Source organism: Sphingomonas oligophenolica, from assembly GCF_039522915.1.
In the GTDB taxonomy this organism is placed as follows: Bacteria; Pseudomonadota; Alphaproteobacteria; order Sphingomonadales; family Sphingomonadaceae; genus Sphingomonas; species Sphingomonas oligophenolica.
In genome coordinates, this window is record NZ_BAAAEH010000014.1 from 55,064 (window position 1) to 107,400 (window position 52,337).

Here is a 52,337-nt window from a genome sequence, read left to right on the forward strand (position 1 = left end):
GGCCATCCTGCCGGGGTCGAGTTCGCCGGCCACAGCGTCACCTCGCCGGGTTACGAATCCGAGGTCAAGGTCGATCCGGGAATCGTCGCCGCCGCGCTGATCCGCGCCAACCCCGAACTGAAATGGTGCGACACCAGCCGGCGCGGCTATATGGCGATGACGCTGACGCCCGATCGGGCAAGCAATGACTGGATCATGGTCGACACGATCAGCGCGCCGTCAGCCACCGCCCGCATCGCCCATAGCGCCGGCGTCGCCCGGGGCCGGAACGTCATGGGCTGACCCGCTGCCCAGGAGCCGACTGACCTTGACTCCCCTGCCAATATGCCGTGCTGACGGGATCGGCGTTCGGGGGACGGGGCTGCGTTGGAAGAAATTTCTGAACTGGCGCGACGCGCGGCAGCCGCCCTTTCCGGGATGCCGGCAGGAAGAGGTTCGGGGGACCTCGCTCTGGCCGAGGCACACGGGATCGCGCCGCTGCTCGGTGCCGCCCAGGCGTCGCCGCCGGGTCCGATCGATGCCGGGCTTCAGGCGCTTTTCGAGGAGAATGCCGAGCGCCAATCGGTGAGCCACTCTATCTTGCTCGATATCGCCGCCTGCTCGGCGACGACCGGCTTCGAATGGCTGGTCCTGAACGGGCAACCACAAGCAGCTTTCCTGTATCCCGACGCCGGGTGGCGCGCCGCGAGCGGCATCGATCTGCTCGTGCCGACCGGCCAGTCGCACCATATCGCGCATCTGTTGCGCAGCGCAGGCTGGTCGCCTGCCCCGTCGCGGAAGCCGAGCGCGTCGCTCGGCCGCGCCGGACTTCGCACTGATCCCCGGATCATCCTGACGGGCAGCACCGGGTCGCCCATCGCGCTCCACGACCGCCTGTTCTTCTCGCCCGGCCCGATCGGTACGCTATTGCTCGCCGACGCCGACCGGCGTCCGAGGCGATCGATGCACCGGCACGATGTTCCCGCGCCTCGGCCGGACGCCACGATGGCGCTGGACATCCTGCTGCGCGGCAATGCGCGACGCTGGGCCAGGCTCGCCTGGCTGGTCGATTTGTCGGCGATCGTCCGCAAGCTCGACGACGCCGGGCACGCCCGGCTGATCGCGCTGATTGGCCAGGCGGGGATCGAGCCACTCGCCGCAGCAAGCTTCCTCACCCATCGCGCGCTGCTGGGTGCGCTGCCGGGCCGCATCGAGGATTGGCTGACGGACATGGCGGCGACGCCCGAAATCACCACGCGTCACGCCCTGCATCGCGATGCGATCGTCCGCCCCGCATCAGTGGAGGGCGCTCTGCTCCCCGCCCCCAGCCGGATGCGCCTTCGCCTGCCCCGGATCGCCCGACCGCTCGCGCACAGCCTGCGTGGACGTCTCGCGACATGGACGCGAAAGGCCGGGCAATATCAGCGCGACCCCGCCACCAGGAACGACCGTTATCCGCTCGCCTTCCGGTTTGCGCGCGACCAGCTTGGGGACGAGGAGGCACTACACATCCTCTCCTTCGGCTGCTCGACCGGGGAGGAGGTATTCACGCTACGCCGTTACTTTCCAAGCGCGCGGATCAAGGGAATTGAGGTCGACCCCGCACGGGTCAGGATATGCGAAGCCCGGCGGCGACGGGCGGGCGACCCGGGCATCCGGTTCGAATGCGCCGCCACCGCGAGCGGGGAACCGCCCGAGAGCCATGATGCGATTTTCTGCATGGCGGTTTTCCGCGATCCGGTGCTCGATTTGCCGGCAACCCGCAGCACTGCCGGCCATCTGGCTTTCGAGGAATTCGACCGCGGCATCGAGGATCTCGTCCGCGCCCTGAAGCCCGGCGGCCTGCTGTTCGTCGAGCACAGCAATTTCCGCGTCGCGGATACCGGCTGCGCGCCCGCACTCGAACCGGTGCTGCACGCCGATCCGCCCCGTTCGGGCATCTATCCCGGGCTTTACGGCCGCGATGGCCGCCGGATCGATGGCGCTGAGGAAACGACTCTCGGGTATCGCAAGCGATTTTCCCTGCAGACTGGACAGGCATGAGCTCCACCGAAAATGGAATCGCCGAACCCCGGGCGGGAGGATATCGGCCGGAAATCGATGGCCTGCGCGCGATCGCGGTGCTGGCGGTCATGCTGTTCCACGCCCGGGTGCGCGGTTTTTCCGGCGGGTTCGTCGGCGTCGATATCTTCCTCGTCATCTCGGGCTATCTGATCGCGCAACTGATCCTGCGCGAAAGCGCCGCGGGCAGCTTCACGCTGATCGGCTTTTACGAGCGGCGGGTGCGGCGAATCCTGCCGGCGTTGCTCGCCATGCTCATTGCCTCGGGCCTTGCCGGCCTGATCCTGCTGCCGATCGATTTCCGGCCGTTCGGGGAGAGCCTGACCGCGATCTCGCTGTTCGCCTCGAACCTGCTGTTCTGGAACTGGGGCGGCTATTTCACTCTCACCGAAGACGCGACGCCCCTGCTCCACACCTGGTCACTGGCGGTGGAGGAACAATTCTACATCCTGTTCCCGGCGCTTCTCCTGCTGGCGCGCCGCGGCGGTCAGCGCATGATATGGGCCTCGCTGGCGGCAGCCGCGCTCGGCTCGTTTGCCTATAGCGTCTGGGCGACTCACGGCCATGCCGAGGCTGCCTTCTACTCCCCCCTGTCGCGCGCCTGGGAGTTCCTGGCAGGCGCGCTGCTTGCTTCGGCTATCGTCCCGACGCCGCGCCGTGCGATCGGCGACATCGCTGCGGTGTTGGGGATCGTGCTGATCGCGCATACGATCCTGCACCTGCACGACACCACCTTCTTTCCCGGCGTGGAAGCGGTCGCGCCGGTGCTCGGCAGCGTGCTCATGCTGTTCGGCAGCGAGGCGCCCGGGTCGCGCGTCGGCCGCGTGCTCGCCATGCGCCCGCTCGCCGCGATCGGGCTGATCTCCTATTCGCTCTATCTGTGGCATTGGCCGCTGATCGTGTTCGGCGGCTATTACGCCCCCCAGCCTTACGGCCTGATCCGGATCGCGATGGCGCTCCTCGCCTTTCCTGTCGCCTGGCTGTCATGGCGCTATGTCGAACTGCCGTTCCGCAAGCCCCGCCTGTTGCTGTCCCGCCGCACGCTGTTCATCAGTGCGGTCGCGGCAAGCAGCGTGCTCGCGCTCTACGGCGTGGCGATCTGGCGCGCCAACGGCTTTCCAGGCCGCTTCGATCAGACGATCCAGCGCCTGAGCGAGCGCCAGCCCCAGCCCGATTACGGCTGCGCGAACCGGTCGATCGAGGAGATGCGCACCGATACACACTGCCTGATCGGCGGGGGCGGACCGCGTCCCAGCTTTGTCCTGTGGGGCGATTCGCACGCGGCGGTCTATTTCCCCGCGCTAGACGCGCTGGCGCGTCGCTATCGCGTCTCCGGCTATGACGCAGCCTGGCTCGGCTGCCCGCCGCTGATCCCGATCCGGGCTCGCGACAACCGCCCGGAGAAATGGATGCTCCGCGCCGAGAAGATCAGGCAATGCGATGCGCACAACAAGCAGGTCATGCAGTTCGTCATCGCGACGCGACCTCGCGTCGTGCTGGTCGCGGCAGAATGGGGCGCCTATTCTGGCGGCAAGCACGCCCTTGCCGAGGCGCCCGACATCAGCGGTATTCCGTTCCGGACCAGCGTCGAGAAGCTGCGCGCGCTCGGGATCCATGTCTATGTGGTGCAGGATGTGCCCAGCGCGACGCTCGCCGAACCCCGGGCACTCGCCAAGGCCCACCTCACCGGCCGCACGATCGCGCTCGAGCCGGACCTGGCCGCCTATCTGCGGCGCGACACCAGCTTTCGCGCGATGACGTCCGATCTCCAGCGGCGCGGGCTGATCGAGGTGATCGAGCCGGCGCTGCGGCTGTGCGACAGGCAGCGCTGCCACGTTACGGAGAATAATTATCCGATCTATTATGACAGCAATCACCTGAGCGCACGCGGCGCCTTCCTGGTGGCGCCGATCTTCGAGCCGATGATGCGCTTCCTCGCCGCGCCGCCGTCACCGCCAGCAAGAAACTGGCCGACCAGATGATTTTATGGGAAACGGACGGCGGAAAGATCATGTCGCGCCGGTTCGGGGAAGGGCAAAGTGGCCGAAGCGCTCCAGGAAATTGACGCCCATGGCCTGAACGCCGAGCGGTTTCACGACGAGATATTGCCGGCGGCCAGGCCGCTGGTGATGCGCGGCCTGCTTACCGACTGGCCGGCGGTTCAGGCCGGGTGCAAGGGTACCTCGGCGCTGGCCGATTATCTGCGCCGCCATGATCGCGGCCTCGCGGTCAGGGTGAAGATCGCACCGCCCGAGGCGCGGGGCCGCTTCTTCTACAATGACGATCTGACCGGCTTCAATTTCCGCAAGGAAACCATGGCGGTCAGTGCCGCGCTCGATATCCTGCTGGCATCGGCGATCGATCCCGAACCCGCAGCGCTTGCGATCCAGTCGATCCAGGCGCGCCATGTCTTGCCCGGCTTCGATCTCGACAATGTCATGCCGCTGTTGCCGGAAAATGCGGCGCCCCGCCTCTGGCTCGGCAGTGCCGTGACCGTCGCCGCGCATTACGACCCGGCCGACAATATCGCCTGTGTCGTTGCCGGGCGGCGGCGCTTCACCCTGTTTCCACCCGAACAGGTCGGCAATCTCTATCCGGGGCCGTTCGAGCTTACCATTGCCGGCCCGATCGTCAGCATGGTCGATTTCGATGCGCCCGACCCTGTGCTCTACCCGAAATTTGCCGACGCGATGAAGGCGGCTCTGGTCGCCGATCTCGAGCCGGGCGATGCGATCTATATCCCCTGCATGTGGTGGCACCATGTCCGATCGACCGCACCGGTCAACATGCTCGTCAATTACTGGTGGGATGCGCCGAACGCTTCCCACGCCCCGGGGATCGACGCGCTCCTGCACGCGATGCTCGCGATCAAGGGCCTGCACGAACCGCACCGCGCTGCCTGGCGCGCCCTTTTCGGCCATTATGTATTCCAGGATGACGGTGCGCCCGGTACGCATCTGCCGGTTGATCGCCGCGGCGTGCAGGGCGATCTGACGCCCGCGGCGGCGCAGGTCCTGCGCGATAAGCTCCGGCAATCGCTCGGCGATAGTCAGGCCCCGCGCCGCCTTGTCCAAAGAGCGAGGGCCATGCTCTCGGCCGCGCGGCAACGAGCAGGCCGCCTGATCTCCGATCGCTGATACGGGGATTCCCCAGTTGCACCCCGCTATCCCGCTTCGCGACACCGACGACTGGCCCCGAAAGCCAAAATGTGGAAAGGAGAAGCCATGGATGCAGCTCATACCATATCGACAGACGCGCAGTTGCCGTTCCGCGTAGATATCGAACCTCCCAAGATGATGACTATCAAGGAGGAAATGGCGATCACGCGGCGTGCGCTCGAGCGCAATTCCCGATCGCCCGACTTCCGCTATCGCATGGCGCGCTATCATTATACCCTCGATCAGTTCGACGAGGCAGTCGATCTGCTCGAAGCATTGAACCGTGAGGGCGATAATTTCGCCGCAGCCCACTTGCTGGGCGGCGCGTTACTGGCGCGCGAGACGCATGACGACACGGTGCGGGCGCGGGAGATCCAGTCGCGCGCCGCCGATATCGCGCCCGATGCCGAAAATCGCGCCCGCGCGCTCGCCGCGCTGGGCAAGGCTCAGATCAGGCTTTCCGAATTCGAGACCGGCCGCAAGACACTCGAGGCAGCGCTCGACGCCAATATCCAGAACAAGGATGCCTATAAACGTCTCGCGATGCTCGATTTCCAGATGGAGCGGACCGAGGCCGCGCTCGAGTTCGCTGACGACCTGATATCGCGCGGCGTCGCGCATGCCAGGGTGCTTGGCATCCGCCCGCTCGCGCTCGCCAAGCTTGGCCGCACCGAGGAAGCGCGCGAAGCGTTCGGCCTCGACACCTATCTCCACAAGGCGATCCTGCCGCCGCCGCCCGGCTATGACACGATCGAAGCGTTCAACCGCGATCTCGCCGCCGAGCTGATGTCGCATCCCGGCATCCGCTACGAACGCTATGGCGTCGCGTCGGCACATAGCTGGCGGATCGACGAGCCCTGTCTACGACGCTCGAAGATGGTGCCGCTGCTCCAGCAACTGATCAAGCGCGAGGCCGAGGCCTATGTTGCGAGCCTCGGAGACCGCGGCGATCCCTGGCTCGGGCAGCGCAAGCCGAGTGGCTTCCTGCATCACTGGTCGGTGATCACGGATGGCGATGGGTTCGAGGAATGGCATGTCCATCAGAATGGCTGGCTGAGCGGCGCCTATTATGTCGACATTCCCGATTTCATCCTCAACGGCGAAGGACCGGGCGGCTGCGTCGCCTTCGGCCTGCCCGAGGGGATCGTCGGCGACGAGCCGCATGAGAAATTCGGCACGCGGGTGTTCAGGCCCTGCTCGGGGCTGGTGATGATGTTCCCATCGCATTCCTTCCATCGGACCTATGCGCATCGCGGCGACAAGCGCCGGATTTGCCTAGCTTTCGACATTGCGCCGCACGAGGACGCGGTTTAGCTGAGGCGCGCCGCAATGGCAGCCCTAGAACGAACGGGGACCGATTTTTGAGCGACAGGATGTGGACGCGGGACGCAGAGTGCGTCGGTACTGAGGTCGAGGACGCGCTGGTGCTGCTCGACCTGGATGGCGGCAGCTATTTTGCGCTGAACGGCCCGGCCGCCGATATCTGGGAAGCGCTCGCCGAGCCTGTGACGCAGGCGCAACTGGTCGATCGGCTGGTGGCCAAATATCGGGTCACGCCGGAGCAGTGCGCCGTGTCGGTAGCGCGCGTGCTCGACGAGCTCGCGGGCAAGGGCCTGGCCAGACAGGCTGCCTGACCGCGTGTCCGCGCCAGGCCATGGCGCGGTCGCGTTCGGCCTGCGGTGGGCGAGCGACGTTCCGCTCCACGCTTTCGCGCAGGCTCCCGTCGATGGCGCCCCCGACGTGACGATTCGCCGCGTCGCCACGCTGGCGCCGCGTGACCCCATCGTCACCATCGCAAACGCCACCCTGTGCAGCGATGGCATCCGCTTCGCGATGGAAGACGGCGTGACGTTCGATATCTACCCGCCGGGCCGCATCGACTGGGCCGCCGGCCCGGGATGGAGTGGCACTTTCCAGCCCCAGTTTTTCGGAACGCTGACGGCGCTTCTGCTTGCCTGGCGGAGCAACGTGCCGATCCACGGCACCTCGGTCGAGATCGATGGCAAGGCCTGGCTGATTTGTGGCCGATCGGGCGCTGGCAAGTCGACGCTCGGCGCGGCCCTGATCGCCAGCGGTGCCGCGCGACTGATCGCCGACGATCTGTCGCTGCTGACCGGCGCGGACGACGCCATGCCGTTGCTCCGGGCCGGCCGGCCGGGCATGCGCCTGTTCCCGGCGGTCGCCCGGCTGATGGAACAGGCGGGCGCGGGAACTGCTCGCAGCGAGCCCGGCAATGACAAGCTGATGGTCGAGCCGCCGCGTGTCGCGCCGCTTGAGTCAATTCCACTCGCCGCCACGATTCTATTGGGCGAAAACGAAGCGAAACTGCCTTGGCAGAGAGAGAAACTATTGCGCGAGCACCGTTTTCGTCCGCGCTGGATGGACGCGATACCCGGCAGGGAAGACCGTGACCGGGTCATCCGGCGGGTCGCGACCGTGACACCGATGCTGTTCGTGGCCGCAGCCGACATCCGTGATGCCAATGCCTTCGCGGCGCGAGCGAATGCCGTTCTGGAACGGATTAGAGAGCTGGAAAGTTGAGTCTATTCTTGGCAATTCTTTTCTGATAGATCTTGAGACACATTACAGGGGGTTTTCCATGGCAAATAACATTGACACCGGGCCTGACTCGCGGATCGAGTGGATCGAGCCTGAGGTTCGTTCGCTCGCGATCGTCGAAACGTCGGTCCTGCCGGGTCGCTCGGGCCATGATGGCGAGACAATCTGGACCGATTGCACGCTTTCCTGATGATTCAATGGGCCGGTCACTGATCGGCCCACCATTTGAAATAGGCGGCCGCCACGGCGGTCGATTGTATTTCAGCCGCTTCCCGTACGCTTATGTTGGCCTGACTCGAGATGCTCGTCAGGCGGGTCCTCAACCATTCCAGATCAATCCAGTCGCCGGCGCCTGCCGCGCTGAAGTCTTCGATATGCCCTACCGTCGGTAGCGCGTGGGCGCGAAGCCGATCCATGTAGTCCGGCGAGAAGGGCCTGCCATCGCGTCGGAGGCGGATCCTGTCGGGTAATCGATCCTTCAATAGCAGACGCGCCGGCGCGCGAGTCAGGCCGCCTTGTTCCATATACGCTGCAGGCATCGTCGCCACGAGATTGAGCAGCCGACGGTCGCGTAACGGCATGACGTGGCGCAAATGCCCATCCGGCGATGATGTCGGGGTCATCGCATTCTTGCTCGCGCCGGCTCGCACCCCCCACATCGCATCGGGCCTGACGGTCGGCAGCGATTCGAAGGGCGCGGCCCAGTCATGCGCGATCGTCGCGGGCAAAGCCGCGAGAGCGGCCTGTGATAACCGGGCGTGAAAAAGCCCGGCCGGCCAACTTCGCCGTTCCTCCCAAGCCCATTTCCAATCGTGGTAGAGCCGCTTATATCGTCGAAGCGACGTGGAAGCCCCGGCCAGCAAGACCGGGTTGGTGATGGTGAGTTCGCCGTAAGCGCCATCAAGCAGGATTTCGGCGCCTTCTTCCCGCGCGGCGGCATAGAGCGCAGCGTAGAGATAATGGCGCGGAGAGGTGACCGGCAGCTCGGAATGAGCGAACATCCGGTCTGCCGGGAGATAGGGATTGGCCTCGACTGGCGGAGCCAGGAATCGAATGGGCAGCCCGAGATGATCCGCCACCACCCGGCTTTCCTCGCGCTCATCGGGTGCTGCACTGCCCTCGGGGGCGACCGAGGTTAGGAAGGATAAAGCCTGACCATCATGTCGTGTCTGCGATGCGAGCCAGGCGATAAGCGAGGAATCGAGGCCGCCGCTCAGCAGCGACACGGCCCGGCCATGACGCCCGAGATGCTGGCCGACGATCCGGCGGAGCACCGCTTCGATCGCTTCAAGTGCCTCGTCGAAACTGCCGTGCCACGGCTCGGAATCCGGCATTGGCGCAAGCCGCAGCGTGCGCCGCCCGGCAAGATCAAAGGTTTCCCGAGACCCCGGCATGAGCCGGTGCACACCGCGAAACGGCGTCTCCTCGGTCATATAACGCCGCAGCCGGGCCTTGCCCCAGATGAGGAACAGGCCGCTCGGATCGAGCGCCGTGCCGACCCAGTCGAGCCGGGCGAGGCGGCGCATCTCGGCCGAGACGGCGACCCGCCCGCGATCCACCGCGAAATAGAGCGGATCGCGGCACGCCTGCGACATCAGCAAGGTCAACTCCCGCCGGTCGCCGCGCCAGCGCAGCAGCGACCATTCCCCGAGCATATGGTGCGCCGCATCGGCGCCGAACCGATCGAGCGCGGCGAGCGCGAGTTCAGCCGGCGGGCTCGCCGGATCCATCCCCAGCAGGCCGGCAAGATCGCCAGGCTCGTCGAGATGTCCGAGCAGGACGAGCACTACGCCGTCGCGCTCGACGCGATGCACCGCGCGACCGGCTTCCTCGCGATCGACGATGTTCACCGCAAACTCGTCTGCCGCGATCTGGCACGGTGCAGGCGGGTCGGAAAAACCGAGCACGGCCAGATCGCCGGGGCGGGCCGGCGCGCCGTCGAGTGACGCAAGCGCATACAGGCCGGTCTTGGTCATTTCGCCGCCTTGAAGAACCAGCCGGTATAGACGCAACGCGGACCGCCCGACGTCACCGGCAGCACGCGATGCTCGATGTCATAGGCGACATCGAAGATCAGAGCCGTGCCGGGTTCGAGGTGATGATGGCTCGCGAGCAGCTTCCCGGTCCGCTTTTCGCGCAGCTCGAACAGGCCGCCCTCGTAGTTTTGTTTGCTCAGATTGATCGTGACCGCGAGGCGGCGGCGCACGTCGTCGAGATCGTCGTGCCAGAGCAACTGGTCATGGTTGTTGGCCCGCGCCCTTACGACCCGGCCCTCGATCGCTTCGAGCGGCCCACACCCGGTCACATGTTCGATCCAGTCGATCAGGTTAGCGCGCTTCAGCGCGAGCGAGATTGTGGGGCCGGCGCGCTGCGGCTTTTCGACTTCGCGGTGACCGAGACCCTCGACTTCGTCGGACGCGAAGCTGCCCTCCCGGCAGAGTCGCATCAGCGTTGCCAAAAGGCCAGGTTCGATTGCGTTCGCGCATGCGATCGCCCGATGCTTCGAAAATTCGCCGGCAATCGTCTCCGGGGTGGCGAGCAGCGTGGTTCGGTAGGCCCCGACCGCGAAGACCGGGCTAGCCTTCACGCAGCGCCGCCTTCACCAGGTGAGAACGGCGCGCCATCGCCATATCGTACAGGACGCGCGTCGGCTCCTGCATCGCCTCTTCGCTGAGCTGGAAGCTCCGGCCCTTCGGCGTCCGCGCCGCGCTCTCGCCCATCACGGCACGCCTGCGGATCGCCTCGATCAGCGCGGAATGGTCCGGTAGCGCGCCGATCGTCGCGCGGTTCCGCGCCCGGGTTTCAGCCCAGAAAATGCGCCACACGTCGGGCGGCACGACGTCGACCTCGGTCAGGGCCGCATCGTCATAGAAGCCCTTGCCGAACAGAACTGACTGGACGCTCCAATGGCTGAAGATCGTGTCGGTGCGGGCGTCAGCGATGCTGGGCAGTACATGCTTCCATACCGCCAGATTCTCGCGCAGCCCGTCCGAGAGCGTCGCATCGTGCCGTACCGCCTGCCAATAGGGTGTATCGTCGCGACCGCTCAGCGAGAAATGCAGCCCGAGGAAATCGCGCACTTCGTCATAGAAGCGCTCCATGTTGCGGTTGAACTGGCGGAGCAGCGGCGGCTCGAAATCATTGGTCGGGAAATTCTGCAACAGCCATCGCGCGGCCAGTTCGATCGACATGATCGCGGTCGATTCGAGCGGCTCGAGGAAACCGCTCGACGGGCCGATCGCAATGCAATTCTTCACCCAGGAGCGCCGGCTGCGGCCGACGCGCATCTTCAGCACGCGCGGGGAGGTCAATTTCTCCGCATCGCCCAGCACCCGATTGAACTGGTCGAGCGCCTGATCATCCGACACGAAGGCGCTCGAATAGACATAGCCGGTACCGTCGCGCGAATGGAGCGGGATCCGCCATGACCAGCCGGACTCCATTGCGCGCGAAATCGTCGCCGGCACGATGACCTGCCGATCCTCGCGCTGCACCTGGATCGGGATTGCCCTGTCGTTGAACAGATAGTCCGACATGGGGAGGAATGGCTCGTCCATCGCCTCGTTGATCAACAGGCCGCGAAAGCCGGTGCAGTCGACCACCAGTTCAACCGGCCAGTCGCCACGCTCCTTGAGCTTGAGCGAGGCGATATGGCCGCGTTCGTCGCGAGTCACCCCCTCCACATCGTCGCGGACATGCGCGACGCCGCGGGCAATGCAGAGCTCCTTGAGGAACCCGGCCAGCAATGCCGCGTCGAGATGATAGGCATATTGCAGCGGGCCCGAGAATTCCGGATCCTCCAGGCCACGCGGCCCCTTCGCCTGATCCATCGCGGCGCGGGTGTAGCTGACGGTATCGAGGAAATCGTCGCCCTGTACTCCATCCTGACCGGGCAGGCCGTAGCGCCGGAAGGAATAGCCCGGGTTACGCCCGCGCACCGTCGCGCCGCCGGTGAAGGGGTGGACATAACTATAAGGCGTTCCGTCAGCACGGCGCTGCCAATGGTCGAAGCGAATCCCGAGCTTCAGCGTGGCGTTGGTCCGCATCACGAATTCGGCCTCGGAAATCTCGAGGATGCGCAGCGTGCCCTTGAGGGTGGGCACCGTCGCCTCGCCGACACCGATGGTCGGGACGGTCGGTGACTCGATCAGGGTGATGCGGACCTCCTTGCGCCCGGTCAGCCCCCATTGCAGGCGGTGGTTGAGATAGGCGGCGACGATCCAGCCGGCGGTCCCGCCGCCGACGATCGTGATGTTGGTGATCGGCTTCCCCATGGTGTCTGGAAGGATGAGCCGATATCGCGTCGGGAAGCAACAGGCGGATGCATGGTAGCGGGAAGGCATTCCAGTGGTCAGGGCGAAAGGCCGGTGCCGCCATCGGGCGGGAAAGGCGCACGCGCGCCGCTGAGCGAGGCGGAACGAATCGCCCGCGCGCTCGCCCATGCCGCCTATGACGCGCGCACGATACGCCTGGTGCAGCATGACCTGACCGGCATGAGCCATCTCGTCGCGACCCGGCGCGGCCTGTTCGCGGTGCATGAAACGAGCCATGTCAGGATTGCGCATGGCTCCTTCTTCGGGCTGACCCTGCGCGGAGGGTCGATCTTCGCGTTCGAGGCATGCGATCTCGCCGGGCTGCCGACACAGCGCGGTCGCATCGTCCGGCTCGACCGGGTCGGCGACCGGATCGCCGAGGCGCGCGTCCTTGTCGACGGGCTCGACAATGGCTGCCACCAGATCGATTTCATCGACGGCCGTCTCACTGTGCTCGATACCCAGAACCAGCGCATCCTGCGTTTCGAGTCGGGTGAGGCTGGCTACGAGGCACTGTATCCGCTCCCCCGGATGGACAAGCGCGCATGGTCGCGCGGCTATGTTCACGCGAATTCGCTGCTGCAGGTTGAAGACCGCATCCTCGTGCTGTTCCACAATGGCTTCGCCTATACGGGCAAGGCGAGCGAAGTCGCGCTGTTCGACCTGGACTGGCACGAGATCGATCGCCGGCCGCTGCCCGGGCACGATTGCCATAATCTCGTCGCGCTCGAGAATGGAGCGCTGATCAGCTGCGGCTCGGCCGCCGGGGAGATCATCAGTATCGACGGGCCGCTCGCGAAGGTCAGCACGATGATGACCCGCGGCCTCTCCGTCGGCGCCGACCTGATCGCCGTGGGCGCGTCGAAATTCTCGGCCCGCGCCGATCGGCACCGCACGCCGGGGACGATCACCTTTCTCGATCGCGCCTTTCGCCGGCTTTCGACGCTAGACCTGCCCGCCGCGCCGACCGAAATTCGCCGGCTCGACGGGCTCGATTTGGGATTGTCGCTCTTCGCCGGCGGGCGGGCGCCGCTTTGGCCGCTTCGCGACTGACGTTCAGCCCCTGGCCGTCAACCACGCCATCTCCGCCGGATCGAGCCCGGCCACGCCCTCGCGCCGATTCCAGAGATGGATCGGCAGCGTTTCCGACAGGCGTGCCAGCACCGGCAGTAGCGCCTTGTTGTTGCCGAGCAGGGTCGGAATCCGCGGGCGGTGGCGGCTGGCGAGCAATGCCTCGAGCGCGGCGACACCGCCCAGGACATGGAGTGCCGGCCCGCCAGACGATGCGCGCGCGCCAAGCATCATCAGGCCGGCCAGACGGGTCGATGCCAGTCGACGGTCGGCCGGCACGGTCTCGAACCTGCGCGCCATGTCGTCATCGCCGCCCGTGACGAAATAGCCGCCCGCGAGGCCGCTGACCGTCATGCCCGCGCCGTTGAAGCGCAGACACAAACTATCGTCGGCAACCACGCTCGCCCCGGCCGCGACCAGCGCACGCAGGATGGTCGACTTGCCGCTGCCCGATGTGCCGCCGACTGCGATTGCGCCGGCCGCGCCCGGCAGCACCGCCGCCGCCGCATGAAGGACGACCTCGCCCCGCATCCACAGCAATGCCGGTAGCGCGGTCGCGATCAGATAGCTGGCGGCCACGCCTTCGGGCGTGTCGCCGATGCGCTCGACAATGATCCGCATACCCGCATCGCACCGGTAGCGCGCGATCCGCGGCATCTCGAACAACAGACTGTCCCCGGCCAGCCGGTAGGGTCCGAGATCACGGGTCGGGCCGTGCAGCGCCGCGTCGCCCTCGGCAATCTCGATATCTACCCCCGCCGCAATCCGCGGATCGCCATCGCCGAGCACGATGCCGCCGGGCAATGCCAGCTCGGACCGGACGACAAGGTCGTAAGCGAGATAATGTCGGGCGATGGGGGGCACCTTCAAACCGCGGCGGAGACGGAGGAGTCGATAGGGTCACCTAATATTTTGTTATATAGCGGCATAATTTCCACTCTGCGCCCCTGCAACTCCTCGATATGGCCGGGGACGGGTCCGATTTATACGTCGACAATGCTTCAGCCCTGGTTGCGACGCCCCATTTATTCCCTTTTTGTTCTCGAATTCCGACCATTATTCCTCCCGATAAACGTCGTCGAACGAAAGGGGCGGCTGTCGTCAGCGGACGATGCAGACTGCTCTGCCGAGCGACCGCGCCCGGTCGGTTTCAGGTTGCACGCCGTACGAAATAGCGGAATGGATGCCGGCCATGGATTATTCGGCCTACGAGGCGCTGTTCAACACCGGTGACGATCGCGCACTGGTCGAGCGATTCTTCTGCGAGGATGTGCGCTTCACGGGCGGCTCGCGCGACTATCAGGGGAGCGATCAGTTGCTCGCCTTCCTCGGGTGGGCGCATGACGGCGTTCGCGAAGTAATGCGGCCGCAGCTGGTATTGCGAGACGACGAACACCTCTTCGCCGAGATAGACATGGATTTCCATGCGACCAAGGAGCGCGCGGATTTTCCCTTCGGCCATCTCCATCCGGGAGACAGCGTGACGGTCAAGTTCTTCGTCACCTACCGGCTGCGCCACGGCAAGGTGGCCGAGCTCAAGTCGATGACCTGGCCGCCGGGGAAAGGCGTCACCCGTCTCGCGCCGCTCGGCGCTCATCCGAGCCAGATCGCTGCTTTCCACGCTTATGTCGCTGCCTTCAGCAACGCGGATTGCGACCGGTTCCGGCGCTTCTATGCCGACGATGTCGTGCTCACGCTCAACCCGCAGATCCCGCCGCTCTGCGGACCGGATGCCATTGTCGGTTTCTACGGCCCGATGTTCGAAACAGTGCGCGAACGGCTCTCGATTCATTCGGTCGAGGCCAGCGACGCGGCGATCACGCTCGACGCGACGATGCGCTTCACCGCGATCGCCGACGCGCCGAACTTCGTGCTTCGCCCGATGCAACGAGGCGACCGGATCGAGGGGCGAGTCTTTGTCGACTATGCGCTTCGCGACGGGCTGATTGCGCGCATCTCGGTGCGCCGTCAGGGTGATCTGGTGTTCAAGGGTGCGAGTGAGACGTGAAACGAGCCACCCTCGGCATATTATCCTGGCGGAAAATTCCCGATCGGCTCGCGCAGCCGCTGTTTGTTGAACGGGTCGACCGTTCAGGGGTCGCGAAGGGCGACGCGCGACACCCTGGCGGAGACGGAGGGATTCGAACCCTCGGTACGAGTAAACCCCGTACGGCGGTTTAGCAAACCGCTGGTTTCAGCCACTCACCCACGTCTCCGGCTCGGCAGCAGTGCGGGGCTATAGCGACGGGTTCCTCCGCGATCAACCACGCTCGCGCCTGTCATCCGCCCCATATTCGACTCGGGTCGTCGCGGCGTTCATTGTGGCGCAAGCCGCGAGGGCGCTAGACTGTCATATTGGGCCAGCGGGGAGTGAAGAGCGTGCGCCAGATATTGATGATCCTGTCGCTGGCGGTTGCGACGCTTGGTGTCAGCAGCGCTCCGGCGCTTGCCCAGGTCCACACTATCGACCCCAACCAGGTGATCGACAGCGACCTGAACAAGCCGCAAACGACACCGCCGCCACCCGCGGACGATAGCGGCGCGGCCTATCAGGCCCCCGCCCAGTCTTACCCGCCTCAATCATCCGCGCCCCAGACATATCCGTCTCAGTCTTCAGTGCCGCAGCAGCAATATCCGCCCTATAACCCTTCAGAACCTGGGGTGCAGGCCAATGCCGTCCCGGAGAACCAGCCGGCGAATACTGCCTTGCACGAGGCCAACGCCGACGCCGCAACTGCCCAGACCTTCAAGCGCGAGGAAATCCTCAGCGCCGCGGAGGGCACTTTCGGCAAGGGCGCGGCCGGGCTCGCCGGCATCCTCGAGCGGACGCTCAAGGAACAGGGCGAGCCCAACGCCTATATTTCCGGACGCGAGGCCTCGGGCGCGATCGCGCTTGGCCTGCGCTACGGCCAGGGCACGATGTTCCACAAAGTGGAGGGCCAGATGCCGGTTTACTGGACCGGGCCGTCCTTCGGCTTCGACCTTGGCGGCGATGCGACCAAGGTGTTCGTGCTCGTCTATAATCTCTACGATACGGAGGAGCTGTTCCGTCGCTTCCCGGCAGGCGAGGGCAGACTTTATTTCGTCGGCGGGTTTGCGGCGACCTATTTGCGGCGCGGCAACACCGTGCTGATTCCGATCCGCCTCGGCGTCGGCTGGCGGCAGGGCGTCAATGTCGGCTATATGAAGTTCTCCCACAAATCGCGCTGGTTCCCCTTCTGAACGCCAGCGCCGGGAGCGCTTTTGGTCAGCGACGAGAATGAACCGCACCAGCTGGTAGCCCTGCCGATCTATGTCGGTTCGACGCATTGTTGAATCGGAGCGAGACCCAGATCGCCGCGTGTTGGGAATGTCATGAGGGTTACTGACATCTCCAACAGACCAGGCCCTTCCGCCGCGGCGGGGAGAAAAGCATAAAGCATTGTCTTGCCGGGTTGAATCGGCCCGACGGCCCCGAAAAAGATTCAGCCGAACTCGATCGCCTCGAACCGGATCGGTTCGCCGATGGCCATATCGGCCAGCGCCCCGTCCCACATCACCCGCCGGCCGCGCACGATTGTCCCGATCGGCCGCCCGGTCAGCGTCATGCCGGTGAAAGGCGACCAGCCGCTCCGCGAGGCGAGCCAGCTTTCCTCGATCGTCCAGCGCGCCTTCAGATCGACCACGCTGAAATCGGCATCATAGCCGACCGCGATCCGGCCTTTGCCGATAATCCCGAACACCCGCTGCGGCCCGGCGCTGGTCAGGTCGATCACCCGGGCAAGCGTCGTGCGGCCTTCAGCGACATGGTTGAGCATCAGCGGCAGCATCGTCTGCACGCCGGGCATGCCGCTTGGGCTGTCGGGATACGACTTCGCCTTCTCCTCAAGCGTGTGCGGCGCATGGTCCGAGCCGAGAATATCGGGCACGCCCTGCCCCAGCCAATGCCACAGCCCGTCGCGGTGCGCGCCCGAGCGGATCGGCGGGTTCATCTGCGCGAGCGTGCCGAGCCGCGGATAGGCCTCCTCACCGGCGAGAGTCAGATGCTGCGGCGTCACCTCGCAGGTTGCGATATCCTTGTTCTGCCCGAGCAATTCGAGCTCGGCCGGCGTCGTCACATGCAATACATGGATCCGCCGCTTCGCCGCCCGCGCCAGCGCGAGGATACGGCGCGTTGCCAGCAAGGCGCTCTCATCGTCGCGCCACACCGGGTGCGACGACGCGTCGCCCGGCACGCGTTCGCCCGTCCTTGCGTTCATCCGCGCCTCGTCCTCGGCATGGATCGCGACCCGGCGGTGCCCCGATGCAAGGACGCGGGCGAGATTTGAATCCTCAGAGACGAGCAGATCGCCAGTCGAGGCGCCCATGAAGATCTTCACCCCCGCCGTCCCCGGCAACCGTTCGAGCTCGGCGAGTTCGGCGGCGTTGAGGTTGGTTGCGCCGACGTAAAAGGCATGGTCGCACCACATCCGGTGCCGCGCACGGGCGAGCTTGTGCTCGATCGCCGCGGCGCTGTCCGTATTGGGCTTGGTGTTCGGCATTTCGAACACGGCGGTCACGCCGCCCAGCACAGCCGCGCGGCTGCCGCTTTCGAGATCCTCCTTGTGAGTCAGCCCGGGCTCGCGGAAATGAACCTGGGTGTCGATCACCCCCGGCAATATATCGAGTCCGGTGCAATCGATCGTCTCGCCGGCATCGCCGGTTGCGCCGATCGCGGCGATCCGCCCGCCGCGCACGCCGATATCGGTCCGCACCGGTCCGCCCGGCAGATGGACGGTGCCCCCGACAAGCTTCAGATCGAACGCCGTAACCATGACTGTCTTCGCCTCTTCCGCGATCCCTTCCGCGTCCCTACCTGTTCACCATGAGCGAAACCACCCCAAGAGCCGTACGAACCGCCACCATGCTCGCCGATCGCGCGCTGATCCGGGTGGCGGGCGAGGATGTTCGCGGCTTTCTCCAGGGCCTGGTCACTCAGAACGTGATTGACCTCGACGCCGCCGCGCCGCGCTGGTCAGGCCTTCTGACCCCGCAGGGCAAAGCGCTGTTCGACTTCCTGCTCTGGGCTGACGGTGACGCGATACTGATCGATTGCGAAGCGGATAGCGCCGATGCCCTTGTCCGCCGGCTTGCCCTCTACCGCCTGCGCCGGGCGATCACGATCGAGCGGATCGCCGGCGCGGTCCATTGGTCGCCGATGGAAGACAGGGGCGTTGCCGATCCGCGCCTTGCCGCCCTTGGCCATCGCTGGCTTGGCGATCCCGGTGAACCGGCGACCGGATGGCTCGCCCACCGCCTGTCCCTCGGCGTCACCGAAGGCATGGCGGAACTCGGGTCGGACAAGACGCTGTGGCTGGAGGCCAATGCGCGCGAGTTGAACGGCGTCAGCTTCACCAAGGGCTGCTATGTCGGGCAGGAGAACACCGCGCGGATGCACCACCGTGCCAAGGTCAATCGCCGCCTCGTCGTCGCGCCGCTTGCCGAGCCGGGCGAGCGTACCCGCGCGACCTATGACGCGCTCGGCCTGATGGTCGAGCTGCGGCGCGTCGAAGCCCTGGGCGACGCGATCGTGCCGGCCTGGCTCGCGACGGCGCTCAGCGAGGCTTAACGCCCGATCGAGCTGTAGGCGAAGCCGGCACGCGCGACCTCCGCGGGCGGGTAGACGTTGCGAAGATCAACCATCACCGCAGCTGCCATCGTCGCGGCGAGCCGCTTGAGATCGAGCGCGCGGTAAATATCCCACTCGGTTACGATCACTACCGCGTCCGCGCCCCGGGCCGCCTCATAGGCATCACCGCAATAGGTGACCTGCGGCATCATCGTCTTGGCGATATCCATCCCTTCCGGGTCATGGGCACGCACCGACGCGCCCGCGTCGAGCAGGCTCTGAACGATCGCCAGGCTCGGTGCGTCACGCATGTCGTCGGTATTCGGCTTGAAGGTCAGGCCGAGCACGGCGACCGTCTTGCCCTTGCCCTCCCCGCCCAGCGCCTGAATCACCTTGCGGCCCATTGCACGCTTGCGTGTGTCGTTGACCTGGACCACCGCCTCGACGATCCGCACCGGGGTTTCATAATCCTCGGCGGTCTTGAGCAGCGCCAGCGTATCCTTGGGGAAGCAGGAGCCGCCATAGCCAGGACCGGCATGAAGGAATTTCGAGCCGATCCGGTTATCGAGCCCGATGCCCCGGGACACGTCCTGCACATTGGCGCCGACCGCTTCGCACAGATCGGCGATCTCGTTGATGAAGGTGATCTTGGTCGCGAGGAAGGCGTTCGCCGCGTATTTGATCAGTTCCGAGGTACGCCGGCCGGTAAACAGGATCGGGCTCTCGTTCAGGTAAAGCGGACGATAGATGTCGCGCATCACCTGCTGCGCTCGCGCATCCTCGGTGCCGATAACGATCCGGTCAGGGCGCTTGAAGTCGCCGATCGCGGCGCCCTCGCGCAGGAATTCGGGATTGGAGACGACGGCGATTTCGAAATCGCCGGCAACCTCCTTCAATATCTCTTCGACCTTGTCGCCGGTGCCGACCGGCACGGTCGACTTGGTGACGACCACCACCGGTCCGTCGATCGCGGCACCGATCTCGCGCGTCGCGTCGAACACATAGGTCAGGTCGGCATGGCCGTCGCCGCGCCGCGAGGGCGTGCCAACCGCTATGAACACAGCGTCGGCCCCGGCGACCGCCGCCTTCAGATCAGTGGTGAAGCTCAGTCGGCCGGCAGCGACATTGGTCTCGACCAGCTTGTCGAGCCCGGGTTCGAAGATCGGCATCTGGCCGCCCTCGAGTGCGGCGATCTTGCCGGCGTCCTTGTCGACGCAGATCACGTCATGCCCGAAATCCGAAAAACACGCGCCCGAAACCAGGCCGACATAGCCCGAACCAATCATCGTTATCCGCATGCGTGATACCTTATCAACGAGACGGGGCGCCGCCGCCCGAACCTGCGTCCCTCTAGTCTACCGAGGTGCGATTGCCACCCGTCATTAATGTCCGGGGCGCGAGAATGTCTTCGCTACGATCATCATAGCAACTGTCACAAGCCGCATACGAACGAAAAGGGAGACCGGCGATGCCGATCTCCCTCTCGATTACTTCCGGAAACCGGTAAGGGCTTAGTTGCCCGAACCAGGTCCGTAGGTGACTTCCACGCGGCGGTTCTGAACCTCGCGGACGCCATCGGCGGTCGCGACGCGCGGGCGGCTTTCGCCGAACGCTTCGGTCGAGATGACACCAGCCGGAATGGCGTGTGCCGACATATAAGCCTTCACCGAGTCCGCACGACGCTGCGAGAGAGCGACGTTGTATGCGTCCGAACCCGAGCGATCGGCGTGACCGGCCAGCATGACCTGCGCATTGCCGCAGTTCTGATACTGGGTGATCGCGTTGTCGAGGATCGACGACGCATCCGGCGTGATGTCCGACTTGTCCCACTCGAAGAACACGATGAACGGTCCTGGCGAGCAAACCGGCGGCGGCGGAGCAACGGGCTCAGGCGGCGGCGGGGGAGGCGGCGGCGGGGGAGGCGGCGGCGGCGGGGGAGGCGGCGGCGGTCCGCCGAAGTTGTAGGTCAGGCCACCCAGGATCGAGTGCGAACGATAGTCCGTCTGGAGTGCACGGCCCTGGTTGTCGACCAGCTTGACGTTGTCCGCGACGAAGTAGCGATACTTGATCGAGGCATCGAGATGGCTCGTGATCGGTGCGCGGACACCGGCCACGGCCTGCCAGGCAAACACCGTGTCCGAATCGTCGAGGAAGTTGCTGAGCGTGTTCAGCGCGTACTTGCCCGCCTTGATGCGAGCAACACCGACACCGCCGCCGACAAAGCCCTGAAGGCCATTGTCGTCACCGAAGTCGAGCAGGCCGTTCAGCATGAAGCTGAGCGCCGTGGTGCGGCCACCGGCATAGTTATAGGTGCCGGCAGGAGCGATCGACGGATGGCCCTGCTGGTTGAGAATCGCAGTCGTCGTCGTCGACGTGTAGCTATCGACCGTCGCACTCTGATAACCGACTTCGGTTTCAACGCGGAACGCGCCGAAATCATAGCCGATATTGCCATCGACCGTATAGCCGTAGTTGCTATCGACGGTGGCGGCACGCGGAAGTGCACCGATATCAAAATGCAGGTCTTGGACGATCATCGCGCCGCCCTCAACGCCCACATACCACGAATTGTCGCGGGCTAGGGCGGGTGAGGCGAGAGCGGTGGAGGCGAGCGCCATAGCAATGGCAAGCTTCCGCATAAAAATCCCCTTTCTTCGTTGTCACTCGGACAGCCCAAACTCCCTACTCAAAGGTTGGTTTCCGCGCAAGCGAACAAATTCTTGCTGCTGTTGCTCAAGCGCAACAGCTTTGGTCCTTTTTTCGCCTGGACGCGAGGCACTCGAACGCAACAATATGGGAGATCGCGATGGCTGCCGGCATTCGCGAACGTCGCCGCTGGGGCGGCGTTCCGACGTCAGCCGGAGCAGCGGATGACGGCGGCGAGCGTCGCGACCTGAATCCGACCAGGCGACCGTCCATCGGTGAAGAACGGAGACGCCGATGATTCGCAATGGAACGATCGATCATAACCCGTTGAATGATTCGCAGTGACGCGCCGGCTGCTCTCATGTGCAGCCGCGTATGGGCGATCCGGCTCATGATCGGCGTCGAAATATAGGGAAGAAGCAGGATCGCACCCAACCCCCTATTCGTCGTTCCTATTCCTCGGGCGCCTGGATATTCGAGGCCTGCAGGCCCTTCGGCCCCTGCGTTATTTCATACGAAACCTTCTGCCCTTCGCGCAGCGTCTTGAAGCCGTTCATCTGGATCGCGGAGAAATGGGCGAACAGGTCCTCACCACCATCATCGGGGGTAATGAAGCCGAAGCCCTTCGAATCATTGAACCATTTCACGGTCCCGGTCGCCATGACGCCGTCTCCTCTCGCGACCGGCACTGTCAGCCTCGTACGAGCCCGAGTCAATTACGTTTCGGGTCGGCAACGTTTCCTCAACCCTACTCGCTGGTGTTCAGCGTCGCCGAGGCGGCGGATTGCGCCTATCGGCGCGGCCATTAGCCATAATCCGGCTTTGATTTCGGATCATTTCGGTTGCAGAAAGAGTCGCGTGCATGAAGCAACGGACCCTTATGCCGTTCTCGGCCTGAGCCCTTCGGCGGACGATGTCGTCGTTCATGCCGCGTGGCGGGCGCTGCTCCGCAAATATCATCCCGACACCAACCCAGGAGACCGGGCAGGCCTCCGCGCGCGAGAGATCAACGAGGCCTTTGCCATTCTCGGCAATCCAGGCGCGAGGGCCGTTTATGACCGCGCCCGCCTCGATCGCGCGCGCGTTGCGTTGCGCTGGGACACGCCGCGCCGGGACACCGCGCCGCTTGCGCCTTACTTTCGGCCCGCCCCGCGCCACCGCCCTTCCATTACCCGAATCGTCGGCGCGATGCTGCTGACGCTTGCGATCATACCGATCGCCGCCGTGGCCCTGCTCGCCTATCCCGATACAGCGCCCGCCACCCATGATGCTCTGGCGCGCTTCGGCCAGGTCAGCCCGTTTGCCGCCGAGCTCGTCGCCCGGCTCGATGGGTTGGTGCCAGACACCGATACCGCACCGCAGCCCGCGCCCGGCACCGATTCCGACCACCCCGAGGTCGCCACGACCGGGTAAGCATTCGCATTGGCGGACCGCGCATCGACGCCTGTCTCAGGCGGTTTTCGTCGCCAGCCATATCACATGTCGCGCACCGCGCCCGCCGGCACGTGCTCGAACGACCATCTCCTCCACAGCGAACCCGGCCTCGTCGAGCCGCCGCGCAAAGGCACGGTCGGGGGCGGCGGACCATATCGCGAGCACGCCGGCGGGCCGTAGCGCGCGCCGCGCCGCCGCCAGCCCCGCCGGTCCATAAAGCCGGCCGTTCCCTGCCCGGCTGAGACCATCGGGGCCGTTATCGACATCGAGCAGGATCGCATCCCAGGCGGATGCCGCCCCTGCGATCTGTCCGGCCACATCCTCCTCCACGACCCGGACGCGCCGGTCCTCGAGGCATCCGGCGAAGATCGCCGCCATCGGGCCGCGGGCCCAGGCGACCACGGCCGGCACCAGTTCCGCGACCGTCACCTCCGCCTCCGTCCCGAGCGCGGCCAGAGCGGCGCGCAAGGTGAAGCCCATGCCGAGCCCGCCGATCAGGAGCCGGGGCCGTGGCGCGTCGCGCAGCCGCTCGCATGCACGTACGGCCAGCGCCTCTTCGGATCCGCTCAGCCGGCTGTTCATCAGCTCGTTCGCGCCGAGCATGATCGAGAATTCGGCACCGCGCCGGAACAGGCGGAGCTCGCCGCCCTCGGGCACAATGGCGGTATCGATCAGGATTCTGGGAAGCACGCGCATTTTCTCCATGAAAGGCGACGACAGCATTGCCGTGGATTGCGTGCCGGGCAATGATCGGACGAGAATCGGATTGATCGAGAACAGGACCGGCCATGACCGACACCTGCCCGCACCAGCGCGACATCAGGGACGTGACGCCGAGCGCCGATGGCTGCGAGGAATGCCTCAAGACGGGGAGCTGGTGGGTTCATCTCCGGCTGTGCCGGACCTGCGGCCATGTCGGCTGTTGCGACGATTCGCCCAACCGCCATGCGACGGCGCACTTCCATGCAACGCAGCATCCGATCATCGAAGGCTATGACCCGCCCGAGGGGTGGGGCTGGTGCTATGTCGACGAGGTGGATTTCGATCTCACGGAGCGGATGACGCCGCACCCCCGACCGATCCCGCGCTTCTTCTAGGACCAACCGAATCGGTTCTGGGCCCGACTCCATATTCGCCTGTGCGGCCAATCGGCGGGCCGATTTAATCCCGGCGAAGGCGGGCGCCGCGCTGACCGCGCGGCGCCCGCACTCATTCAGCGGCAGCGAACGTCGCTGTTGTTCTTGTCGATCGACCGGCCGGCCGCGCCGCCGAGGATCGCGCCAAGGATGGTACCAACGCTGCGCGAATGGCCGCCATCGATGACATTGCCCAGAACGCCGCCGGCAACCGCGCCCACGACCAGGCCAGTGGTGCCGTCATTGCGCTTGCAATAATAACGCCCGTCATTGCCGCGATAGATGCGGTCGTCCGCGCTCAGCACGCGCTCCTGATAATTCGGGCCTTCGCGATAATAGCGCGCGGGATCATATCCGGTCTCGACGCGATCGTCATTATAGCCATAGCCGCCGCGCGGATCATTGTACCCGCCGTTGCGCGGATCGTTGTACCCGCCGTTGCGCGGATCATTGTACCCGCCGCGATAGCCGCCGCGCGGATTGTTGGCGCGCGCCGCCTGATAGCGATCGAATTCCTGACGGAAGAGCCGGAGCTCGTTGTCGAGCCGCTGCTGCGCCTGCTGGAAGCGCGCGTCGTCCTGCGCCGTCTGCGCAACCGCCGGGGCCGCGAAGGCGAAGCAGCTGGCGATCAGCGCGATGCTGGTGATCTTTCTCATGAATTTCTCCCGTGAATATTACGCTGTCGGAACGACCGAGGAAGCGAATCGTTGCGTTGTGCTTCGGTAATGTATCCCGCATGCGAAAAAAACGGGTGCTGCGGGCAATGCCGCCGCACCCGTCCCGCCGCATCAGCGGCAGATGCGCACGCGGTGATGATGGTGCCATTCAGTCCAGCAACGCTGATGGCGGTTCCAGCCATAATGATGGCCGCGATCGCCGCGCCAGTCGCGACGATCGTCACGCCGGTCACGACGATCGTCGCGATGGTCGCGGCGGTCATCGCGATGGTCGTAGCGCTGGTCGTTGCGATGATCCCTGTCATAGCTGCTGTCATGGCGATCCCCGCCATTGTAGTTCTGGGCACTCGCGCCGGCGCTGACCCCGAGCGATGCAATCGCGAGGCCGGCAGTGAGAAGCATTGTCCTGATCTTCACGGCATTTCTCCTTGCCCGTTGGCCGGGCGATGACGAGAGATACGATGAAGCGGCCATATCGTTCCTGAACGCGATGGTCGGCTGAGGTACATGTTGGCGGTGCCGGGTTGAATCGAGATCAATCGTCAGCCATTTGACCAGGATCAGATCGGCTTCGCTTTCCCCGGCCTATGGTCGCGCGTAATTACCTCGAGGAGCACGAAAATGAGCGACGTCGGCCATGATCTCCACGCCCTGTTCCCCAGCGACGGGGACGCCCTGCATTGGCTGAAGGAGCAAAGCGCGCATTTCCGGACCCTGGCCGCGAAGCATCATGACCTCGGCAAGGAGATCCACCGGATCGAGACTGGCATCGAGGCGGCCGCACATGACCGGCTCGAAGCGCTGAAGCGCGACCGGGTGGTGCTGCTCGACCAGATTGCCGCGCTGATCGCGACGAAGCGCGCGGCATGACGACGAGCATCGACACCCACGCCGTCCGGGCAGCGCTGCTGAGCCGCCTCGATGCGCTCGGCGCGCGGCTCGACCAGGTCGAGCAGGACTTCGCTCAGCCGCACGACCCCGATTCGGGCGAACAGGCGATCGAGCGCGAAAGCGAGGAAGCCGAGGAAGCGATCGGCGACGCAGCGGTCGCCGAGATCGCCGCGACCCGGGCGGCAATCGCCCGGCTCGACGCGGGCAGCTACGGCCTGTGCGTCTCCTGCGGCGATCCGATCGCCCCGGCGCGTCTTGCCGCATTGCCCGCCGCCAGCCAGTGCATCGCCTGCGCGCGCGCCGCCGGGTCCTAGAGACCGTTGCAGCGTCGCTGAATCGGGCCGCTCGAGAGGCTCAGCCGATTGCTTCGAGCGCCTCGGCCCAGGCAGCGATCTCCGCGTCGAAATGGCGGGCAATCGCCAGATCGCCCGCGAGGCCGCGCACGGCATCGACTTCCGCCGATCCTTCCCATTCGAAGGTCGCGTTGCCCGAAAGGCTGACCATGCCGTCGCTCTCGGCCTGGGCGCGGACGAGGCCGCCGCGGTTGAACACGGTCAGTTCGGCGCCGAATTCAGTGCGGCCGGTGAGGCAGGCGGCGAAAGCCGAGGCAGCCATGGCGCTGCCGCAGCTGTCAGTCAGGCCGACGCCGCGCTCGAAGGTGCGCACGAACAGGGCGGCCGGCCCGCGTATCTCGACGAAAGAGACATTGGCGCGGTTGGGTAGCCAGGCCGGCGCCGCCTCGCAGGCCTCGCCGATCGCGACCAGTTCCGCTTCGTCGACCGAGTCGACAAAGCTCACCAGATGCGGGTTGGGGATCGCGACCGCAGTAAAGCGCCGCCCGGTCGGCAACATCGCGATTGCCGCCTGAACATTCTCATGCGCACCGATGTCCATCGGCCAGCGAGTCACGTCGAGATCGGCGGGGCCCGCCGTCTCGCGGATCGTCACCACGCCGGGTGCGATCGGCGCGTCGCGCGCCACCTCCGCGCTCGATGTCTTGAGGCGGACACTGGCCCGATCGACCCCAAGCAGGTCGAAGCCGAGCCGCGCAACGCAGCGCAGGCCGTTCAGGCAGGTTTCCGCCTCGCTGCCGTCCGAATTGAACATCCGCATCCCGAAGGGGTGGATCTTGTCGCCGGCGGTCAGCAGCAACAACCCATCGCCGCCGACCGGCCCGCGCCGATCCGCCAGCGCGCGGGCCACGCCGGCCCAGATCGCATCGTCGAGCTCGAGCGCACGGGCATCGATCATGGGAAAGTCGTTGCCGGAGCCGTGGCATTTGATGAAGTCGAACCGCATGGCGGGCTTCTACCGCAGCGCGATGCGTCCCGTCACCCCCGGCGTGCACCGTGGGGAACCGGTGTGCGTCGTGGGCGGCGACATCGGCCCGCCGCTGTGGCACAGCTGGGGAGGCCAAGGGGGAGCTGCGCATGACGTTCATTCTGTTCATCGCTGCGATCGCGCTCGGCGTGGTCGCGCAGCGGCTTTCCGCCAGGGTCGGCAAGCTCGAAACGCAGGTGCGCTACCTTCACCGCCGCCTGCTGGCGCTCGAGCCGGAGACCGCCGCGCCACCCGAACCCAGCGCCGAGGAGGTTGCCGCAGCGGAGCACAGGGAAGAGGCACAACGCCGTGCCGCCGCGGTGATTCGCGAACGGGCCCAGGCCGCCTTGGCGGCGCCGGCGATCCATGAGCCCGAGCCCGACCTTTCCGGCCAGCCGGCGCCCGTGGAAGAAACGCCGCGGCCGCCGGCCCGCGAGCCGGTGCGAATCGGCTTCGAGGCGCTGGTAGGCGGCAAGCTGCCGATCTGGATCGGCGGCGCCGCGCTTGTCCTCGCTGCCTTCTTCCTGGTGCGCTATTCGATCGAGAACAACCTGCTCGGCCCCGGCGCGCGCGTCACCATCGCCGGGCTGTTCGGGCTGGCGCTGGTCATGGCGAGCGAGGGCGCGCGCCGCCTGCCCTCCACCCGCGACGATCCACGGATCGGCCAGGCACTGGCCGGCGCCGGCGTCGCGAGCCTTTACGGCACGCTCTATGTCGCGGCCGAAATCTATCATCTGATCGGCGCGGGCGCCGCCTTTGTCGCGGTGGTGGCGGTGACGATCGCCGGTCTCGCCCTCGCGCTCCGGCACGGCCCGCCGACCGCGATCATGGCGCTGATCGGCGGCTTTGCCGCACCCCTGGTCTCGGGCTTCGATGCCGGCCAAATCGGCCCCCTGCTCGTCTATCTCGGGCTGCTCGTCGCGGCGCTGTTCGGGCTCGCGATCCGGCGCGGCTGGGCGTGGCTTGCGCTGGCGGCGTGCGGCGGCGGGTTCATCTGGGTGAACATCCTGCTCTTCATGGTCGACAAGCCGGCGCTCGGCGGCGTCGGCGGCTTCGTCCTGCTGCTCGCGATCGGCGCGACGCTTGCACTGCCGCGGACCGGCGCGACACGGCCCTGGCTGCGGCTGTTGCCGCTTCTCGCCGGGCTGCTCCAGCTGCTCGTCCTCGCCCCGGCGCTCGATTTCGGACCACTCGCCTGGGGGCTGTATCTGGTGCTGAGTGCCGCGGCCCTGTGGCTCGGCTGGCGCGACGCCACACTCGCGCCGGGCGGGGCCGCGGCGCTGTTCCTGGTGCTCGCGCTGCTGGCGGCGGCGCTCGGCCAGGGCGAGCGGGTCAATGCGCCGATGGCGGCGATCGCGATCACCTTGTTGTTCGGGACCGCGGGCCATCTCCTCGCGCGGCGCAGCGCCTTATGGGCCGGGATCGCCGTCGAGGCGGTGGCGGGGCCGGTCATCATTGCGCTCGCGCTGGCGCACGGCCTGTTGCCGGCCTCGGCCTGGGCGGCCCTGCTTGCCCTGGCCGCGATCGCCGCTGCGTCACTGAGCTGGCGCCACCGTGACCAGGGTCACGAGACGCTGGTCGCAACGGCCGGCCTGACCGGCAGCGCCGCCGCGGCCGCGCTGTTGCTCGCGCTCGCCGAGGCGGAAATCGTCGCCGAGCCCTGGCGGTGGCCGGCATGGCTGCTGCTCGCGGTGGCGCTCGCTGCCTGGTCGCGGCGGGTGCGCGATGCCGGGCTGGGATTCCTGACCCTCGCGCCGATCCTCGTCACCGCCATGGCGATGGCGATCGGCGTCGACCAGCTCAGCGGCTATGCGGCGAGCATCGCCACCGACGCGGCGACGCCGCCGCTCGCCGATCTCGCCGCGATCGGCCTGCTGCCGGCGCTGTCGATCGCGGCGGCCGCGTGGTTGCTGCTGCCGGGTGTCCCGCGCCTGATCCTCGGCTGGCTTGCCTTTGCCCTCGGGCTTGCCTTCATCCCGGCGCTGCTCCCCGCCCCCTGGCACAGCGCCGGACTGGGGCTCGCCACCGCTGCGGTGATCCTGATCCGCCCGGCGCATCGCGCCGCCGCCATCGCCGCCGGCCTGACCACCCTGGCGTTCACGCTGCCGCTTGCCTTCCAGCTGTTCGTCCTCGCGGGCGGCGCGCTGCTCGGCAATCGCCTGCCCTATCTCGACCTGCCGCCGCTCCTGACGATCTTGCGCGAGCTCACCTTGCCCGCCGCGCTGATCGGCGCTGCCTTGCTGCGCCGCAGGGACTTGCCCGGCCCCTGGCGCAGCCGGGCGGCTGTCGTGCTCGCCGCCATTGCCGCGATCACGCTCTACGCCATCGCCAAGGCGCCGCTGGCGATCGCGACGCTGCCGCGCTTCGAGACGCTCGGCTTTTTCGAGCGCACCGCGATCACCCAGCTCGTCTTCGCCGCCGCCTGGGCGAGCGCGGCCCGCTGGCCGCGGATCTCGCGCGCGCTGCTGATCCTCGCGCTCGGCCGGTTCCTCTGGTTCGACCTGGCGATCCTCAACCCGGTGCTGGTGCGCCAGTCAGTCGGCGGACTGCCCATCCTCAATCTCGCGACGCTCGATGCCGCGCTCGCCGCCGCCTGGCTCTGGCCGCTGCGCGCCGATCGGCGCTGGCGGGCGGGGATGCTCGCGCTCCTGGTCGTGGCGGTCGGTGTCACGGTTCGCCAGGCGATGCACGGCGCCTTCCTGACCGGCGGCATCGGCCGGACCGAGAACTGGCTTTATTCGGCGGCGTTCCTCGGACTTGCGCTGCTCTGGCTCGGCCTCGGCATCCGGGCGGGGCTCGGCGACCTGCGCATCGCCGGGCTGGCATTGCTGACCGCCGTGACGCTGAAAGTGTTCCTGATCGACGCAGCGGCGCTCGAAGGGATATTGCGCATCCTCTCCTTCCTTGGCCTCGGCCTCGCGCTGATCGGGATCGGCTGGGCCTATGGCAGGATCGCGCCTCGTTCAGAGCCGGACGATGTGGCCAAGCTCGGGCCGGACCCGGCCGGCTAGCTGATCGCGCCATATCGCCTGCAGCGCCTCGGCGCCTTCGCTGCGCTCGACCGTGATCCAGCGCGCCGCGTCCGCGACGAACCCGGCCCAGCGCTCCGCCAGCGCGGCGTTGAAAGCAGGAGCGCCGATCTCGCGGATCAGCGCCGTCGCCGCATCGGGGGCGAAGAACCAGACCGGGGTCGGATCGGAAAATGCCGCCGCGTCGCGCGCCTCGTGATGCGTGACGCCGACGCGCAGCACCTGCGCGAGCTGCCCGGGCAGCGCTGCATAAAGGTCTTGCAGGACCTGCGTGCTGCCCGCGAAGTCCACCAGCACCGCCTCGCCGGCAATGTCGAGCCGATCGAGCGCGTCATAGCCGATCACTGCGTCGTAGAGCCCGGTCGCCTCGACAAAGCCGATATTGGCGGTTGAGGTCAGCCCGATCCGGCGGATGCCGGGGCTGTCGGCGCGCACGACGAACGCAGCGGCCAGCGCGGTCTTGCTCGACGCGCTCGTCATGATCACCGTGCTGGCGCCGTGCCAGCCCTGGCGCTGCAACTGGTCGCCGATCAGGAAGCTTGTCGTGAACAGGGGCGCGAACAGCGCCCGTTCCGCCTCGTGGGCCGGATCATGCGCCGGATCGGCGGCGAGCCGGCGATACTGGTTGTAGATCGCGCTCATCGGCTGGCGGTGCGCCGCCATGTCGCTGAAGCCGTCGGCGGTGATCCGGCCAGGCTGCACGGTGAGGTGCGAGGCCATCGGCAGATAGCCATAGACGCGCTCGCCGACCGCAATATCGGGATGGTGCGAAGCGATCACCCGGGCATGACCCCAGACCGGCACGATCCCCCAGCTCTCCGGCGCCGGGAAGAAATTCCAATAGCCGAGCTGATCGCCGACCACTGCGTAGGTGACGTTGTTGGCGGTCACCGCGAACCCCTCGATCTCGAGCAGCACCTCGCCCTCGCCTGGATCAGTGACCAGGGTCTCGTTGACCGCGGTCTGGTCGATCGCGTCCCGACGCACCATCATCTCGCGCTTGATCGGCATCGTCCCTCCCGCTCCCACCGCAGCCGCCCTATTGCCTGAAACTATGCGGTCCCGTGGACGCGGGAACAAGTGCGGCATGACGGATAAATTGCCGCCACTCCAGGACCAACCATGGCACCTTGCCATAATGGCTGGTTTATAGGATATAAAAAACACCGATATGGTTAGGAGAGGGCAATGATCACCGCCATTCGCGAAGTGCGGCGCGCCAAGGGAATGACGCTCGACGACGTCGCCCGACGCTGCGTACCACCGACCACCGCGCAGACGATCGGCCGGCTCGAGACGGGTACCCGCACCGTGTCGGTCGGCTGGCTCAACCGGATCGCCGATGCGCTTGGCGTGACGGCGGCCGATCTCGTGAGGCTGCCCGAGCGAGCCGACATTCCGGTAGCGGCGATCCTCGATTCGAGCGGCGCACATGCCCCCAGGCGTGCGGCAACGGTTGCGCCGCCGCTGCCGGCGCCGGGGCTGATCGCGGTGACCATCGCCGCCGGAATCGGCGACTATCGCGCAGGCGACGAGATCTGGTGCGAGACGCTCGCCCCGGCCGGGTTCGGCCAGGCGCTCAACCGGGACGTTCTCGTGCCCCGCCCCGCCGGCCGCTTCCTGTTCGGCCGGCTGATCGGCCGCGAGGACGGCAGGCTCCAGCTTCTGCCGCTCGGCGCCGGCGCCCGTCAGCAGATCGTCGCCGACCCGCCCTGGATCGCGCGTGCGGCAAGGCTGGTGCGGTCGTTGTGAAGGCGCCCCTGCGCGCAACCGCACATGGTCGCGCCGCCGGTCGCGGTCTGTTATCGTGACGCCAATCTCGGGAGCAACGCGGCGGTGAAGTGGCAGGAGGAGCCGGGCTGGAAATTCCTCGCGGCGTTGAAAGAGGTTGCGATCCGGGAACTCGAGCAGGAACCCCGTTCCCCGGGGCGCTGGGTGTCGCTGATCCGGATTCTCAAACAAATGGGCAGGAGCGGCGAGGTGCCCGAAGCTCTCGACCGGGCCTCGGCTGCGTTGGGCGCCGACCCGGAGGGCCGGCGGGACTTTCTGGGCGTGCTGCTGCGCCTTTCGGCCTATCATCGCGCCATTCCGGTCGCCGAGGCGCTGGTGGCGGCGGCGCCCGACGATGCCGAGGCCCGGCGGATGCTCGAACGCGCGGTGATCGGTTCGGACCGTTGGAGCGGCCTCCAGCGCCGCGCCCTCGCCGGAACCGGGACGCCACCCATGGCGGCGCTCTCGATCAACCAGGCCTGGAACCTGGCCGACACTGACAGTGATTTCCGCGCCATCGCGGCGCGGTGCCGCGCCGCTCTGGCTGACAATCCGATCGACACCGACGCCCGGTGCTTTCTCGCCCATGCCCTGGCGCGGACCGGCGAGGCAGCTGACGCAAGCGCTGTCATGGCGATCGCAGATCTGGTTCGGATCGAAGACCTGCCGGTTCCCGCCGGCTATGAATCCGGCGAGGCATTCCGACGCGCCCTCGCCGCCGAAATCCGGCGCAACGACACGCTCGAGCGCGACCCGAAAAACAAGGCGACCCGCGGCGGGCTCCAGACAAATGGTCTGGGGCTGCCGGGCGAACAGGCGGTCGCCGCGCTGGTCGAGGAGATCAAGGCGGCGGTCGACCGATACAGGGACAGCCTCGACGGGTCGGGCGATCCGTTCATCGCCTCCGCGCCGCAGACCGTCCAACTGTACAAATGGGCGGTGATCTACGACGCGACCGGATACCAGATTTCACATCGCCATCCTCCCGGATGGCTGAGCGGCGTCTATTATGTCTCCGCGCCGCGCGCCGCCGATTCAGCGAGCTATCGGGGTTCGCTGCTGCTCGGCGCGCCGCAGGCGAAAGTCGCGACACCCCCGCCCTGGGGAATCCATCCCGTCGAACCGGTGCCGGGACGGATTGTGCTGTTTCCCTCCTTCACCCCGCACGCGACCGAGCCTTGCGGCACGGGTGGGGAGCGCATCAGCGTTGCCTTTGACGTCCTGTCGGCAGGCCGTGCGCCGACCTGACGATCGACCGGATCATGACCCGGTCGCTTGCTCAGGGCTTGCGATCGGCCTTGATCGCGACGGTGACCGTCACCGTTGCCGGGAGATCGGTCGTCGCGGCCCATTCGCCCTGGCCGACACCGAAGACGGTGCGATCGATCGTCGCCGTCCCGGCCATGGTGGCGACGTCGCCGGCGATGGTCAGGGTGAAGGGCAGCTTCAACGGCCGCGACACCCCACGCAGCTCGAGCCGGCCCAGCGCTTCGTAACGATTGCCCGCTACATGCCTGAATTTCGTGGCGTGGAAGCTGGCGGTCGGGTGCGACGAGACAGCGAACCAGTCGGCCTCGGGCAAGGCGCTTTCGGTATCGGCGACCCCGGTCTTCGCTGACGCCATGTCAATGACGACGTCGACCGAGGACGCATCGAGCGCGCCCGGGCCAAACCGGATCGTTGCGCTCCACTTGCCGAAATGGCCATCGACCGGCCCCTGCGACCAGCGCGTGTGGAAGCCGAGCGTCGAAGCAGCGTGCCTGACCGTCCAGCTGTCGGCGGTCGCCGCAGCTGTCGCTTCGGTGCTCGGCGTGGCGGCCGCCCGCGGTGTCGGAGCCGCAGCTGGTGTGGCGATCGGGGCCGGGGGTGGCGCCTGGACCTGTGGCGCTGCTTGGGCCGCTGGAGGCGCGGCCGATCCGGCCAGCGCGATCGGCGCGAGCCGGAGCTGGTTGCCGGTCGCTACCAGTGCGGCGAACAGGATGAGTACCGCTATGGCGGCCGCACCGAGCGCCCGGCGAGGCGCCGGCAGCATCCGGGCGAGATCGCCGCCCCGCTCGTAAAATTGATGTTTCAGGGCGCCGGCGACGTGCAGCGCAAGCAGCAGATAGGCGATGTAGACCAGCGCTTCATGACCGAAGCCCGAGGCATCGTTGACGAGCGCCTTGGTCGATGGCGCCAGCCCCGCGATACCAGGAACATGCGGCCAGGGCAGGAGGCCGTAAAGGAATGTCGGCACTGCGGTCTTGCTCGACGAGACGAGCAGCCAGCCGGTCAGCGGCAGGCCAAGCAGCAGGACATAGAAGCCCGCATGGACGATACTCGCGAGCCGCTTTTCCAGGAGGCTCATCGTCGCCGGGAAGGCCGGGGCCGGCCTGGTAAGCCGCCAGGCAAGCCGCGCAAGAGTCAGCAGCAGGATGGTGATGCCGACTGATTTGTGGAGTTGATAGACAGCGAAGGTCTGCGGCCCGCGCGGTGCATCCATCCGCCAGCCGAGCCCTATCTGAAAGGCGAAACAGGCAGCGATCAGCCAATGCAGCAGCATAGCCACGCGCGAATAACGCGCGCTGGCGTCGACCGGGGGCATCGCGTCGTCTCGCAGCACGTTCATCCTTCCAAACTCCGCAACCAGTCACACCCGGCCGGTGGCAATATCGCAGGTGTGAAGCGCCGGATAGGCGTGTCGTTCACGCCGCCGCTTCGAAACCCGCGGCACGACGGCGGATCTGGGTCAGCGATTCGTCTACGAGCAGGCGCCCATCGCGCCAGACCGGCCTGAGCGCGTTACGCCGGCCGTCGAGCGGCTCGAAACGTGCGCCGTCGACCGGCACCGTTTCCCAGCGCGCGCCCTCCCCGACCAGGCCGAGCAGCCCGCGCTTCGACCTTTTGGCACTATCGGTCGCCGGATCCTTGAAGATGTCGCGCCATGCCCCCGCGATCTCGATCGCACTTGCCTTGTAGGCGAAGCCGAGCGTGTCGCGATCAAGCCGCTGGAGCAGTGCGCCGCCCATGCCGAAGGCGATGTTGCTCGCCGAGAATCCGTCAGCGACGATGCGGTCGAAGATCGCGCCGATGCTCTGCGGATTGACGCCGTCACCCTGGATGACGCGGACGTTCCGCAGCACCCGATAGCCCTTGCCGTTGAGATCAGTGCCGAAACGCCCGGCGAGCAAGGCCATCGTCTTCGCGACCACGGTGACGGGATCCCCGCTGTCGGGACGGACCACCAGGGTCGCGCCGCTGTCGATCACCTGCTGCCGCAAATGCCGGCCCCAGAGATCGTCGACCGCATGGTAGAGATCATAGCTGTCCGAGACGACGGCGAAGGTCGCCCCCGGCACGCCGAACCGCGCGATCATATTGGCATAGGCGGCCTCCTCGCCGTCACGGCCCCAGGCGGTGATCGTGCTGTGTTCGGCCGCCGGAATGCTGAAGCCCGCCATCGGCTCATTATAGAGGCGCCGCGCCGCCATGATCGCCGACAGCGTGTCGGTGCCCTTGAAGCTGACCAGATGCGCCATGCCGCCGAGCGCGGCACTCGCCTCGCTCGACACGCCGCGCGCGCCGAAATCATGGAGCTTGAACGGCAATTCGGCCGCGGGGTCGTCAGCGGTCGCCTCGAGCGCGGCGCGGATCCGCTGCCGGACATGCCAGCTGATCGTCGCGACGGTGACGGGATACCAGATCCGGAGCAAGGCCGTCTCGACATAGCTTGGCAGCCAGGCGAAATCGGGATCGGTGTTGACCACCGTCATCAGCGCCTGATGGGTCGGCACCACGCTGCCCTCGGGCACGGCGCGGATTTCGATCGGCAGCCGTCCCTCATGGCGCCGCAGCAGCATATCCCAGCCATGGCGGTTGAAGGGCACGCCATGCTCGCGCAGGACGTCGTGCGCCTCGTCGACGTCGCGCCGCGTCACGGGGTGCGCGAATTCGCGCTTCAATATTGCCTGCAGGCCGAAGAACAGCGTGCGCTCATAAGCGCCGCCGCGACTCTCGGCATAAGCGAACACCCGCTGAGTCTCGGGCGGATATTGGAGGAAATGGCTGGTCTTGTAGCTGTCCGTGTTGAGGACCGGATTGATCATGTCGGCAGGCTCCTTCGCCAGGCGCGCAGCTGAACCGTCACCAGGAAATCGCCACCCCGGCACGGACATTCAATGGGCGAAGCGGGGTGGTCTGGTCGCGCGTGCCAAGGATGATCGGATTGCCGAGCGCGAAGCGATTGTCCTTGCGATTCGTCAGGTTGTCAGCCGCCAGCGACGCGTCGATATTGCGCCACTTCCAGCCGCAGCTCAGGCCGATCACCGTGTAGCGGCCCTGGCTGACGTCGAGAAAATCGCCCGTGCCGAGCACTGAACGTCCGACATAGCGCGCCGACGCGCCGACGCTTAGGTTGCTCTCACCGACCGGCCATTCATAGGACAGCCCGGCATTGCCGGCAAAGGCCGGCGTTTCGGGCAGATGACGATTTGCGAGGACCGAGGATTGGGCGAGCGGGCCGTCGACACTGTTGCTCGTGTACAGAAAGGCGAAGGTCGCGTGGAGCCCGCGCACGGGGACCCAATCGCCGATTCCCTCCACGCCGACGATATCCGCATTGCCAAGATTGGTGGTGTAGGGCTGGCCGCGGCGATTGAACAAATCGGCCTGGATATCGCGCCAATGCGCAAAGGAGACGCCAGCCGACATCGTAAGGCCGGTCGGCCCCTCGCGCTCCATGCGCAGCCCCACTTCGCCGACCTTGATCGAATCGGACCGAAAATCAGCGACCCGTCCGATCCCGCGCGCGACAGCGATGCCCCCGGTCCGGTAGCCCGACTGAAAGCGCGCGAACAAGGCAAGCCCAGGCGCCACCAGCCACGACGCGGCGGCGGTAGGATCGAACCGACGCGTCGAACGACCGCGGACGAAATCCTCGGCGCGGGGCTGAGTCGAGGGCTCGCCATCAGTGCGCGCCGTCGTCACGCGTGCGCCGAACGTCAGCGAGAGGCTCGGCGAAACCGGCACGGTGGCTTCGGCAAAGGCGGACAGGCTCTTGGTGACGTTGGTCACGCCGATGATATCGGCCGGGTTGCCGGGCGGCCCCAGGGAACGCGTCTGGGCGTCTTGATCGTACAGCAGTGCGAAGCCAGCGACCCAGGAGATGCCGCCCGGCGTCGAACGGGACAGTCGCGTTTCGTGCGTCAGCAGCAGATTGGCGTCGTTATTCTCATAGATGGTGGGGCGGAAGAAGCCCGGCGCTCGGGTGGCGTCATAAGCGTCGCCCGAATGCATATCGACCACCCCTGTCGCCGAGACGAGCTCGAGCCCGCTATTCCATTTCTTGTGGATCACCAGCCGGCCGAGGACGAGCTGATTGTGAAAGGGCTGGGCAAGCGTCGACCGGCGGCTGAGTGGCCCGGCGCCGACCTCGGCATATTGCGCATCCGCAGCGTCGATCCGCTGGATCAGCCCGCCGGTATCGACATTCCACCCATCGCCGGGATCGACCCGCAAGGCGATTCGCCCGCCGACCGTGTCGGTCCGGTTGATATTCGACAGCCGGCGTTCCCTGTCCTCGATATAGCCGCCATCCCGGACCCGGTATCCGACAAGGCGGACACCCGCCCGATCATCCACCAGCGGCAGGTTGACCATCGCGCTCAGGTCGCCGCCTGCGGCACCGCCGCTGGTCGCGGTGATGCCGCCGGTGATCGAGCCACCTGGCTTCGAGAGATCGACCGCGTGCGGCGTCAGCCGGATGATGCCGCCGATCGCCCCGGCGCCGTACAAGGTTCCCTGAGGGCCCTCCATGACCTCGACCTGCTCGATGTCGTAGAGGTTGAGGCTCGGTTCAGGCCCCGAATAGCCAAGCTGCACGTCACCGAAATAGATGCTTGCGGTCGATTGGGTCGATCCGTTGAAGCTGCTGTCGGCGATGCCGCGGATGAAGATCTTGTTCCGGCCCGGCCCGAACTCGGTATTCTGGAGTACCGGCATGGTGCGCGCGATATCGTCCATGTCGGCGGGCCGGCCGGCTGCCGACCGGTTGCTCAAGCCGCCCGCGACGACGATGCTGCCCGGAAAACGGAGCAGCGCCACCGCCTGCTTGCTCGCGGTCACGATGATGTCATTCTGCGGACTCACCGCCGGTTGCGGGGCGGGATGGTGTCTGGGCACGGGGCGCTGCGCCGGCGCGCGAACGATCCGGTAGCTGGTGGCGTCAATCGCGACGGCGCGGTATCCGGTTCCGGCGAGCAGCCGGTCGAGCGCGGTGCGAACCGGCATTCGGCCGTCAAGGCGCTTGACCGGTATCCGACCGAGGCCCGGCTCGGTGCTGATGATATCGGCGCCGCTCTGCCGCGCGAGCGTGGTCAGGGCGATATCGAGCGTCGTCGCGCTGATTGAAACCCTGATATCGGCTGCGAGCAGCGCGGCGGGCGCGCACGCCAGGGAGAGCGCCGCAACGCTAGCGCGAATCGCCTTCCCTCGGCGAGAGAGTCCATCGCTCGCCATCGCGTCGCCACCCTGCCCCGACCAGCGCGGCAAGGTGCGGGATATCCCGCTCCGCCGCGCCGGTCAGGCGGACCATGCCGGTAAAGGGCCTTACCGACAAGCCCGGGTCCAGTGCCAGATCGGTGCCGTAAAGGCGGTGGATCGTGTCCGCGACATGCGCCAGCGACTCGCCGGCGAAGGCGACCCGTCCGCTCCGCCAGCCGCCGACCGAGTCGACAGCGACGTGCGACAGAGCGAGGCTGTGCGAATCCTCACGTACCGACAATGCAGTGCCCGGTGTCAGCTTGACCGCGTCGCGATCGGGCTGGAACAACACCGCGCCTTCCGCCACCTGCACGTCGAGCCGCACACCGTCTCGCGCGACGTTGAAGACGGTTCCCAGATCCCGCACGGTCAGGTCGCCGGAGCGCAGCGTGAAGGCATCATGATCGTCGTGGCGTACATGGAACGTCGCCTCGCCTGCCTCCAGGGCGGCAACGCGCGGATTGCTGCGGTCGAGCTTGAGCCGGCTGCCGCCGCTCACTTCGATTCGCGTGCCGTCCGCCAGCGCCACATCCTGCCGCTGGCCGGGTTTCGTCTGCAGCCAATAGGGATCACTCGCCCTGGGCATCGCCAGCGGCATCACCAGAGCGACGAGGCCGGCCGCGACGGCTGTGCCGCCCACCGTCCACATCCAGCGACGGCGCTGACTGCGGACCGGTTCGCATTCGTCATTGGCCGGCACCATGATGGAGGTTGCGGGCATCTCGCCCTGGCGCGTGACCATCTCCTGATCGAGGGCGATCCGATCAAAGGCAAGGGCATGCGCCGGATCGGCTTCGAGCCACAGCACGAAAGCACGCCAGTCACGATCGGTCATCTCGGCCTGGCGCATGTGCCAGCCGATCGCCTGATCGATAATGTCGCCCGCTACGCCGGTCACGATCTAATCCTCTTCCTGTGATTGACGGTGCCGATTGTCGAAACCCTCACCGGGTGCGGATCCGGAATCAGATATTTGTCGATAGGCACGCTGAAGGAGCTTTTCGACGCCGCTGACGCTGATGCCGAGACGCGCCGAAATCTGCTTTTGCGGCAACTCCTCGATGCGGAACAAGCGAAAGGCGGTCTGCATCCGCTCCGGCATCGCGCCCAGCGTGGCTTCGATCTGCGCGAGCCGTTCGCGCGCGATCAACGTGCGCTCGATATCGGGCTGCTCGTCCGCCTCAGGCTGCACATCCAGCCAGGCAGTATCGCGTGCACTGCCCCGCGCGGCCGAGATGCGCCGGTCGGCGGCGAGGTTGGAAGCCATGCGATAGAGATAGGCGGCCGGCTGCGCGACCGGCTTCGAGACAAGCTGGTCGAGCTTCAGCCACATGTCCTGCAGCACATCCTCGGCTTCTTCCCGATTGCGCAGCCGTGCGACCAGCAGCCGCATCAGCATCGGCCGCTCTTCCAGGAAAACCGCTTTCAGCCCGCTTTCGCTCATGATGCGCGGTGGCTGGGTTTCATCCGGACACGACCGGACCCGGGCATATCACCATCCCCGCCACACCGCATCGACTCAGGATCGGAATTCCAGGTCATGGCGCGCAGCAATGTCGCGCATCGTCATGGTTCGCAATGCCGCAGCTTCGCGCCTGCGTCCCGCCGCGATCATGTCGCCCGCGAGTTCGCCCGAGCCGGGATGACACATCACGAGGTGAAACGCGCCCGGCCGGCGCAGGAAGCGGGGGAACAACGGTGCGTAATCGGCAGCGAAATCATAATGGCCGGCAAAGCTGTCATTGCAGGAAAGCCCGTGCGCAGCCGCCGATCGCTTCAGGCCCCGGGAATGCCACGCATTGCCCAGCGCCTTGCCGCGGAACGGGCGCGACAGCATCGCCGACAGCCTGTCCTCGCAATTGCGCAGCCAGGCGGCGGGCGCGCGCCGCGCCGTCTCGGCCAGCATGATCTCCCGGATGCCGGGCAGGACATGCGCATGCTGATGGCCGTCGACAAAAGCCGGGGCCCGTCCGTGAATGTCGATGAATCGGTCGAACTGCGCGGCGATCTCGGCGGCGATCTCGTCGAGCGGCAGGCGCCTCGCCGCTGCATCGCGTTGCAGCTGCTTGATGGTGGGGAGCCGGCCGTCGGGCGCGAGGCCGGGCATCGCGGTCAGCGGCGGCTCCCCGGTCAGAACGAGATGAAGCCCGACCTCGATCGAAGCCGGCAGGGAGCGCAGCAAGGCGCTGTCCCGCGCCCAGCCGGCGCATACCGCCATGCAACTGATCGCGTTGATCCGGCCTTCAGCGGCCAGCTCGGCAATGGTCCTGCTGATTTCCGGCGAAAGTCCGAAATCATCCGCACACAGAATAAGGCGCGGTATCGTCCGAGAGTCCGTTTTGGCCGGCATTCTGAAACTGCCTCTCGCGCATGCGCTCGCTGGTCAGGCGGCGAGCCCTGAGCCTCGGCCCGAGAAAATCGTAGAAGAACCGGTCGCGCCACCGGCTCGGGGTGACATGGTAGAGAATGCGCTCGACCAAAGTCCAGCGAATCGAGTCGCGGTCGCGGTCGCGGTGCGACGGCGTGCACCAGAAGCCGGGGCCATATTCGAGCGACCCCGTCTTCACCACGCGGTGCATGATCTCATGATCCTCGAGCACATAGTTCCAGCGCGCCGCGTCGAACCCGCCGCTCTCGCGCAGGCTGGCGGTGCGGAACACCTGGCCGGCACCGCCGGTATGGCATTGCCGCGGCAACAGCAAAGCGGCGATCACGATATGCCATGCCGCAGCGGCATGCTGCCGCGGGAGAGCGCCCCGGGGCACGAAATAGGCCCCCGCCGCCGCGCTGCTCTCCGGCTCGAGCAGCTTGCCCGCCTGCGCCAGATAGTCGGCCGGGTACCAGGTATCGGCATCGCAGGTCGCGACATAGGGCGTGCGCACCAGGTCGAGCCCGGCCGCCAGCGCGTGAACCTTGCCCGGGGCATGTTCCCGGATCAGCGTGAAGCGCAGGCCGAGGCGCCGGCACGCCGCAGTCGCGATTTCGCTGCTGCCGTCGGTCGAGCCATTGTCGATGAGGATCAACCGCAGCGGCTGATCCTGCGCGGCGAGGCTGGCAAGCGTGTCGTCGAGATAGAGCCGTTCGTTGAAGAAGGGCAGCAGCACGGTCCAGTTGCAATCGGGCCTGCGATCGACATCGCCGTGCGCCGGCTCCCAGGGAGAGTGCCAGGCATGGGAAAATCCGGTCTCAAGCAACATGAAAGGTTCCGAAGGCAAAAATACAACCATTGACAGGAGAGGGGGCTGCCCCGGTCTCCGGATGCGATGCCCGGCCCCCCGGCCGTACGAGCATCAAGAACCGGCCTGGCGCGCCGCGATGCGATCCGCGCCTTGCCGGCTCAACATCCGGAGTTCCGGAGCCTGATCCCCGCGACACACTGCGTGATGTCATCGACGAACACCCTCTCCCCGTTTCCAAGACGATGCCGGCCGGCAAAAACCGCACCTCGAAATCGCGGTCGGGAAGAAATTATCGTCGGCTGGAAGGGCGGCCCGGGCCAGACCCCGGCGCCGAGCCCGGTGCCGGACCTCGCGTCAGGGCCGGTATGGCCTGTCCCGGCGCAGATAGACGATCATGCGATAGTCGCTGCGCGGCGCGCTGAACACCGGGCGATAATCGCGGGCGAGCGCGGCGCTGACCACCGCAAGGCTCTGCTCGTTCCACGCCGCCAGCGGCCGGCTCCCGATCACCACGACCGGCGGGCGGCGGGCCATGATGCGACGTACCTCGGCGGCCGAGTCGATCCCGGCAGCACCTTGCTCGGGCGCGTAAGCAAGCGTCGACGGGAAGGCATAGGCAGTCGGCACGCAGGCGTGGGCGAGAAGGTAGATGCTCGAGTCCCCGGTAAAGACATAAGGGCATTCGTCGCCCTTATTGGCCTCGACGACATGCGCGATCGCATAAGCGCCGGCCGTGTCGTCCGGCCGGATCAGCGCCTCGACCATGAAGATCAACAAGCCGATGCCGAGCGTCGCGATCATCGCCCGCGGCGCTCGGCCGAAGGTCGGCGCGGCGGCGATCGCCAGCGGCGCGACGAGCGGCAGCGCATAATGGTCGAAATAGGTCCCGAGCATGGCGAAGCAGAGCAGCGCCGCGGCAAGCCAGCCGAAGACGAGATTGGTCTCCTCGTTTCTCGGCCGCGTGCGCCAGGTGAGGACTGCGCAGACCGCGAAGGGAAGCAGCTGCGCACTGATCCCGAGCAGCCGCCGCGCGATCAGGCCCGGGGGATAGGCATAGCTGGAGCGCAGGAAGATCGAGGCGAAGTTGGCGAACCAGAATGCCTCGAAGATGGCCGGCCCCCGTGCCGCGTAGACCGCGATCACGATCAGCGTCGGGGCAAGGCCGAGCATCACCCACAGCAGGACCGATGCGCCGATCAGAGGGCCGCGCGCCCCGGCCCGGCGAAGGTACCAGCAATGCGCGAGCCCGAACAAAATGCCCTCGACCGCCGGCGTGTACTTGGTCTGGATCGCCAGCCCCGCGAGGAGGCAGACGGCCGCGCCATTGGCCATGATCGCCGCCCTCGCCCGGCGCGCCGCCAGCGCGGGCAGGCCAAGGGTCAGCACCGCGGCCGCGGTCATGAAGAGGTTGAAGAACACCGGTGACTGGCCGCCGCGCCCGCTCAGCAGCGGCAGCCAGATCAGATAGGCGGCGCCCGCCGCGAACGCGCCGGTCCGGGTCGCGCCGATCTGCCGGGCGGCGCGCTGCACCAGCCACGCGGTCGCCGTCGCGAACAGCAGTGCGACGACCTGATAGGCGATGATCCCGTCCCCGGGCAGCAGGCGGACACCGGCGAAGATCGCGAAGAGGCCGATCGGCTTGCGATCCCAGATATCGACATAGGGCAGCGCGCCGCCCAGCATCCGGTCGCCGACCAGCAGATAATATTGCTCGTCGACATGGATGACCGGGTTGCCGAAATCCCAGACGCGGAGCGCCAGCGCGACCAGCATCAACGCAGCCGCGACGGTCGCAGGCGATCGTGGAACGAACCGGTCCATGATCACCGCCTTAGCCGCCCGTCAGCCGATAAGTCGATCGACCTGTGTCTTGACCAGGGCGCGCGCGCTGCTCGCCGGCAGATGCTGTTCAACCCGCAGCCTTTGCCAGGTCTCGAAGCTCAGCAGCAGATCGAGCGTTTCGAAGACCAGGTCGTCGCCGGTGATATGGTCGGGCAGCAGCGATTTCAGGCGCGCGCGCATCAGCGCGAGGGTGCGGGCGTGCTCGGCCTGGATCGCCGCCGATTCGTGGCGATGCGCATCGCCGGCGCGCTTGAACGGCATCAGCCGCTCATAGGTCGAGACTCGCCGGTCGAGCGTCTCGTCGAGCTGCCCGCGCCAGTCGCCTGAGTCGAACGGCACCAGCCACATCTGATAGTGCTGCGAGAGCCGCGCCGTCATCTCGGCATAGAGGCTCTCCATGTCCTTGAAGTGCCGGAAGACGCTGCGCAGCCCGACTTCGGCGCGGATCGCGACCTGCTCGGCACTGGGCGTGATCTGCCCTTCGGCGACAAGCGCGAGCATTGCCTCGACGATCTTGTCGCGGCTGGTTTCGGACCGCCGCCTGCGTCCATCAGGCGAACCCCGATCCTGCTGGGCCACTAATTCCACCAATAGATATAGGTCTCGCGTGGGCGCGGTTTCGTGCCCAGGGGCCGGTCTATCGCGATCGGCGACTGGATCAAGCTCGGCCATGACGGCTTTACGCTTTCGGCGTCATGCCGGGCGAGCAGCGCGTCCAGCCGCGCGACGATCGCCGGCTGGCGCGCCGCCACGTCATGCTGCTCGGTCGGATCGTTCTTCATGTCGTAGAGGAGCGAGCGGTGCTGGAGCCCGAGCACCTGCAGCTTCCAGTCACCATCCCGCACGACCTTGTAGCCGCCGCTCCGCCAGAACAGGAGCTGGTGCGGCGTGCCCGCCTGCCTGCCCGCGATGAAGGGCATCAGATCGACGCCGTCGATCGCACGGTCGGTCGGCATCGGCACCCCCGCCGCCCTGCCGGCGGTCGCGAAGATGTCGAAATGGCTTACCGGCCCGCGCGCGACCGTCGCCGGCTTGATCTGCGCCGGCCAGCGCATGAAGAAGGGCACTTTCATCCCGCCTTCGAAGAAGGTCGCTTTCCAGCCGCGATAGGGCCGGTTGATGTCGGGCAGGCCGATATAATGCGCGCCGCCATTGTCGCTGGTGAAGATCACCAGCGTGTTCCTGTCCAGCCCCTGCGCCTTGAGTTCGGCCGTCACCCGCCCGACCCCGCGGTCGAGCGCGCGGATCATCGCTGCATAGACGCGGGTGCGGTGGTCGGCGATCTGCGGCAGCGCGTCGTAATCCGCCTTCAGCGCCTGGAGCGGCGTGTGCGGCGCGTTATAGGCGAGGTACAGGAAGAAGGGCCGGTTGCGGTTTGCCCTGATCGTCTCGATCGCCTGGTCGGTCAGATAATCGGTCATGTAGCGCGCCGGACGGAAATGCGCGCCGCCATTATACTGGACGCTGAAGGGCAGATTGGCCCAGAGATATTTGTCGATCGGGTCGAAATCCTGCTTCGAATTGACTGCGTCCGGGTCCTTCTCGGGCAGGTACATCTGCGCGCCGATGATGAAGCCGAGGCTCTCGTCGAAGCCCTGATCCTCCGGCCGCATGCCCCTAGCGCCGCCGAGATGCCATTTGCCGAGATGGACCGTGTGATAGCCCTTGCCGCGCAGCAGCCTGGCGATGGTCAGCTCGCTCGACGGCACGCCCTTGTCGTCGGGCGGCGGGTCGCTCGCGGCGGCATCCTCGTCGAAGATGGTCCGGTGCTGCCAGCTGCTTGGAAAGCCGGCGATGGTCCGCGCGAAGCGGGTGTCGGTCGGGGTGAATTCGAAACCGAACCGGGTCGGATAGCGCCCGGTCATCAGCGCCGCACGCGAGGGCGCGCAGGTCGCGTTGCCGGCATAGCCATCGGCGAAGCTCACCCCGCCATGGCCGATCGAATCGATATGCGGCGTTTTGAGAATACCGCCGGCGACACCCCCGCCGTTGAAGCTGATATCGTTGTAGCCGAGATCGTCGGCGACGATCAGGACGATGTTCGGCGGACGCTTGTCGGGCGGCACGCTCGCCTGGTCCGGGCCCTTCGCCCAGGCGACCGCATGGTTGGGATAGACATGCGGGGCGAGCCAGCCCGGCAAATGCAGCAGCACATAATCCCTGGCGAGGAAGCCGCCGACCAGCAGGAGCGCCAGCACGCCGAGCAGGATCTTGAGCCAGCTTTTCATCGACCGATCCTCAACGCCGAGGGGTGAGCGCGCTACGCCCGATGAGCAGGACAATGATCATTCCCGCCTCGACCGCCATTGGCGGGAAGGCGGTGGGCGAGACGCCATCGACCGCCAGGCTGATGAAACGCCCGGTCAACGCTGTCGCGAGCATGACGAGAGGATAGAGCAAGGGCCCGGCCAGCCCGCGCCACGCGCCATAGAGCGCGAAGGCGCCGCCGGTGAGAAAGAAGGCGGGAAAGTCGGCGCGGATCGTCGCAAGGCCCTGAATGCCGGCAGGCGAGAGAAAGAACTTCGCCCCCAGCAGGGCCGGATCGAGCAGGAAGCCCAGCCCGATCGCGAGGTTGAACAGCCCGACCAGCGCAACCAGCGCGCGCACCAGATTCCGCATCATTGCCTCTCCCGCTTTTGCCACACCCTAGCAGCGCCTCCCGGCTTTGCAATATTTCGGCATTGATAATGCCATTACCTCGGCGCATCATCGCGGCAGAGGGGAGGAGCGATGCGCGGATATCGTAACCTGGTGCGGTGGGTAGCTGATCGGCCGGCGAGGCCGGCGGTCGCCCTGCTCGGCGCGATAGCGCTCGCCTCGGGCAGCAGCGCCGCCGAGAAGAAGCGCCCCAATATCGTCATCCTGCTCGCCGACGATTGGGGTTTCAGCGATATCGGCAGCTTCGGCAGCGAGATCCGCACGCCCAATATCGATGCGCTGGCCAAGGCCGGGGTCCGTTTCTCGGATTTCCATGTCGCGGGCTCCTGCTCGCCGACCCGGGCGATGCTGCAGACCGGGATCAGCAACCACCGCGCCGGGCTCGGCAACATGCCCGAGACGATCCCGCCCGAGCATGTCGGCAAGCCCGGTTACGATACCGTCCTCAACGACCGCGTCGTGACGATGGCGAGCCTGTTCCGCGACGCCAGCTACCGAACCTATCTCACCGGCAAATGGCATCTCGGCAAGACAGCCGACAAGCTGCCGACGGCACGCGGTTACGATCATGCCTTCTCGCTCGCCGATGCAGGGGCGGACAATTTCGAGCAGCGCCCGATCGAGGGGCTCTACGACACCGCCGACTGGACCGAGGACGGCAGGCCGGCGACGCTGCCGCGGAATTATTATTCGTCGCGCTTCGTCGTGGACAAGATGATCGCCTATATCGAGGCTGGCCGGTCGAGCGGGAAGCCCTTCTTCGCCTCGGTCAATTTCCTCGCCAATCACATCCCCGTCCAGGCGCCCGACGCCTATATCGCGCGTTACCGGAGCGCCTATGACAAGGGCTGGACCGCCACCCGGGCCGCCCGGCGCGATCGGGCGGCCGCGCTCGGGATCGTGCCCGCCGGCGCGCCGATGGTGACGATGGGCACCACCCGGGACTGGAACGGGCTGAGCCCGGGCCAGCGCGCCGCCTATGCGCGCGCCATGGCTGCCTATGGCGGCATGGCCGAGGCGGCTGACGACCAGATCGGCCGGCTGATCGCGCATCTCAAGGCGACCGGCGATTACGACAATACCGTCTTCGTCTTCACCTCCGACAATGGCGCCGAGCCGATCGATCCGATGGGGACCCTGCTCGGCCGGCTGAACAGCTGGGCGCATTACGATATGGATCCGGCCGAGCAGGGCCGGCGCGGATCCTTCACCGCGATCGGCCCGGGCTGGGCGAGCGCTGCGTCGTCACCCTTGCGCGGCTATAAATTCTCGGCGGGCGAAGGCGGCCTGCGTACCCCCTTGATCATGGCCTGGCCCGCCAACCCGGCGTTCAGGGCGGGCACGATCGCCGGCCGGATGGCCTATGTCACCGACATTGCACCCACCCTCCTTGCACTGGCCGGCGTCCCCGGGCACGGCACGACCTATCGCGGCAAGCCGGTCGAGCCGATGACGGGGTCGAGCCTGGTGCCAATGCTGACCGGGGCGGCCGGCAGCGTCCATCCCGTCACCGAGCCGATCGGCTATGAGCTGTCGGGCAATGCGGCGCTGTTCCGCGGCGACTATAAGCTGGTCAGGAACCTGCCGCCGACCGGCCATGGCGAATGGCACCTCTACGATATCGTCAGCGACCCCGGCGAGACCCGCGATCTGGGGGCGGCGATGCCGGCGCTCTTCCGGACGATGCAGGCTGACTATGCCGCCTTCGCTGCGCGGGATCAGGTGCTGCCGATGCCGGCCGGCTATACGGCGGCGCAGCAGATCAACGACAACGCCATGCACACGGTGCTGGTGCCCAAATTGACGCGTGGACTGGCGGTGCTGGTGGTGTTGGTCGCACTCCTTGCCGGCGCGCGTCGCTGGTGGCGACGGAAACGCGTGCCGGCATAGCCGCCGCTCGTCACCTCGGACTTGTTCCGGCGTCCACTCATCCATGGGCACGGTTCCCAATTATAGAGCGATCTCCTCGCCGCAGAGTTGATGCCGGAACAGGTCCGGCATGACGACAGGAGGGCGGCAGGGCTTACCGCTTCGCCAGCCCCCGTTGCTCCATCCGCCATTTGAGCTGGTCGAACCGGTCCTGCCCGAAAAAGGGCTCGCCCTCGAACACCATCAGCGGCACGCCATAATGGCCCCCGGCGCGCTGCGCCTCCTGGTTGGCGGTGACGATGGCGACATGACGGTCGGGATCGGCGGCGATCGCCGCATCCATCTCCGCAAGGTCGAGCCCGGCGCGCTCGGCGGCCAGCGCAAGATGGTCGCCGAGATGCCAGTCAGTCACCTCGCCGCCCCAGATCAGCCGGCTGACCTCGTCGAGAAAGGCGAGTCCGCGCCCACGCTCGGTCGCCGCGACGCCGAGATGGGTGAGGCGGTGGATATGAGGCTGTTCGGCGGGGTAGGTCCGCGTCGCAAAATCCATCTGCACCGGGTCCGGCGATGCCCAGCGGAACGGCAGCCCGACAAAGTCGGCGCTCCGGCCGATGTCGCGCATGAAATAGCTCAGCCACAGCGGATCATTGTTCGCGAAGAAATCGGGCTGGCGTACCGCGATCGGATACACCACCCGGACATTGGCCGAGACCTGATGGTCTCGCTCGAGCGCGACCAGCCGCGGCGTCACCAGATAGGAGTAGGGCGAGCGGAACGACCAGTAGAGATCATAGGCGAGCGTCACCCACCGATGGCCTTGGTCCTGATATTGAGCTGGCCGGCAAGGCCGGCGACGCGGTGCTTCTCGATTGCCTGATATTCAGGCGACGAGACCATTGTCATCATCGCCGCGCGCGAGGGATATTCGGCGAGCGCGACCATGTCCCACAAGTCGTCGATCTCGCCGAGCATCAGCTCGGTCACGTCGCCGGCATAAACCCATCGCCCGCCGACCGCGGTGAGGCAGGCCTGCACCGCAGCGCCATAGCGGCGATAGGCGTCGCGACCGCTGAGCTGGGCATCGGCGCCGTCGGCATATTCCGCATGCTCCTTGAACTTGAGCAGGTTGATCATGACGAAGGGGCCGTCCTCGACCCCGCCGAAGAAAGCGGCGGCCTGGGCGGGGCCCGGGAAAACCGCATTGGTGACGTTCATGAATCGCTCTCCGGTTCAGCGCTGATGAAGGAATCGATCAGCGCGCACAGTTCCTCGGGCTTGTCTTCCTGGAGGAAGTGCCCGGCCTGCCTGATGATCACATGCGGCTGGCCGCTTGCGCCGGGGACGCGATCGATGAACGCCTTCTCGCCCCCGCGCGTGATCGCGTCACTGTCGCTGAACGCGGTCAGCACCGGCTTGTCGAATGTCTCGAGCACAGCCCATGCCGCCTTGTTCTCGGCGACCGAGGCATGTTCGGGCGTGATCGGCACCAGGGTCGGGAATTGCCGGGCGCCTTCCTTGTAGCGCTCGTCGGGGAAGGGCGCGTCATAGGCGGCGATCTCGGCCGGAGTCAGGTCGCGGACGACGCCGCCCTTGACGATCCCGCCGGCCGGGAATTGCGGGACATTCTGGCTGAAGGCGAGCCACGCGTTGAAGCCCTCCGAAAAGCCCGTACCTGTGGGCAGGCCGGTATTGGCGACCACCAGCCGCGCGAAGCGGTCGGGGAAGGCAGCCACCAGCCTCAGCCCGATCAGCCCGCCCCAATCCTGGCAGAACAGGGTGATGTGCCTCAGGTCGAGCGCCGTCAGCCAGTCGCGCATCCAGGCGACATGGCGTTCATAGCTATAGTCGGTCCGGGCGGCCGGCTTGTCGGATTTGCCGAAACCGATCAGATCGGGCGCGATCACGCGGTGCCCTTTGGCGACGAGCGCCGGCACGAACTTGCGGTAGAGATAGGACCAGCTCGGTTCGCCGTGCATCAGCAGCACCGGCGGCGCATCGCGCGGGCCTTCGTCGATATAGTGGATCCGCAGGTCAGTGCCGTCGGCGTCGGTGATCGTCAGATAGTGCGGCGCGAACGGATAATCGGCCAGCGCCGCGAACCGCTCGTCCGGCGTCCTCAGCACCAGCATGTCACTCTCCCGGTCGATATATTGGCACGCATAGTGCTATATTATCGGCGCCCGGTCAATGTCGCGGCGGCACCTGAATCGCGCTGACGAACCGCACGCCGATATGATCGGTGCCGAGCCCGCGCTCCTGGAACTGGCGCGCAGCGGGCCGATAGCGCGCGCAATAATTGCCCGCGCAAAGATAGGAGCCTCCCTTGATGACATGGTCGCCCTCGGGCCCGCCCGGGTCGCTCGTCCATTCCCAGACATTGCCGATCATGTCGTAGAGCCCGAACGCATTGGGCTTGAAGCAGCCGACCGGCGCCCGGCCCCTGTACCCGTCGAGCCCGAGGTCGCGGACCGGGAACACGCCCTGATAATAATTGGCCTGGGGCCGGCCTTCGCTGTCGACCGGCTCGGGCAGCGCCTTCTCGCCGGCGCGGGCGGCATATTCCCATTGCGCCTCGGTCGGCAATTTCTTGCCTGCCCAGCGCGCATAGGCCTCGGCATCCTCATAGGCGATCTGGACGACCGGCTCCCGGTCCCGGCCACCGGTCGTCTGCGCCGGCCCCGACGGATGCCGCCACTGCGCGCCCACCACCCAGCGCCACCAGCGCGGATCGTCACGGGTCGGTACGGTGAAGACGGCCGAGCCGGGTTTCAGCATCTCCGGCGGCGTGCCCGGCAGTTTCGGGGGCGGCCGCTCCGCCATCGTCCGATAGCCGGTCGCCTGGACGAAGCGCGCGAATTCGGCGTTGGTCAGTTCGTGCGAATCGATCCAGAAGGGGTCGACCTTGACGAGATGCGGCGGCCCTTCCTCGGGATAATGTGGATCGTCGCCCATCACGAAGCTGCCGCCCGGGATATGGACCATCGGCGCGTCGGCGAGATCGGCACAAGGCGAGGCGCGCCGGTTCTTGCACCCGGACATGGCGAGCAGGCCGATGCAGAGTGCGGCGGGAAGCAGGACGCTGCGTTTCACAAAACCCCCGCTTCAGCCAATGACGGGGCCCGCGCCGGCGACAGCCGTCCGAGCATGTTGGTGGGCTCGCCGGGATTCGAACCCGGGACCTACAGATTAAAAGTCCGTTGCTCTACCGACTGAGCTACGAGCCCGACCAAGGGACGCGCGTTACGAGCGGCGCGGACGCCGGTCAACCGCGCGAGCGCGCGCCGCGAGCTGGCGCATGGTGAACCCGGTCACCGGATCGCGCCAGTCGGGCGCCAGCGCCAGGAGCGGATCGAGCACGAAGCGGCGCGTGCGGAAGGCCGGGTGCGGGATCGTCAGTCCGGACTCGGCATGGATTCCCCCCGACCAGAGGACGATATCGAGATCGATCACCCGCGCGCCCCAGCGGCGGCCGGGGCGGCGGCCGAAGCCGCGTTCGATCTTCTTGAGCCGGGCAAGAAGGTCGGCCGGCGATTCGGCCGATTCGAGCAGGGCGACTGCGTTGGCGAAGCGCCGCGACGAGGGGCCGAGCGGCGGCGTTGCGATCACCGGCGACATCGCGATCACCGTTCCGAGCGTGGCGACCGCGGCACGCACTTCGGCCTCGGGCCGGCCATGGGCGCCTGGGCGGTTCGATCCGATCGCGATGGCATAGCTTGTTACGGGCATCGGGACATGCGTAGCGTGCCGCGATGTTTTGCCCAAGCCCGATCCCCGAAACCGAGCCGCCGCGCGATTGCCCGCTCTGCCCCCGACTCGCCGCTCATCGTGACGCGGTGCGCGCCGAGCACCCCGATTGGTGGAACGCGCCGGTGCCCGCCTGGGGCGATCCAGCGGCCTGGCTGGTGGTGGTCGGGCTGGCGCCGGGCAAGCATGGCGCCAACCGGACCGGCCGCCCCTTCACCGGTGACGGCGCTGGCCCGCTGCTGTTTCGGGCACTCGCGACGCACGGGCTGGCGCATGGCGACTATGAAGGCCGGGCCGACGACGGCTTGCGGCTCGATGGCGTGATGATCCTCAATGCGGTCAAATGCCTGCCACCGCAGAACAAGCCGCTGCCCGAGGAGATCCGCACCTGCCGCACCTTTCTCGAAGACCAGGTGGTGGCGCTGCCCAATGCCCGGATCTTCGTCGCGCTCGGCCAGGTCGCGCACCAGTCGGCGGTGAAGGTGTTGGGCGGGCGGTTGCCGAAATGCCGGTTCGCCCATCTCGCCGAGCACCGCGTGCCCGATGGCCGCATCCTGATCGATAGCTATCACTGCTCGCGCTACAACCAGAATACCGGCCGGCTGACCGACGACATGTTCGATGCTGTGTTCGAACGGGCGCTCGAGCTTCGCGGCTGATTTTCGATCCGGCCCGTGCGGCCGATTCAACTCCGGCGAAGATCGGGAAACATTGTGGCGGCGGAGCGCAGCATCGGCTCCTTCCCGCTCTTTGACATGACCGCATTTGTTGAATGGCCGCCGCTGTTATGACGGGCCTTCCCGCTGTTATGGCGCCCCCTCGCTGTTCTTCCCGCTTCTGTGGACGCCCCCATGGAAGCAAGCGGAAAAATTCGAGTATGTGCAGGTGATCGGAT

General features: G+C 66.6%; 50 protein-coding genes and 2 tRNA genes (1 of these 52 cut by a window edge). 21 read left to right on the forward strand and 31 right to left on the reverse strand.

What is annotated here, in order from left to right; all coding sequences use genetic code 11:
• From ABD050_RS08780 to ABD050_RS08815, 8 genes are all read left to right on the forward strand, one after another.
• Positions 1–282 carry the end of an alkaline phosphatase D family protein gene (locus ABD050_RS08780; protein WP_343888900.1) on the forward strand. 1,338 nt of this gene lie to the left of the window's left edge, so 282 of the gene's 1,620 nt are visible here — the last part of the coding sequence; its start codon lies off the left edge, out of view; its stop codon occupies positions 280–282.
• Positions 283–417: 135 nt separating this feature from the next.
• Positions 418–2,022, forward strand: a complete 1,605-nt coding sequence (locus tag ABD050_RS08785; protein WP_343888901.1) for a nucleotidyltransferase family protein — start codon at positions 418–420, stop codon at positions 2,020–2,022.
• Positions 2,019–4,022, forward strand: a complete 2,004-nt coding sequence (locus tag ABD050_RS08790) for an acyltransferase family protein (RefSeq protein ID WP_343888902.1) — start codon at positions 2,019–2,021, stop codon at positions 4,020–4,022. Before ABD050_RS08785 ends, ABD050_RS08790 begins: the two co-directional genes overlap by 4 nt.
• Before the next feature lie 57 nt (positions 4,023–4,079).
• Positions 4,080–5,177 (forward strand): cupin-like domain-containing protein, encoded by a 1,098-nt coding sequence (locus tag ABD050_RS08795; RefSeq protein WP_343888903.1) that lies wholly within the window; start codon positions 4,080–4,082, stop codon positions 5,175–5,177.
• 159 nt (positions 5,178–5,336) lie between these two features.
• Entirely contained in the window at positions 5,337–6,512 is a 1,176-nt protein-coding gene (locus ABD050_RS08800) for a 2OG-Fe(II) oxygenase family protein (RefSeq protein ID WP_343888904.1), read from the forward strand.
• Between the two features lie 47 nt (positions 6,513–6,559).
• Positions 6,560–6,832, forward strand: a complete 273-nt coding sequence (locus ABD050_RS08805) for a PqqD family protein (protein WP_343888905.1) — start codon at positions 6,560–6,562, stop codon at positions 6,830–6,832.
• A gap of 106 nt (positions 6,833–6,938) precedes the next feature.
• On the forward strand, positions 6,939–7,739 hold the full coding sequence (locus tag ABD050_RS08810; protein WP_343888906.1) for an HPr kinase/phosphorylase: 801 nt from the start codon (positions 6,939–6,941) through the stop codon (positions 7,737–7,739).
• A gap of 58 nt (positions 7,740–7,797) precedes the next feature.
• Entirely contained in the window at positions 7,798–7,947 is a 150-nt protein-coding gene (locus ABD050_RS08815) for a hypothetical protein (protein ID WP_343888907.1), read from the forward strand.
• Positions 7,948–7,963: 16 nt separating this feature from the next.
• On the opposite strand, the gene ABD050_RS08820 is transcribed toward ABD050_RS08815, so the two are convergent.
• The 3 genes from ABD050_RS08820 to ABD050_RS08830 are packed head-to-tail and all read right to left on the reverse strand — an operon-like array spanning position 7,964 to position 12,031.
• Positions 7,964–9,733, reverse strand: a complete 1,770-nt coding sequence (locus tag ABD050_RS08820; RefSeq protein WP_343888908.1) for an asparagine synthase-related protein — start codon at positions 9,731–9,733, stop codon at positions 7,964–7,966.
• Entirely contained in the window at positions 9,730–10,344 is a 615-nt protein-coding gene (locus ABD050_RS08825) for a 2OG-Fe(II) oxygenase (protein WP_343888909.1), read from the reverse strand. Before ABD050_RS08825 ends, ABD050_RS08820 begins: the two co-directional genes overlap by 4 nt.
• Positions 10,334–12,031, reverse strand: a complete 1,698-nt coding sequence (locus ABD050_RS08830; protein WP_343888910.1) for a tryptophan halogenase family protein — start codon at positions 12,029–12,031, stop codon at positions 10,334–10,336. Before ABD050_RS08830 ends, ABD050_RS08825 begins: the two co-directional genes overlap by 11 nt.
• Before the next feature lie 51 nt (positions 12,032–12,082).
• Between ABD050_RS08830 and ABD050_RS08835 the strand changes: the two genes are divergently transcribed.
• Entirely contained in the window at positions 12,083–13,123 is a 1,041-nt protein-coding gene (locus tag ABD050_RS08835; protein WP_343888911.1) for a hypothetical protein, read from the forward strand.
• Positions 13,124–13,126: 3 nt separating this feature from the next.
• On the opposite strand, the gene ABD050_RS08840 is transcribed toward ABD050_RS08835, so the two are convergent.
• Complete coding sequence (locus ABD050_RS08840; RefSeq protein WP_343888912.1) at positions 13,127–14,011, reverse strand: hypothetical protein; 885 nt, start codon at positions 14,009–14,011, stop codon at positions 13,127–13,129.
• Between the two features lie 322 nt (positions 14,012–14,333).
• Between ABD050_RS08840 and ABD050_RS08845 the strand changes: the two genes are divergently transcribed.
• Entirely contained in the window at positions 14,334–15,149 is an 816-nt protein-coding gene (locus tag ABD050_RS08845; protein WP_343888913.1) for a nuclear transport factor 2 family protein, read from the forward strand.
• A 115-nt stretch (positions 15,150–15,264) separates the two neighbouring features.
• Here ABD050_RS08845 and ABD050_RS08850 read toward each other — a convergent pair.
• Positions 15,265–15,357 (reverse strand) — tRNA-Ser (locus ABD050_RS08850).
• Between the two features lie 178 nt (positions 15,358–15,535).
• Between ABD050_RS08850 and ABD050_RS08855 the strand changes: the two genes are divergently transcribed.
• Positions 15,536–16,363, forward strand: a complete 828-nt coding sequence (locus tag ABD050_RS08855; protein WP_343888958.1) for a DUF1134 domain-containing protein — start codon at positions 15,536–15,538, stop codon at positions 16,361–16,363.
• A gap of 242 nt (positions 16,364–16,605) precedes the next feature.
• Here the strand turns inward: ABD050_RS08855 and ABD050_RS08860 are convergent, their stop codons facing one another.
• The gene (locus ABD050_RS08860) at positions 16,606–17,934 is read right to left on the reverse strand and encodes a dihydroorotase (protein ID WP_343888914.1); all 1,329 of its coding nucleotides are present in this window, start codon (positions 17,932–17,934) and stop codon (positions 16,606–16,608) included.
• A 50-nt stretch (positions 17,935–17,984) separates the two neighbouring features.
• On the opposite strand from ABD050_RS08860, the gene ygfZ reads away from it, so the two are divergent.
• On the forward strand, positions 17,985–18,728 hold the full coding sequence (gene ygfZ, locus ABD050_RS08865; protein ID WP_343888915.1) for a CAF17-like 4Fe-4S cluster assembly/insertion protein YgfZ: 744 nt from the start codon (positions 17,985–17,987) through the stop codon (positions 18,726–18,728).
• Here the strand turns inward: ygfZ and ABD050_RS08870 are convergent.
• The 3 genes from ABD050_RS08870 to ABD050_RS08880 form a co-directional block, all read right to left on the reverse strand.
• Entirely contained in the window at positions 18,725–20,026 is a 1,302-nt protein-coding gene (locus ABD050_RS08870; protein ID WP_343888916.1) for a UDP-glucose dehydrogenase family protein, read from the reverse strand. The two genes, ygfZ and ABD050_RS08870, sit on opposite strands and share 4 nt — an antisense overlap.
• A 213-nt stretch (positions 20,027–20,239) precedes the next feature.
• On the reverse strand, positions 20,240–21,367 hold the full coding sequence (locus ABD050_RS08875; protein WP_343888917.1) for an OmpA family protein: 1,128 nt from the start codon (positions 21,365–21,367) through the stop codon (positions 20,240–20,242).
• A gap of 459 nt (positions 21,368–21,826) precedes the next feature.
• The gene (locus ABD050_RS08880) at positions 21,827–22,036 is read right to left on the reverse strand and encodes a cold-shock protein (protein WP_343888918.1); all 210 of its coding nucleotides are present in this window, start codon (positions 22,034–22,036) and stop codon (positions 21,827–21,829) included.
• Between the two features lie 196 nt (positions 22,037–22,232).
• Here ABD050_RS08880 and ABD050_RS08885 point away from each other — a divergent pair, with 196 nt between their 5' ends.
• Positions 22,233–22,787: a J domain-containing protein gene (locus ABD050_RS08885; protein ID WP_343888919.1), complete on the forward strand. Its 555-nt coding sequence runs from the start codon at positions 22,233–22,235 to the stop codon at positions 22,785–22,787.
• A gap of 36 nt (positions 22,788–22,823) precedes the next feature.
• On the opposite strand, the gene ABD050_RS08890 is transcribed toward ABD050_RS08885, so the two are convergent.
• The gene (locus tag ABD050_RS08890; protein WP_343888920.1) at positions 22,824–23,498 is read right to left on the reverse strand and encodes a polyamine aminopropyltransferase; all 675 of its coding nucleotides are present in this window, start codon (positions 23,496–23,498) and stop codon (positions 22,824–22,826) included.
• Between the two features lie 98 nt (positions 23,499–23,596).
• Between ABD050_RS08890 and ABD050_RS08895 the strand changes: the two genes are divergently transcribed.
• Positions 23,597–23,905 (forward strand): UBP-type zinc finger domain-containing protein, encoded by a 309-nt coding sequence (locus tag ABD050_RS08895; protein ID WP_343888921.1) that lies wholly within the window; start codon positions 23,597–23,599, stop codon positions 23,903–23,905.
• 116 nt (positions 23,906–24,021) lie between these two features.
• Here ABD050_RS08895 and ABD050_RS08900 read toward each other — a convergent pair whose 3' ends face one another.
• On the reverse strand, positions 24,022–24,600 hold the full coding sequence (locus ABD050_RS08900) for a glycine zipper 2TM domain-containing protein (RefSeq protein ID WP_343888922.1): 579 nt from the start codon (positions 24,598–24,600) through the stop codon (positions 24,022–24,024).
• 132 nt (positions 24,601–24,732) lie between these two features.
• A complete protein-coding gene (locus tag ABD050_RS08905) occupies positions 24,733–25,038 on the reverse strand; it encodes a hypothetical protein (RefSeq protein WP_343888923.1) in 306 nt (101 codons plus the stop codon).
• Positions 25,039–25,242: 204 nt separating this feature from the next.
• Here ABD050_RS08905 and ABD050_RS08910 point away from each other — a divergent pair, with 204 nt between their 5' ends.
• Together ABD050_RS08910 and ABD050_RS08915 are read left to right on the forward strand one after the other, a co-directional pair.
• Positions 25,243–25,491 (forward strand): HP1242/YdcH family protein, encoded by a 249-nt coding sequence (locus tag ABD050_RS08910; protein WP_343888924.1) that lies wholly within the window; start codon positions 25,243–25,245, stop codon positions 25,489–25,491.
• Complete coding sequence (locus tag ABD050_RS08915; protein ID WP_343888926.1) at positions 25,488–25,826, forward strand: TraR/DksA C4-type zinc finger protein; 339 nt, start codon at positions 25,488–25,490, stop codon at positions 25,824–25,826. Before ABD050_RS08910 ends, ABD050_RS08915 begins: the two co-directional genes overlap by 4 nt.
• A 40-nt stretch (positions 25,827–25,866) precedes the next feature.
• Here the strand turns inward: ABD050_RS08915 and dapF are convergent, their stop codons facing one another.
• A complete protein-coding gene (dapF, locus tag ABD050_RS08920) occupies positions 25,867–26,811 on the reverse strand; it encodes a diaminopimelate epimerase (protein WP_343888928.1) in 945 nt (314 codons plus the stop codon).
• A 131-nt stretch (positions 26,812–26,942) separates the two neighbouring features.
• Between dapF and ABD050_RS08925 the strand changes: the two genes are divergently transcribed.
• On the forward strand, positions 26,943–29,843 hold the full coding sequence (locus ABD050_RS08925; protein WP_343888929.1) for a DUF2339 domain-containing protein: 2,901 nt from the start codon (positions 26,943–26,945) through the stop codon (positions 29,841–29,843).
• Here ABD050_RS08925 and ABD050_RS08930 read toward each other — a convergent pair.
• A complete protein-coding gene (locus ABD050_RS08930; protein WP_343888930.1) occupies positions 29,796–30,872 on the reverse strand; it encodes a DUF2855 family protein in 1,077 nt (358 codons plus the stop codon). The genes ABD050_RS08925 and ABD050_RS08930 overlap by 48 nt on opposite strands.
• A 177-nt stretch (positions 30,873–31,049) precedes the next feature.
• On the opposite strand from ABD050_RS08930, the gene ABD050_RS08935 reads away from it, so the two are divergent.
• Together ABD050_RS08935 and ABD050_RS08940 are read left to right on the forward strand one after the other, a co-directional pair.
• Positions 31,050–31,613, forward strand: a complete 564-nt coding sequence (locus ABD050_RS08935; RefSeq protein WP_343888931.1) for a helix-turn-helix domain-containing protein — start codon at positions 31,050–31,052, stop codon at positions 31,611–31,613.
• A 24-nt stretch (positions 31,614–31,637) separates the two neighbouring features.
• Positions 31,638–32,879, forward strand: a complete 1,242-nt coding sequence (locus ABD050_RS08940; protein WP_343888932.1) for a putative 2OG-Fe(II) oxygenase — start codon at positions 31,638–31,640, stop codon at positions 32,877–32,879.
• Between the two features lie 31 nt (positions 32,880–32,910).
• Here the strand turns inward: ABD050_RS08940 and ABD050_RS08945 are convergent, their stop codons facing one another.
• From ABD050_RS08945 to ABD050_RS08995, 11 genes are all read right to left on the reverse strand, one after another.
• Positions 32,911–34,239, reverse strand: a complete 1,329-nt coding sequence (locus ABD050_RS08945) for a YceI family protein (RefSeq protein WP_343888933.1) — start codon at positions 34,237–34,239, stop codon at positions 32,911–32,913.
• Positions 34,240–34,315: 76 nt separating this feature from the next.
• Entirely contained in the window at positions 34,316–35,716 is a 1,401-nt protein-coding gene (locus tag ABD050_RS08950; RefSeq protein WP_343888934.1) for a nicotinate phosphoribosyltransferase, read from the reverse strand.
• A 37-nt stretch (positions 35,717–35,753) separates the two neighbouring features.
• Positions 35,754–38,126, reverse strand: coding sequence for a TonB-dependent receptor (locus ABD050_RS08955; protein ID WP_343888935.1), 2,373 nt, complete (start codon positions 38,124–38,126; stop codon positions 35,754–35,756).
• Positions 38,080–39,048: a FecR family protein gene (locus ABD050_RS08960; protein ID WP_343888936.1), complete on the reverse strand. Its 969-nt coding sequence runs from the start codon at positions 39,046–39,048 to the stop codon at positions 38,080–38,082. Before ABD050_RS08960 ends, ABD050_RS08955 begins: the two co-directional genes overlap by 47 nt.
• 3 nt (positions 39,049–39,051) lie before the next feature.
• Positions 39,052–39,594, reverse strand: coding sequence for an RNA polymerase sigma factor (locus ABD050_RS08965; protein WP_343888937.1), 543 nt, complete (start codon positions 39,592–39,594; stop codon positions 39,052–39,054).
• 75 nt (positions 39,595–39,669) lie between these two features.
• Positions 39,670–40,500 (reverse strand): ChbG/HpnK family deacetylase, encoded by an 831-nt coding sequence (locus ABD050_RS08970; RefSeq protein ID WP_343888938.1) that lies wholly within the window; start codon positions 40,498–40,500, stop codon positions 39,670–39,672.
• Entirely contained in the window at positions 40,445–41,347 is a 903-nt protein-coding gene (locus ABD050_RS08975) for a glycosyltransferase family 2 protein (RefSeq protein WP_343888939.1), read from the reverse strand. The genes ABD050_RS08970 and ABD050_RS08975 overlap by 56 nt, the downstream gene beginning before the upstream one ends.
• 336 nt (positions 41,348–41,683) lie before the next feature.
• On the reverse strand, positions 41,684–43,150 hold the full coding sequence (locus ABD050_RS08980; RefSeq protein ID WP_343888940.1) for an ArnT family glycosyltransferase: 1,467 nt from the start codon (positions 43,148–43,150) through the stop codon (positions 41,684–41,686).
• A gap of 21 nt (positions 43,151–43,171) precedes the next feature.
• On the reverse strand, positions 43,172–43,759 hold the full coding sequence (locus ABD050_RS08985; protein ID WP_343888942.1) for a TetR/AcrR family transcriptional regulator: 588 nt from the start codon (positions 43,757–43,759) through the stop codon (positions 43,172–43,174).
• Positions 43,750–45,399, reverse strand: coding sequence for a sulfatase-like hydrolase/transferase (locus ABD050_RS08990; RefSeq protein ID WP_343888943.1), 1,650 nt, complete (start codon positions 45,397–45,399; stop codon positions 43,750–43,752). Before ABD050_RS08990 ends, ABD050_RS08985 begins: the two co-directional genes overlap by 10 nt.
• A 10-nt stretch (positions 45,400–45,409) precedes the next feature.
• The gene (locus tag ABD050_RS08995) at positions 45,410–45,793 is read right to left on the reverse strand and encodes a hypothetical protein (protein WP_343888944.1); all 384 of its coding nucleotides are present in this window, start codon (positions 45,791–45,793) and stop codon (positions 45,410–45,412) included.
• Positions 45,794–45,901: 108 nt separating this feature from the next.
• On the opposite strand from ABD050_RS08995, the gene ABD050_RS09000 reads away from it, so the two are divergent.
• Positions 45,902–47,719: an arylsulfatase gene (locus tag ABD050_RS09000; protein WP_343888945.1), complete on the forward strand. Its 1,818-nt coding sequence runs from the start codon at positions 45,902–45,904 to the stop codon at positions 47,717–47,719.
• A gap of 133 nt (positions 47,720–47,852) precedes the next feature.
• Here the strand turns inward: ABD050_RS09000 and ABD050_RS09005 are convergent, their stop codons facing one another.
• The 6 genes from ABD050_RS09005 to folK all read right to left on the reverse strand — a co-directional run bounded on the left by ABD050_RS09005 (position 47,853) and on the right by folK (position 51,424).
• On the reverse strand, positions 47,853–48,503 hold the full coding sequence (locus tag ABD050_RS09005; protein ID WP_343888946.1) for a 2-hydroxychromene-2-carboxylate isomerase: 651 nt from the start codon (positions 48,501–48,503) through the stop codon (positions 47,853–47,855).
• Positions 48,500–48,913 carry a DUF1330 domain-containing protein gene (locus ABD050_RS09010; protein ID WP_343888947.1) on the reverse strand — a complete coding sequence of 138 codons (414 nt, stop codon included), beginning with the start codon at positions 48,911–48,913 and terminating at the stop codon, positions 48,500–48,502. The genes ABD050_RS09005 and ABD050_RS09010 overlap by 4 nt, the downstream gene beginning before the upstream one ends.
• The gene (locus tag ABD050_RS09015) at positions 48,910–49,827 is read right to left on the reverse strand and encodes a haloalkane dehalogenase (RefSeq protein ID WP_343888948.1); all 918 of its coding nucleotides are present in this window, start codon (positions 49,825–49,827) and stop codon (positions 48,910–48,912) included. The genes ABD050_RS09010 and ABD050_RS09015 overlap by 4 nt, the downstream gene beginning before the upstream one ends.
• Positions 49,828–49,882: 55 nt before the next feature.
• Positions 49,883–50,788 (reverse strand): formylglycine-generating enzyme family protein, encoded by a 906-nt coding sequence (locus tag ABD050_RS09020; RefSeq protein WP_343888949.1) that lies wholly within the window; start codon positions 50,786–50,788, stop codon positions 49,883–49,885.
• Positions 50,789–50,846: 58 nt separating this feature from the next.
• Positions 50,847–50,922, reverse strand: a tRNA-Lys gene (locus ABD050_RS09025).
• Between the two features lie 16 nt (positions 50,923–50,938).
• On the reverse strand, positions 50,939–51,424 hold the full coding sequence (gene folK, locus ABD050_RS09030; RefSeq protein WP_343888950.1) for a 2-amino-4-hydroxy-6-hydroxymethyldihydropteridine diphosphokinase: 486 nt from the start codon (positions 51,422–51,424) through the stop codon (positions 50,939–50,941).
• 23 nt (positions 51,425–51,447) lie between these two features.
• Here folK and ABD050_RS09035 point away from each other — a divergent pair, with 23 nt between their 5' ends.
• The gene (locus ABD050_RS09035) at positions 51,448–52,101 is read left to right on the forward strand and encodes a uracil-DNA glycosylase (RefSeq protein WP_343888951.1); all 654 of its coding nucleotides are present in this window, start codon (positions 51,448–51,450) and stop codon (positions 52,099–52,101) included.
• The last annotated feature ends 236 nt before the right edge of the window (positions 52,102–52,337 follow it).

Excerpts from the sequence above, each read along its gene's own strand:
- ABD050_RS08785 (WP_343888901.1), top strand. The coding sequence starts at position 418 with ATGCCGGCAGGAAGAGGTTCGGGGGACCTCGCTCTGGCCGAGGCACAC.
- ABD050_RS08790 (WP_343888902.1), top strand. The coding sequence starts at position 2,019 with ATGAGCTCCACCGAAAATGGAATCGCCGAACCCCGGGCGGGAGGATAT.
- ABD050_RS08800 (WP_343888904.1), top strand. The coding sequence starts at position 5,337 with ATGACTATCAAGGAGGAAATGGCGATCACGCGGCGTGCGCTCGAGCGC.
- ABD050_RS08815 (WP_343888907.1), top strand. The coding sequence starts at position 7,798 with ATGGCAAATAACATTGACACCGGGCCTGACTCGCGGATCGAGTGGATC.
- ABD050_RS08820 (WP_343888908.1), bottom strand. The coding sequence starts at position 9,733 with ATGACCAAGACCGGCCTGTATGCGCTTGCGTCACTCGACGGCGCGCCG.
- ABD050_RS08830 (WP_343888910.1), bottom strand. The coding sequence starts at position 12,031 with ATGGGGAAGCCGATCACCAACATCACGATCGTCGGCGGCGGGACCGCC.
- ABD050_RS08835 (WP_343888911.1), top strand. The coding sequence starts at position 12,083 with ATGGTAGCGGGAAGGCATTCCAGTGGTCAGGGCGAAAGGCCGGTGCCG.
- ABD050_RS08845 (WP_343888913.1), top strand. The coding sequence starts at position 14,334 with ATGGATTATTCGGCCTACGAGGCGCTGTTCAACACCGGTGACGATCGC.
- ABD050_RS08855 (WP_343888958.1), top strand. The coding sequence starts at position 15,536 with ATGATCCTGTCGCTGGCGGTTGCGACGCTTGGTGTCAGCAGCGCTCCG.
- ABD050_RS08860 (WP_343888914.1), bottom strand. The coding sequence starts at position 17,934 with ATGGTTACGGCGTTCGATCTGAAGCTTGTCGGGGGCACCGTCCATCTG.
- ygfZ (WP_343888915.1), top strand. The coding sequence starts at position 17,985 with ATGAGCGAAACCACCCCAAGAGCCGTACGAACCGCCACCATGCTCGCC.
- ABD050_RS08870 (WP_343888916.1), bottom strand. The coding sequence starts at position 20,026 with ATGCGGATAACGATGATTGGTTCGGGCTATGTCGGCCTGGTTTCGGGC.
- ABD050_RS08875 (WP_343888917.1), bottom strand. The coding sequence starts at position 21,367 with ATGCGGAAGCTTGCCATTGCTATGGCGCTCGCCTCCACCGCTCTCGCC.
- ABD050_RS08880 (WP_343888918.1), bottom strand. The coding sequence starts at position 22,036 with ATGGCGACCGGGACCGTGAAATGGTTCAATGATTCGAAGGGCTTCGGC.
- ABD050_RS08895 (WP_343888921.1), top strand. The coding sequence starts at position 23,597 with ATGACCGACACCTGCCCGCACCAGCGCGACATCAGGGACGTGACGCCG.
- ABD050_RS08900 (WP_343888922.1), bottom strand. The coding sequence starts at position 24,600 with ATGAGAAAGATCACCAGCATCGCGCTGATCGCCAGCTGCTTCGCCTTC.
- ABD050_RS08910 (WP_343888924.1), top strand. The coding sequence starts at position 25,243 with ATGAGCGACGTCGGCCATGATCTCCACGCCCTGTTCCCCAGCGACGGG.
- ABD050_RS08915 (WP_343888926.1), top strand. The coding sequence starts at position 25,488 with ATGACGACGAGCATCGACACCCACGCCGTCCGGGCAGCGCTGCTGAGC.
- dapF (WP_343888928.1), bottom strand. The coding sequence starts at position 26,811 with ATGCGGTTCGACTTCATCAAATGCCACGGCTCCGGCAACGACTTTCCC.
- ABD050_RS08925 (WP_343888929.1), top strand. The coding sequence starts at position 26,943 with ATGACGTTCATTCTGTTCATCGCTGCGATCGCGCTCGGCGTGGTCGCG.
- ABD050_RS08930 (WP_343888930.1), bottom strand. The coding sequence starts at position 30,872 with ATGCCGATCAAGCGCGAGATGATGGTGCGTCGGGACGCGATCGACCAG.
- ABD050_RS08935 (WP_343888931.1), top strand. The coding sequence starts at position 31,050 with ATGATCACCGCCATTCGCGAAGTGCGGCGCGCCAAGGGAATGACGCTC.
- ABD050_RS08940 (WP_343888932.1), top strand. The coding sequence starts at position 31,638 with ATGGTCGCGCCGCCGGTCGCGGTCTGTTATCGTGACGCCAATCTCGGG.
- ABD050_RS08945 (WP_343888933.1), bottom strand. The coding sequence starts at position 34,239 with ATGAACGTGCTGCGAGACGACGCGATGCCCCCGGTCGACGCCAGCGCG.
- ABD050_RS08950 (WP_343888934.1), bottom strand. The coding sequence starts at position 35,716 with ATGATCAATCCGGTCCTCAACACGGACAGCTACAAGACCAGCCATTTC.
- ABD050_RS08955 (WP_343888935.1), bottom strand. The coding sequence starts at position 38,126 with ATGGCGAGCGATGGACTCTCTCGCCGAGGGAAGGCGATTCGCGCTAGC.
- ABD050_RS08965 (WP_343888937.1), bottom strand. The coding sequence starts at position 39,594 with ATGAGCGAAAGCGGGCTGAAAGCGGTTTTCCTGGAAGAGCGGCCGATG.
- ABD050_RS08970 (WP_343888938.1), bottom strand. The coding sequence starts at position 40,500 with ATGCCGGCCAAAACGGACTCTCGGACGATACCGCGCCTTATTCTGTGT.
- ABD050_RS08975 (WP_343888939.1), bottom strand. The coding sequence starts at position 41,347 with ATGTTGCTTGAGACCGGATTTTCCCATGCCTGGCACTCTCCCTGGGAG.
- ABD050_RS08980 (WP_343888940.1), bottom strand. The coding sequence starts at position 43,150 with ATGGACCGGTTCGTTCCACGATCGCCTGCGACCGTCGCGGCTGCGTTG.
- ABD050_RS08990 (WP_343888943.1), bottom strand. The coding sequence starts at position 45,399 with ATGAAAAGCTGGCTCAAGATCCTGCTCGGCGTGCTGGCGCTCCTGCTG.
- ABD050_RS08995 (WP_343888944.1), bottom strand. The coding sequence starts at position 45,793 with ATGATGCGGAATCTGGTGCGCGCGCTGGTTGCGCTGGTCGGGCTGTTC.
- ABD050_RS09000 (WP_343888945.1), top strand. The coding sequence starts at position 45,902 with ATGCGCGGATATCGTAACCTGGTGCGGTGGGTAGCTGATCGGCCGGCG.
- ABD050_RS09010 (WP_343888947.1), bottom strand. The coding sequence starts at position 48,913 with ATGAACGTCACCAATGCGGTTTTCCCGGGCCCCGCCCAGGCCGCCGCT.
- ABD050_RS09015 (WP_343888948.1), bottom strand. The coding sequence starts at position 49,827 with ATGCTGGTGCTGAGGACGCCGGACGAGCGGTTCGCGGCGCTGGCCGAT.
- folK (WP_343888950.1), bottom strand. The coding sequence starts at position 51,424 with ATGCCCGTAACAAGCTATGCCATCGCGATCGGATCGAACCGCCCAGGC.
- ABD050_RS09035 (WP_343888951.1), top strand. The coding sequence starts at position 51,448 with ATGTTTTGCCCAAGCCCGATCCCCGAAACCGAGCCGCCGCGCGATTGC.